The following is a 57,671-nucleotide window of genomic DNA, read 5'->3' as shown; positions in this document are numbered from 1 at the left end:
TTATCATATAAATACACTTTTCGAGAAATAACATGAAAGTTTTAGTTACTGGCGGCATGGGTTACATAGGTAGCCACACATGTATTGCATTGCATGAAGCAGGTATTACGCCTGTTATTTATGATAACTTGTCTAATGCAAGTGCGCGGGTACTTGACCAACTCGAAAAGATTACGGGTACTCGGTTTGAGTTTATTTTGGGCGACATTCAAGACGAGCAACAGTTTAAGCTCGCTCTAAAACACACTAAAGCCGAAGCTGTTTTTCACTTTGCAGCTTTAAAAGCCGTTGGCGAATCTACCGAGCAACCGCTGCGTTATTATCAAAATAACGTGTCGGGCACATTAAGCATGCTACAAAACATGCAAGATGAAGGCGTTAACCATATTATATTTAGCTCATCGGCTACAGTATACGGCGAGCCAGACTACCTCCCTATTGACGAAAAGCACCCTATACGCGCAACGAACCCTTATGGTTGGACTAAAGTCATGGTTGAACAAGCCATGCAAGACGTATGTAATGCCAACAGTCAATTTATGGGTATTGCGCTTCGTTACTTTAACCCAGTAGGTGCACACCCAAGTGGTTTATTAGGTGAAAGTCCTAATGGTATTCCTAATAACTTAATGCCATTTATTGCCCAAACTGCAGTAGGTAAACGTGACGTGGTTAATATTTTTGGTGACGACTACGACACCGAAGATGGCACAGGTGTGCGCGACTATATTCATGTTTTAGATTTAGCTAAAGGTCATGTTGCGGCATTTATGCAGCATAAAACAGATACCGCATTTCATGCTTACAACTTAGGCACAGGGCAAGGTTATTCTGTGCTTGATATGATCAACGCATTTAGCGCATCAGCCAATAAAGATATTCCGTATAAGATTGCACCGCGCCGAGCAGGTGATATTGCCTGTAACTACGCCGATGCTACAAAAGCGCAAAACACACTTAACTGGTACGCAGAACTAACACTTAGCGACATGACAAACGACACATGGCGCTGGCAAACTAATTACCCAAGTGGGTTGGAGAGTTAACATGGCTTTATTAGAAAGTACTCACAGACGTAAAAACCCGCTAACGGGTCGTTGGGTATTAGTGTCACCACATCGTAATAACCGCCCATGGTTAGGCGCAACAGAAGCCGTTAACGAAAACGTATTACCAAAACACGATGAAAGCTGCCCACTTTGCCCAAGTAATACCCGTGCAAATGGCGACAGTAACCCAGATTATAAATACACACACGTATTTAGAAATGACTTTGGTGCATTAACGCCTAATGCCAGCGAGCAATTACAAAGCTTAGAGTCAGACAGTGATTTATTTATTGCCGACGAAGCCAGTGGCGAATGCCGCGTAATTTGTTTTTCTCCAGAGCATAATAAAACACTACCAGAGCTTAGCCAAAACGCATTGCACGAAGTAGTGAAAACCTGGAAACAAAATTACACAGAGCTTGCACAGCAGTACGAATGCGTACAAGTTTTTGAAAATAAAGGCGAGATAATGGGTTGTTCGCAACCTCATCCTCACGGCCAAGTATGGGCCCACTCGCATTTATCAACCGAAATAGAAGCCGAAGATACCCAGCAGCTTGCTTATTATAAAAAGCATGGTACAGCTATGCTTGCCGATTACGCACAAAAAGAGCAAGCAGATCAAACACGTGTTGTATTTGAAAACGAACATTGGCTTGTTGTTGTGCCATTTTGGGCTGCGTGGCCGTTTGAAACAATGCTAGTAACTAAAGATAATATTCAAAACTTTAGCCAGCTAAACGATGTCCAAACCGACTCTTTGGCACAGGCACTTAAAGTATTAACCACTAAGTACGACAACGTATTTAATTGCAGCTTCCCATACTCAATGGGGTGGCACAATGCACCGGCTAACAGAGGCTCTGATGAGCAACATTGGCGTTTGCATGCCCATTTTTATCCGCCGCTACTTCGCTCTGCTACTGTTAAAAAACACATGGTAGGCTACGAAATGCTAGGCGAAAGCCAGCGCGATTTAAGCGCAGAAACCGCTGCTTCTATTTTAAAAGCAGCCAGTACAACACACTATAAAGATACAGCAGGACACACAGATGAAGCTTAACGAATTCCAACAACAATTTTTGTCACTGTATGGCGCGCCTGCTCAAGGTATTGCAGCAGCACCGGGGCGTGTAAACCTTATTGGCGAATTTACCGACTACAACGACGGTTTTGTTTTACCGTGTTCGTTAGAGTTTCGTACCCAAGTGATGTTTAAAGAGCGCGACGACAATATTATTACTGTGCATTCTTTAAATTACCCAGGCGAAAAAGACAGCTTTAGTGTTGATGAAGAAATCACTGAAGGCCAGTCGCAATGGGGTAACTACATTCGTGCTGTTACTTATGTTCTTAAAAGAGCGGGCTACACACTGCGTGGTGCCGACGTACTAATTGACAGCAACTTACCGCAAGGTAGTGGCTTGTCGTCATCGGCCGCACTAGAAGTTGCTGTAGGCGGTATGTTTAACCATATTGCACAGCTTGGTTTACCGCCAGAGCAAATTGCGCTATTTGGCCAAGAAGCCGAAAACGACTTTATGCATTGCCAATGCGGCATTATGGATCAGCTTATTTCAGCTAAAGGCGAGAACGGTCATGCACTATTAATCGACTGTGAAAACCTCGCAACCAAATCAGTTAAAGTTCCTGATGATTTAAATATTGTTATTGTTAATTCAAACTACCCGCGTAAGTTGGTTGATAGCGAATACAACCAGCGCCGCATTGACTGCGAACAAGCTGCTGTAAAAATGGGTGTAGAAACACTTCGCCAAGCCACCATGGCTGGCCTGCAAGCAGTAAAAGCGACATTAAGCGAAAACGAATATAAACGTGCACACCACGTAATTAGCGAAAACGACCGTGTAATTGCAGCAACTACTGCACTACAAAATAACGATATGGATGCACTTCGTACGCTAATGGCTGCATCGCATCAATCACTTAAACACGACTTTGAAGTAACCGTACCTGCAACCGATGGCTTAGTAGAAATTTGTAAAGAAGCGATGGGCGAGCGTGGCGCAGTTCGTATGACAGGGGGTGGTTTTGGTGGCGCAATTGTATGTTTATGTCGTGATGCGGAAGTACCACTAATTAAAGCAGCGGTAGAAAAGCATTACTTTGAACGCTTTAATTTAAATGCTGATATTTACGTATGTTCAGCGGGTTCAGGATTACAAATTACGTCTTTTTAAATAAACTTAAGGAATAAGCATGGCAAAGGTTAATTGGGGAATTATTGGGTGTGGCAATATAGCTCACACCTTTGCTACAAGCATTGCGCATTGCAGTGATGCACAGCTTATTGGCGCGGCATCAACGAGTATACAGCGCGCTAAAGAATTTGCCACACCGTACAATATTCAAGGCTATGAAAGCTATCAAGCTCTTATGCAATGCCCAAATATAGATGCTATTTATATTGCCAATACCCACGATCAACACTTTAAAACGATAGCCCAATGCTTAAAACACAATAAGCACGTGCTAAGCGAAAAACCAATCACCGTTAATGCTAAGCAGTTGCAAAGTCTCACTGAGCTTGCCAAGCAACAAAACTGCTTTTTAATGGAAGGCGTTTGGATGCGGTTTTTACCAGCCATAGTAAAATTACAACAGCTCCTAAGTGAAGGTGTTATTGGTAATGTGCACAGTGTTAATGCCAACTTTAGTTTACCTGGCAGCTTTGCCGACACTCACCGATTAATGAACCCTGTAACAGCGGGTGGCGCCCTGCTCGATTTAGGTATTTACCCTATTTCGATTGCTGATGTGGTATTTAATAAAGCCCCTGAACACATCAAATCCTTTGTACATAAAAGCACAACCGGTATTGATGAGCGAAGCACTGCTTTAGTTGATTACGGTAACGGGCAATTTGCATCTCTTGCCAGCGCATTACAACAAAGTGGCCCAACAGAAGCATGTATTAATGGTGAGCTTGGCTATATTCGAATACCTCAGTTTGTAGGTGCACAAACGCTAGAGCTACACATAAAAGACCAAGACCCTCAGTACTTTGAATACAACTTTAGTGACGATGAAAACTTTAAGTTTGAAATTGCACATGTCACGCAGTGTATATTACAAAAACAAACTCAAAGCAGCGTGTTGCCCCTCAGTACTAGCTTACGAGTTATGAACATAATGGATACCTTGCGAGCACAGTGGCAGCTGCAATACAGCAATGCCGTCGAGTCGGCTGAACTGACTAATTAAAAAATAAAAATACACAACAAGGACACACAATGACACACACACTCAAGGCGCTTTCAAAAGCCATATTACTTGCAACGTGCAGTTTATCTGCCAGTGTAGCTGTTGCTGAATCTAATAAACCAGAGCAGCTATACCCGCCAATCACTAGCGAAGTACTGCCAGAGCTTGCAGCTAAAGGTAGCTACAATGTAGGTGTGCAAACACTTGATTTAGTTAACCCTGCGCAATTTGACCCCGCTACACAAGGTCAAAAAGATCGTCCTTTAAAAGTAGAGGTGTGGTATCCGGCTGCAAATACAGCAAAAGCGCCACTTAGCAGCTACACAGATGAAACTCGCTCAGGTAAAGAGTTTACTTTGCAAGCCGATGCAATGCGTGATGTCGCCATTAATAATAAAGAGCACTACCCTGTGATAGTGCTTTCGCACGGTTATACCGGTTACCGTACAATTATGTACTACCTTGGCGAGCATTTAGCGTCGCACGGTTACATTGTGGTAGCTATTGACCATACTGACTCAACCAATGCCGATGTTGATTTTAAAAACGCACCGTTCTCTGGCTTTTTTAGCACGCTTATAAATCGCTCACGCGATCAGCAGTTTGTAATTAATTACTTTAATGAGCAAAACAACTTTGCCAGCAAGCAGATAGATAACAAAAGCGCAGGTGTAATTGGTTACTCAATGGGTGGCTATGGCGCGGTAAATACGATAGGTGGTTGTTACGCTTTTAATGAGCAAACTACGGCTATGTTTACGGGTATGAAAGACCCAGCTCAAATTAAAAAAGTACAGCAATTACTAAACAGCTGCGCTGGTGGACAATACCAAAACCCAAAAATAGACCCTCGTATAAAAGCGATGGTGGCCTTTGCACCGTGGGGCGGACAGCACGCTATATTTGATGCCAAAGCAATGGCAAATATTAAAGTACCTTCGCTTTATGTAGCCGGTAACTTAGATGACATTTCAGGCTATGAAGGCATTAAAAGTCTTTATGAACAAACAGGCAGCAAATATAAGTACATGCTTACTTACAAAAATGCACGCCATAATATTGCACCACACCCAGCCCCTGCTATTGCACAAAGCAGCAGTGAGCTAGATATAGGCCATTACTACGAGCCTTCGTGGTCTATGCGCACACTAAACGAGACCAACAAACACTTTGTACTTGCCATGATGGATTGCCACGTAAAAGGCATAGCCAGCGAGTGTAAATACTTAGATTTACCACAAAACGGCGACCAAGCTGTTGTTGATGGTAAGCCGCTGCCACAGTGGCGCGGGTTTGATAATCGCTTTTCTACCGGTATGGATTGGCAACAAGCTAAACCTCACACCAAGTAATAATAAGCTTTAAGCGGTTATTTTAATCAATAGCCGCATACGCCCTTAAAATAATGCAAAAATAAAACGCCTTTTATATAAAAGAGTTACCAGCAAATATCAGCGTGTTTATTTTTTAATCTGCTATTTTAAGAAAAAACCATTGCCATTAACTTCGGTTAAAGGCAATCTAGTCATATATAAGATAAGATAAATAACACAAATATCATGTCCAAATACATACTCTCAATTGATCAAGGAACCACAAGCTCTCGGGCCATCTTGTTTACAAAAGATGCAGACGTTTTTGGTACAGCACAACAAGAATTTTCGCAGCATTTTCCACAAAATGGTTGGGTAGAACACGACCCTAACGATATTTGGCAAACAGTGCTTAGCACTAGTCGCGAAGTGTTAACTAAAAACGATGTAAAGCCTGAAGAAATTATTGCCATTGGTATCACCAATCAGCGCGAAACCACTTTGGTATGGAACAAAAAAACAGGCAAAACAATTTATAACGCTATTGTATGGCAAGACCGTCGCACCAGTGACTATTGCGAAAGCCTAACAACTGATGAGCTTTGCCAAACAATAAGCGATAAAACAGGCTTATTACTCGACCCTTATTTTTCGGCCACTAAAGTTCGTTGGATTTTAGATAACGTTGAAGGCGCACGCGAACAAGCCCTTGCAGGCGAACTCGCCTTCGGTACGGTTGACACTTACCTACTTTGGCAGCTAACTGGCGGTAAAGAGCACCGAACCGATGCAACCAATGCATCGCGCACCATGTTATTTAATATTCATACCCAGCAGTGGGATCAAGAGCTTTTAGAGTTATTCGATATTCCAGAATCTATGCTGCCAGAAGTAATGGATTCAGCTGACGAGTTTGGTTCAACCAGCGCTGACATTTTTGGCGCGCCAATTCGTGTTTGTGGTATTGCAGGCGATCAACAAGCTGCGCTTGTAGGACACGCATGTTTTGAACAAGGCATGGCTAAAAGTACTTACGGTACTGGCTGTTTTTTAATGCTTAACACTGGCGAAAAAGCACTGACCTCAGAAAACCGCTTACTGACCACTGTTGCTTATAGATTAAACGGCAAGCCAACTTACGCCATTGAAGGCAGTATATTTATGGCTGGCGCAACTATGCAGTGGATTGTTGAAGGCTTAAAACTACTTAGCCATGCTGGCGAAAGTGAGTCGATGGTTAAAGATGTACCGCTCGATCATGGTGTATTTTTAGTGCCTTCGTTTACTGGTTTAGGCGCTCCTTATTGGGACCCTAATGCACGTGGCGCTATTTTAGGGCTAACACGCGACTCTGGTATTAGCACTATTGTTGCTGCAGCGCTGCAATCAGTTGGCTACCAGACCAAAGATTTACAAAAAGCGATGGAGCGTGATGGCCTTCGCCCAAGTGTGCTTCGTGTAGATGGCGGTATGGTAAAAAATAATTGGGTTATGACCTTTTTATCAAATATTTTAGGTGCAACAGTTGAGCGACCAACAGTGACCGAAACCACCTCTTTAGGGGTCGCTTATTTAGCAGGCTTGCAAGCAGGTGTGTACGAGTCAACTGAACAGTTATCTAAAATGTGGACATGCGACCGTCGCTTTGAGCCCACCATGAGTGCCGACGAGCGTAACGATCTATACGCAAAATGGCAGCACTGCGTAGCTCAAGTGTGCTTAACGAATAAAAACTGCCCGCAGTAAATACTAAGTGGTTAAGGCCAGTACTTTAGCCACTTTGCTTTTTTAACTTAGCTAAATGCTAGATTTAAAAGGCATGTTTTACTGCTTTAAATTGAAAATGGATTGGCGTCAAAATTAACGAATAAAAAACTGGGTTTTCTATTGTCAAATGAAAACAGCAGCTTTATGATGTTTATGTCTTATTTATATTACAAATAAAAAGGTTAGCTCGGTGGAATTAGCAGATAACGAATATGACTTACTAGTCATCGGTGGCGGTGTAAACGGCACTGGAATAGCAGCTGATGCAGCTGGCAGAGGGTTAAAAGTTCTATTGTGCGAACAATCAGACCTTGCCTGTGCAACATCTTCAAACAGTTCTAAGCTGATCCACGGCGGTCTGCGCTACCTTGAGCATTACGAATTTAGATTAGTAAAAGAAGCGCTAGCAGAGCGTGAAGTGCTACTTAAAAACGCACCTCATATTATGTGGCCGCTAACCTTTAGATTGCCGCATCAAAAACACCTCCGCCCTGCGTGGATGATTCGTATTGGCTTGTTTATGTATGACAACCTAGCAAAACGCGAAACACTAGCGGGTTCTCGAAGCATTAAATTTGGTGAAAATAGCGTTTTAGAACCCTCTATTACTAAAGGTTTTGAATACTCAGATGGCTGGGTTGATGACTCTCGCCTAGTCGTTTTAAACGCCCTAGCAGCGCAGCAAAAAGGTGCTGTTATTACCACGCAAACTAAGTGTGTACATGCTAAACGTGAGCAAGGTAAATGGCAGGTAACGCTTGAGCAGCAAAAGAGTAAAGCTAAATACACCATTTCTGCCAAAGGGATTGTTAATGCTGCGGGTCCTTGGGTTGCTAAATTATTTGACGAAGCACTAACAGAAAAATCACCACAAAATATTCGCCTTGTAAAAGGTAGCCACATTGTAGTGCCTCGTATTCACGATGAAAAACAAGCTTATATTTTACAAAATAAAGATCAGCGTATTGTGTTTGTTATTCCGTTTGAAGATGACTTCTCACTTATTGGCACAACCGATGTAGAACACAAAGGTGAAGCACAAGACGTTAAAATTAGTGATGAAGAAATTGATTACTTAATTGATATTACTAATACCTACTTTAAACAACCGATTAAACGCGAAGACATAGTACATACCTTTTCTGGTGTACGCCCATTACTTGATGACGAATCAGTTAATGCACAAGCCGTTACTCGCGATTATAAATTAGAGCTTTCGAGTGATGCTAAGCAAACACCACTATTGAGTGTGTTTGGTGGAAAAATTACTACTTATCGTAAACTTGCCGAAGCTGCGGTTAATAAGCTTGAAGATTTTTATCCGCAAATGAGCAATGCGTGGACCAAACATAGTCCGCTCCCTGGTGGTGATTTTAGCTCTGTAGAAGCACTTAAATCAGAGTTAAAAACAAAATACGAATGGCTACCTGAAATAACACTTAAACGCTTTGTACGCACTTATGGTACTCGTGCTAAACATATTTTAGGTAGTGCAACTGGGCTGAGTGATTTAGGCCAGGATTTTGGCCATGGTTTATTTGCAGCAGAAGTAGATTACTTGCTAAATGAAGAGTGGGCAGAAAACGCATACAATATTTTATGGCGCCGCAGTAAATTAGGACTACGTTTTAATGAGGCGCAAGTTGCTGCGCTTAATGATTATATTGAGCATAACCAAGCAGCTAAAAGCGCTTAATTATTCAGTTATAATAGCTTCCTGTTAACCCCTTTATAATTTAACCGTTATAAAGGGGTTTATTTTTTTGACTCTAAATTAAATAAATAATTAAAGCCACTAAGCGTCGCTGTTTTAATATCAAACTCAACACACTTCACACCTATTTGGTTAAGCGCCGTAGTAAAACACTTATTCAGCTGCTTTGTGCCAATCACCACAACTTGTGTATCACTTAATAATTGCCATTCACTAGCGTGGCGAGCTGCTCGTACATCGCTGCCAATTAATACACCCGACAAATAGGCTTTAGCTTGTACTGGCGTTAACTCCTTTGAAAGCTGGCGGGTACGCACACTAAAAATACCATGTGCCAAGTTACCGCTATCACTACCTAAAGTTAGCTCACAGCCTTGCTCAAATGCTTTAAAGTCAAACTCACCTTCTGCACAGTCGTTAGGAATTAAAACACTTTGATGACATAACAAATCATATAACTCACCGGTCATGGCTGTTTTAAAGCAAATGATTTCGCCATTGTTTATAAGCACCCATTTGGTATGTGTGCCAGGCAAACAGAGTAATATTTTACCTTGTTGATACTCTGGGTTTTGCTTTAAAAACCCTAAAATTTGCAGCTCTTCACCGCGCATTACATCAAACAAGCCATTTTGCAGCGTACACTTTGTGCCAGGTAACGCTTTAATAATATGTCCATCGCAATCAAAGCTAACAGCAGCATTAAGTAACCCTTCGGGATTAATTGGGCATTCTAAATAAGGTGTTTCGTGCCAGCCGATGCTTGAGGTGATTTGTCCTGCAATATATATAGGTAAGCTGCCATATTCTTGCTTCCACACCGCAATGGTGTCGATTAGGGTTTGCTCAAAATTTTGATTTGCCTTAACAACGCCAGGGCCATCACGTTGTGCTAATAGTTTAAGTGTTGATTGCGCTCGTACTTCGCACAAATAAGCGCGTAAATGGCTCGTGCCCCAGTCAACAGCAATAAAAAGAAATGAAGTAGCCAAGCTTTAAAGCCTCCCACCGTCAATTTTAATACTTTGCCCGGTGATCATACTGCTTTCATTGGCGGCTAAAAAGAGTGCCAAATTAGCAACATCTTCAGGAGTTACTAATTTTTTAAGCGCCATGGCTTCCATCCACTTAACTTGCTCTTCTTCGGTAAACCAGCTTGCTAGTTGACGGTCGGTAGCCACCCACCCTGGTAAAATAGCGTTAACGCGAATACCAAACTCGCCGTAATCGCGAGCCAGTGCCTTAGTCATACCAATTAGGCCTGCTTTTGCGGTTACATAGCCTGCCATTTGAGGTTGCCCCATAATAGCGTTAATAGAACTAAAGTTAATGATACTGCCCGCTCCATCGCCCTTCATAAAAGACATAGCAACTTGAGATGCAAAAAATGCAGGGTTTAAGTTTATTTGTAAGCACTGATCCCAGTCTTGCACTGTAACGTCTTCGCTTGCTTGACGGCGATCGTTCGCTACATTATTAACTAGTACATTAATGGCACCAAAAGCGGCGCATGCATCCACAAGTGATTGCTGAAGTGCATGAGAGTCAGTTACATCAACTTGCCTATACCATAGTTTTGCATTGGGTAAATCACGAATAAGCGATTGCGCTGCCTTATCATCAATATCTATAAATGCTACTTTTGCATTTTGGTTTACAAAGGATTTAACCATTGCTCTACCAATGCCTGATGCACCGCCTGTAATAAAAATAACTTTACCAGAAAGACTATGATATTGAGCTAGGGTGTTCAAATTCAACTCTCCATACAGCGCATTTTCAATTTTATTTAAACCCTTTATAAACTTACATTTACAGTATAAAGAGCCAAACTAAGTCGTTATTGCTGTGTTAAAATATTTAGCTAATTAAAAGTTTATATCATATCCTTAAGTACATTAATATGATATATGATATATAATAAAGCAATATATCAACTCGGAATCCTGCGCAATGAAAAGCCAACCCCGTCAAAATTTAACACAACAATTAACCCACGATTTGGGTTTTGCTATTGTGCGTGGTGTTTACCCTGTAAGCGAAGGCCTGCCTTCTGAAGCCGATTTATGTATAAAGTATGATGTAAGTCGCAGCGCTACCCGCGAAGCGGTAAAAATGCTCTCTGCTAAAGGGTTAATTTCATCGCGTCCTAAGCAAGGTATTCGTGTATTACCTGAAAGTAGCTGGAACATGTTTGATACCGACGTACTACGTTGGATTTTAAGCAGTAAGCCATCACTGTCGTTATTAAAAGAGTTTACTCAAGTACGCGTAGCCCTTGAACCACAAGCGGCCGCTCTTGCAGCACTAAATGCAACTGCTGAACAACTCGCTGATATAGATAGTGCCTTAGCCCGTATGGCTGAAGCAGACGAAGGCTTAGACGACCCATTAGAAGCCGACATTGCTTTTCATACCAGCATATTAGTGGCCAGTAACAATCGCTTTTTTGTGCAGTTAACTGAGTTTATTAGTACAGCCCTTAGAGTAAGTATTCGTTATACAAACCACATTAAAGGTGTACCGGGCGCAGATGTTGCTAAGCACGCTGATATTTTAGAGACTATAAAGTCACGCGATCCTGAGCGCGCTAAAAAAGCAGTAGAAACAATTTTAGAAGAAGCACTACAGTTAATTGAATCTAAATTAGTGTAATGTTAGTTCAACATATTATATAAATATTGAGTCCATCGAATTTACTCTTTGCAGTATATTTTATGGACTTTTTTATTGCCTATAAAACTTAAATTACAGGCATTAAAAAATCCGATATCAGTCTCCTGATATCGGATTTTCAATTATTTAAATCAGCTTAATAACTCGGGTTATTAACTAAGATAAAACGCCTTTTTACAGACTAGAATTACAATCCTAATTTCTTCTCAAGATAGTGGATGTTAGTACCACCATTTTGGAAGTTTTCATCTGCAAGAATTCTCTTATGCAAAGGAGTATTAGTTTTAATTCCGTCAATTACTAGCTCGTTAAGTGCATTGCGCGCGCGGGCAATAGCTACGTCACGGTTTTCACCGTAAGTAATTAACTTACCAATCATTGAATCGTAATGTGGTGGAACCGTATAGTCAGCGTAAATATGGCTGTCCCAACGAATACCTAAGCCACCAGCAGGATGGAAACGTGTAATTTTACCCGGTGAAGGGATAAACGTTTCAGGGTCTTCAGCATTAATACGACACTCAATGGCATGACCACGAATAACAACGTCGTCTTGCGTGAATGATAATGGTTGACCCGCAGCAATTTTTAACTGCTCTTTGATTAAATCAATACCAGTAACCATTTCAGTTACAGGGTGTTCAACCTGAATACGTGTATTCATTTCGATGAAGTAAAACTCGCCGTTTTCGTATAAAAACTCAAACGTACCTGCACCGCGGTAACCGATTTCGATACATGCACGTGTACAGCGTTCACCAATAAATTTACGTGTTTCTGCAGTAATACCTGGCGCTGGTGCTTCTTCAACTACTTTTTGGTGACGACGTTGCATAGAACAATCACGTTCACCTAAATGTACTGCATTACCTTGGCCATCTGCTAATACTTGAACTTCGATATGGCGTGGGTTTTCAAGGAATTTCTCCATGTAAACCATGCTATTACCAAAGAACTGCTTAGCTTCTTGCTGTGTTAATGCAATTGAATCAATAAGTTCAGATTCGCTACGAACAACACGCATACCACGACCACCACCGCCACCAGCGGCTTTGATGATTACCGGGTAACCGATTCGTTTAGCGATTTGCATGTTACGTTCTTTATCATCTGATACCGGACCATCAGACCCTGGTACACATGGAACGCCTGCTTTACGCATTGCTGAAATAGCAGAAACTTTATCACCCATAAGGCGAATAGTGTCACCTTTTGGACCAATAAATACAAAACCACTTTGCTCAACTTGGTCGGCAAAATCAGCGTTTTCTGCAAGGAAACCGTAACCTGGATGAATCGCTACAGCGTCAGTTATTTCAGCCGCAGCAATAATGCGCGGGATATCTAAATAACTTTCAGTTGCTGATGGTCTACCAATACAGATGGTTTCATCTGCAAGCAATACATGCTTAAGATCGCGATCCGCCGTTGAATGCACAGCAACCGTTTTGATCCCAAGCTCTTTGCAGGCGCGCAATATACGAAGTGCAATTTCACCTCGGTTTGCAATGACTACTTTATCTAACATTAGAGTTGGCCTTTTAGGTTACGCTATTATTCAATGATGAATAGAGGTTGATCAAATTCTATTGGCTCGCCATTTTCAGCTAAGATAGCTCTTACTGTACCGGCTTTATCTGACTCAATTTGGTTCATCATTTTCATAGCTTCGATAATACAAAGCGTATCGCCAACTTTAACTTGCTGACCAACTTCTACATACGCTGGAGCTTCAGGAGACGCTGCTGCATAGAAAGATCCAACCATTGGTGATTTAACTTGATGGCCAGTAGGTTCTGCTGGAGCTGCTGCTTCAACTGCTACAGGAGCTGCTGCAACTGGAGCTGGGGCTGCTGGCGCCGGTGCATATTGCTGTGGAGCAAACTGCGGGTAACCAGGGCCTGCGCTCATGTTGTTACGGTTAATACGTACTGATTCTTCACCTTCAGTGATTTCTAGCTCAGCAATACCTGATTCTTCTACTAATTCGATAAGCTTCTTTATCTTGCGAATATCCATTACACGACCCGCCTGTTTGTTTGTGTGTTAATTTAAAATTAAATCGAGTTTTTCAACCGGCTCACAGCGGCATTTAATGCTGCGTGGTAACCCATTGCACCTAATCCACATATCACGCCTTGTGCCACATCAGAAAAATACGAATGATGACGAAAGGCTTCACGTGCGTGCACATTACTTAAGTGCACTTCAAAAAACGGAATATCAACACTTAGCAATGCATCACGTAATGCAACGCTTGTATGCGTAAATGCAGCAGGGTTAATTATTATGTAATCAACCGCTTGCCAAGCACTGTGTATTCGCTCAATGAGGGCTTGCTCACTATTACTTTGAAAATGTGCTAACTCAACATCTAGACTATCAGCGGCACTGGTTAGTTCGCTCATAATTTCACTTAGCGTTTGAAAACCGTATTTATCCGGTTCACGTTTGCCAAGCATGTTCAAATTTGGACCATTTATAACTAAAAGGTTAAATTTTGCAGCCATAATACGCGATATATCCTATAAGTAATGAGTTAAGCGGTTGCTAAGTAGTTTTTCGCTTTTAAGTAAGCAGAAAAAAGTAATGTAGCAACAAATTCTCACGTTAACCAACTATTATAGTGATTTCGATGTAAATAGCAGCAAAATACTGGTCCAATCTCTATTTTGGGAACGAATAACTAGGAGGGAGTCGTAAGCCACTTGGTATATCCAAGTGGCTCTATTGCACTATTATTGTGCGCTGGCGCGCACTGTAGCAAGGTGTTTAGCAAAATCTTCTGCGTTTAAAAAGCCGGTTACACGTTGTGTAGTTAGCTCTTTACCTTGGGTGTTAAAAAACAAAATACTAGGTAAACCAAACACGGTGTACTCTTCCATTAACTCAATTGTTTTATTGTCACTGTTAGTTAAATCAACTTGAATTAGCTGATAATGGCTAAATTCACTTTGCACTTTGGCATCTGGAAACGTGTAATGCTCAAACTCTTTACACGCCACACACCAGTCAGCATATAAGTCGACCATAACCATTCGACCTTCATTACTCGCTTGCGCTACGGCCTCTTTTAGCTCAGCTAAATCCGCCACCTTTTTAAACTCATTACTTTGTGAGCTTACTTGCACAGCTTGTACTGGCCAAAAGTAGTTTTTAGTTAACGTAAACCCTGTCATAACTAATAGCGTTGCAGCAAACCATAATGCAGTTTTTAACTTGCTTTGTGTTTGGCTACTTTGCCAGTGATGTAGGTAAAGTGCCGTTGCTAATGCAAGCACACCGGCCATTAATAATATAATGTCGGCGCTTACTAGTCTCTCAAGTAATATAAGCGGCACAACAAGCATTACAAAGCCAAACAAAGTTTTAACTTGCTCCATCCAACCACCTGCTTTAGGCAGTAATTTACCACCAGATGTACCAAGTAATAAAAGTGGTAACCCCATACCTAAACTAAGCACGTATAGCGTTAAACCACCTACTAAGTAATCACCACTTTGCGCTACAAATAAGAGCGCTGCCGACAGTGGCGCAGTAGTACACGGTGATGCTATTAATCCCGACAGTACGCCCATTAAAAATACGCCAACGTAGTTGCCGCCTTTTTGATTGTTACTTACCTGAGTTAGCTTGCTCATCATACTGCTTGGCAGTTTTATTTCGTACCAACCAAACATCGACATAGCCAATAATACAAATAGTAAACTAAAGCTAACTAATACAAATGGATGCTGTAAATACCCCTGCACTTGCCCACCAAGCGCCGCAACAACTAAACCAAGCGCTGCATAGGTAACTGCCATGCCTTGTATATATACAAACGACAACGCAAACGCTTTTTTAGTTGAAAGGTTTTGCTGACCCGCAATTAAGCTCGACAAAATAGGAAACATTGGAAATACGCAAGGCGTAAAAGCAAGGCCTACACCAACAACAAAAAATATAAGTAAATTAGTTATTAAGCCCTGACTTGCTAACTGTTCAGTAAAAGTAAGTTCTTTTTCGGTATCATCCGAATTTGTTGTAGGTTCAGTAGCTGGCTCGTTGAGTGCTGCAAATGTGCTTTGCGCAGTTGCTGCTTCATCTGTAGTGTTATTTTGGTCTACACTTTTAACCTGTGCACCACTAATAACACTAAGTGGGATGCTGATTACTTCTGGTGGATAGCAAAGCCCTGCTTTTGCACAGCCTTGGTAACGAACTTTAACCACAGCGCCTTCGGTTACATTACTTAGCTTACTAATAACACTCGCGGAATTAAAAAAAACCTCTGTTTTACCAAAAAATTCATCTTCAATAATTTCGCCACGGCCAGAATCGCCTACTTGAATGTTTGCACCTTTGGCGATAATTTCTATTTTCTTTTTATATAAATAATAGTCTGGCGCTATATCCCAACCTACAAACAAGGTACTGCCTTGCTGGTCAAAATCAAAAACAAACGCTTGGTCTACAGGTAAAAAAGTCTGTTGCGGAGGCCCAAGTAGATCACCAAGCACATTATTAGTCGCAGCCTTTACGGGTACAGTTAATAATGTAACCAACAATAAAAAGAAAAAACGCATTAATTCAGTACCTCGTCCATCCAATTAAAATACGCCAAATTACCGGTTGAAACTTCTACAACCTGAATCTCCGGCACTTCGTAGCTATGTAGCTCTTTTATTGTTAAAAACACATCGTTCATTTTATCTGCTTTTGTTTTTATAAGTAGCTTGGCTTCAGTTGCTTCTGCTACTTCGCCCTCCCACATATAAATAGAGCCCATGTTAGGTAAAATATTTACACAAGCTGCTAGCTTTTTTTCTACCAACGCCCTTGCTAGGCTGCGTGCTTCTGCTTCGTCTTTGCAAGTCGTAAAAATCATTTTAAAATGCGTAGTCATTATGAACCTATTCTTATTGGACAGTGTCTAGCTTCATAGTATCTGATAGCCGATACAATGTGTAGACGCTTAAATATCAGTAAAATGACTATACCTATGCCCTAACCTTGAAAAGAGACCTAGTCACCCTCATTTATATTTCATCAACTCTTTTGAGTGTCATTATTTAGAGAGCGCTATGTTTAGATTTTTATTTGTGTTGTTTATCATCATCCCTATTATCGAAATCGCTTTGCTGATTCAAGTAAGCGATGTGATTGGCGGATTTGCAACAATTGCACTTGTTGTTATTACCGCGATTTTAGGTGCCAAAATGGTTAAAACACAAGGTATGGGTGCGCTGCAAAACGTACAAGCGCAAATGGCGCAAGGGCAAATGCCAGCCAAAGAATTATTTACCGGAATATGCGTTGTAATTGCAGGGGTATTATTACTTACCCCTGGCATTATGACCGACGTGTTTGGGTTACTATTATTAACGCCTGCAATTCGTAACAAACTGGCCGCAGGTCTTGCTAGCCAGGCAACTGTTAGAATGAGCGCAGGTAGGCAACAAGGGCCATCGCCGTTTGCTGGGCAGCAACATGCTGAACGAGAGCAAGGGCAAATGGAACGACCAACGACTATTGATGGCGAATATGAGCGAAAAGATTAAAAATTTATCATTTTTTCTCTTGGAATTTTACACTCTACCCCCATTAATGAATGCAAATTAGAAAAGCTTTTTTCTGTACTGTTCAGAAACTGTTAGGAGAACTAAAAAACATGAACATTCGTCCTTTACAAGATCGCGTAATCGTTAAACGTCTAGAAGAAGAAACAAAATCTGCTGGCGGTATTGTATTAACTGGCTCTGCAGCTGAAAAATCAACTCGCGGAGAAGTTGTAGCCGTAGGTAATGGTCGCGTTTTAGATAACGGTGACGTGAGAGCGTTAGAAGTTAAAGCCGGTGACACTGTGTTATTTGGCTCATATGTTGAAAAAGTTGAAAAGATCGAAGGTCAAGAGTACCTGATCATGCGTGAAGATAATATTTTAGGCATTGTAGGCTAAACCTACTTTTCGTTTATAAACATTTAAGAATTTAGAGGAATTTAAAACATGGCAGCAAAAGAAGTACTTTTTGCAGGTGACGCACGCGCTAAAATGCTAACTGGCGTAAACATCCTGGCAAACGCAGTAAAAGTTACATTAGGTCCTAAAGGCCGTAACGTTGTACTAGACAAATCATTTGGCTCTCCAGTTATCACTAAAGATGGTGTTTCTGTAGCAAAAGAAATCGAACTTGAAGACAAGTTTGAAAACATGGGCGCACAAATGGTTAAAGAAGTTGCATCTAAAGCAAATGATGCAGCCGGCGATGGTACAACTACCGCTACAGTACTTGCACAGTCTATTGTTAATGAAGGCCTTAAAGCTGTTGCAGCAGGCATGAATCCAATGGATCTTAAGCGCGGCATCGACAAAGCAGTTATTGCTGCTGTTGCAGAGCTTAAAGCGTTATCTGTTCCTTGTTCTGATACTAAAGCAATTGCACAAGTAGGTACTATTTCAGCTAACTCTGATCAAGAGATTGGTAATATCATTGCTCAAGCAATGGAAAAAGTAGGCCGCAACAGTGGTGTTATTACTGTAGAAGAAGGTCAATCACTTGAAAACGAACTAGATGTTGTTGAAGGCATGCAGTTTGACCGTGGTTACTTATCTCCTTACTTTATCAACAGCCCAGAAAAAGGCACTGTTGAACTAGATAACCCATTTATTCTACTTGTAGATAAAAAAATATCTAACATCCGTGAATTATTACCAACATTAGAAGCGGTTGCTAAAGCAAGTAAACCACTACTAATCATTGCAGAAGACCTTGAAGGCGAAGCACTAGCTACGTTAGTAGTTAATAACATGCGCGGTATTGTTAAAGTATCAGCTGTTAAAGCACCTGGCTTTGGCGATCGTCGTAAAGCAATGCTACAAGATATTGCTGTATTAACTGGCGGTACTGTTATTTCTGAAGAAATCGGCTTAGAGCTTGAAAAAGCAACAGTTGAAGACCTAGGTACAGCTAAACGCGTAATTATCACTAAAGATGATACAACTATCATTGATGGTGCTGGCGAAGAAGCGGGTATTACTGGTCGTGTTTCTCAAATTAAAGCACAAATTGAAGAAGCTACATCTGACTACGATAAAGAAAAACTTCAAGAGCGCATGGCTAAACTAGCTGGCGGTGTTGCAGTTATCAAAGTAGGTGCTGCTACTGAAATCGAAATGAAAGAGAAAAAAGACCGCGTTGAAGATGCATTAAATGCAACTCGTGCAGCGGTTGAAGAAGGCGTAGTACCTGGCGGCGGTGTTGCACTTGTACGTGCTGCTAGCAAGCTAGTTGATTTAGTTGGCGACAACGAAGATCAAAACCACGGTATTAAAGTTGCACTTCGTGCGATGGAAGCACCACTTCGTCAAATCGTAACTAACGCAGGCGACGAAGCATCAGTTGTAATTAACGCAGTTAAAGGCGGCGATGGTAACTACGGTTACAACGCAGCAACTGGCGAATACAACGACATGATTGAAATGGGTATCCTAGATCCAACTAAAGTAACACGCTCTGCGCTACAGTTTGCAGGGTCTATTGCGGGTCTAATGATCACTACTGAAGCAATGGTAGCTGAAATCCCTAAAGACGAATCTGCTGGTGCACCTGATATGGGCGGCATGGGCGGAATGGGTGGTATGGGCGGAATGATGTGATAAACATCACCGTTTAAGCACCTCCCTTATATAAAAAACCAGCTTCGGCTGGTTTTTTGCTTTTTAGTATAAAAATCATTGATATTGTTTAATTTATACCCATACCTAAGTTACGTATAACTAAGATTTATATTAAATGGATTTATTAAGTAATAACACAATATTCATCTTCTTTGCTTTTTGTTGCCCTTGTGACTGGGTTATTTTCATTCGTAGTTTGGGCTATGCTCAAAATGGTCACGTGGGGTAAAAGTATGTCTAAGGGGCTTATTTATTTTTAGCATTCTTTCCGCTTATTTCTATTATTCCTATCCCACCGCCTACATACGAAAATGTACAAAAAGCAAAATAAGAACAAAAAAAACGCAAAGAAGACTCAGGTGATCCACCCGATGATGAAGACGAACTCGTAAGTTAATTCATATTACATACTGCGGGCATATACCCTACTTGATCGTTTGCTAAATATGATAAAAAGCACATTTATTTAATAGTACGGAGTAAACCAAATATGACTAACGTTCAACAGCATATCGGCAGCATTGCATTAGTTGTTAAGGACTACGACGATGCCATTGAGTTTTATACTCAAAAGCTAAATTTTGAATTAGTCGAGGATACTAACTTAGGAGATGGTAAACGTTGGGTGTTAATTTCACCTCCAAATTCAAACAGGGCTAATTCGAGCAGGACTAATCTACTGCTTGCTAAAGCCACAACACCCGAACAAATGAGCGCTATTGGTAATCAAACGGGTGGTCGTGTGTTTTTATTTTTACATACCAATGACTTTTGGCGAGATTATAATTTAATGCTTTCTAAAGGCGTTACATTTAACGAAGAGCCTAGAGTAGAACCCTATGGCTCCGTAGTGGTTTTTGAAGACCTATATGGTACAAAATGGGATTTACTGCAGCTTAATAATTAGTTATGTAAAGTGACGCTCAAACTCACGTCACTTTATTAACTAACTCTCTTACAATTGCGAATAGATCACTGGGTAGCATGCCCCTTTGCCCATCTCGCTCACTTGCGATATCACCGGCTTTAGCGTGCAGTGTTACACCATAGCGTGCTGCTTCATCAATAGTTAAACCTTGAGCAAGTAATGCCCCAATAATACCAGTGAGTACGTCGCCACTCCCGCCAACTGCAAGTGCTGGGTTGCCATCTTCACACACCCACGTGTGCTGGGCATTATCTATTAATGTTCCAGCGCCTTTTAATACACAAGTCGCGTTATAGCGCTTGGCGCAAAGGCGGGCATAATTAAAACGGTCTGATTCTATGTCGCTAGTACTAACACTTAGCAGACGCGAAGCTTCGCCTGGATGTGGCGTCAATACGCATTGCTCTAACACATACGATGAGTCTTGCTTAGCGAGTAAATTAAGGGCGTCTGCATCTATAACCAATGGCATTTTATTGTTTTGGCAATATTGCATTACTTCATCGAATGTTTGTTGTGCCCACTCGTTTTGCCCAAGCCCTGGGCCAATAACAACGCAGCTTGCCCACTCTAGCGCTTGATGTAGGTTATTACTACTTACCATAAGTTCTGGTCTGCCAATACTAATAGGCGTTATTGAGCTTTCGTGTGTATACACTCTTACCATGCCAGCACCCGTTCTAAGAGCTGCTTCACTACTTAACCTAATTGCACCTGCAGTACCTTGATTGCCACCTATACATAAAAGTTTACCGTGGCTTCCTTTGTGACTATTGATTGCCCGCGTGGCAATTCCTTTAAAGCTATTAATATTTATCAAGGTACCTGATGATTGCGCTATACAAGTAAACGCATCGCCAATTGCTAAATCATCAAAAACTAACTTACCGCTATATTGTTTACCTGCCGTCGTTGTGAGCCCTTGCTTTATACCTACAAAAGTAACGGTTGAAGTAGCTTGTACTGCGCACCCTAAAGGCTGTCCTGTATTTGCTTCAATGCCTGATGGAATATCAATGCTTATTACGGGCTTACCACTGTTATTTACAGCGTTAATTATATTCGCAAAATTATCGCGTACGGCGCTATTAAGCCCAGTACCAAGGAGTGCATCAATAACGATATCGCACTCATTAAGAGCATCTTTTGTAAAATGAGAAACCACCCCACCCGCTTCTATCCATAGCTGCTGCGCTTTTGCAGCATCACCTTTTAATGTTTTTTCGGGTTCAGCAGCGCATACTGTTACCTTTTTACCTGATTGCATAATAAGCCTAGCTACAACGTAACCGTCTCCAGCGTTGTTACCATGGCCAACAATGACTAATGTATGCTGCGCATCAAATAACTGCCATTGCTTATATACAGCCTCTCCTGCACGCTGCATTAGTGTAAATAAATCACAATGACTGTTTTTAGCCGCTAAAGCTTCATTGTCTCTTACTTGTTGTGCGGTAAATAAGGTTTTATTAAGCATAAAGGCTCCTTTACTAGGTGATACTTCACCTTATCAAATACTTATATCTAGCGGCTAGTTCTGTTGATAAATTTAAACTGCAATTTTATTTAAAGTCTAACACTCCCGCTTCAACTTGGGCATAGCTCACTTGAGCACGCCTAACTTGAGCAAGGTGAGCTAATTAAAGTATAATGCAGTTAATTAAAGGCTTGGTTTACTTGTAATCCAAGCCTGTTTATTTTTAGGTAGAGAAAAGCATGGCACAAACTCGCGGTAACTTATTTATTTTATCAGCCCCTTCAGGTGCTGGTAAATCAAGCTTAATCAATGCGTTATTAAAAAAACACGCTGATATGAAAGTATCTGTATCACATACAACTCGCGCCCCTCGCCCAGGTGAAGAAAATGGCGTGCATTATCACTTTGTATCTACAGACGAATTTAAAGCGCTTATTGCCAAAGATGACTTTTTTGAATGGGCTCAAGTATTCGATAATTACTACGGCACATCAAAGCAAGCTATTGAGTCGCAACTTGATGCGGGTATTGATGTGTTTTTAGATATTGATTGGCAAGGCGCTCAGCAAGTGCGCAAAATTATGCCAAGCGTACAAACTATTTTTATTCTACCGCCTTCAAAAGAAGAATTAGAGCAACGCTTAAATAATCGTGGGCAAGATTCGGCTGAGGTTATTGCCTCTCGTATGGCAAAAGCACAATCTGAAACATCACATTATAACGAATACGACTATGTAATTGTTAATGATGACTTTGAGAGCGCGCTTGGCGACATAGAAATGATTGTAATGGCTCAGCGCTTAACCCTAAAAGCGCAAGAAGAACGCCATCAAGTTTTACTAAATAGCCTGCTTAAATAATTTAAGTCTATTTAAATCAGGCTTAGACAAGTAAAACTGATAAAAATTGAACACTGGCTATTGGCGAAAGTGGCTGCTTGCAGTAAACTACGTCTTTGATTTAAATTATTTTTGGAGTGCTGTGATGGCCCGCGTAACAGTTGAAGATGCAGTAGATGCAGTTGGTAATCGTTTTGACTTAATTTTAGTTGCGGCTCGTCGTGCCCGCCAAATTGCTGTTGGTGGTAAAACTCCACTAGTAGACCCTGAAAACGATAAGCCAACGGTAGTTGCTTTACGTGAAATTGAATTAGGTTTAGTTGATAGCTCTTCAATGGACTTAATTGACCGTGAAGAACAACAACACCAAGAAGCAGCTGAATTAGCTGCTGTTGCCGCTATTGTTGGTGGCAACCAATAATCGACCTCCCGGTCTGATTTAGCCAACGGCGCAGTATTTCTACTATAGCCGTTGGCAATCCTCTCTTTTCATCGTATATTCGTAGCTTACCTAATTTACTTCACTAGGGCTGTTTATCTTTCGAGGTTAAATTTGCAGTAGTATGTTTGGTATTTAGGCAAGGCAGAGCCTATGTAGTGTGGTTATTCCCCATAAATAGGCGATAACGCAGCATAAATGCAAAACATGCGCTGCCTAAAGGGTTCTGCCTAGGGGCACTTTACTCTTTGTTGCTCGATTTTTACTTAGCCCGCTAGGCTAAAAACCTCGCGCCACAATTAAATCGCCCCTAGATTGAACAAATTTTAATCCTGAAAGGTCAACAGGCCCTAGAACATTGGAGTGTGAATGTATCTTTTTGAAGGTCTTAAAAAGAAAATCTCAGAATACTTGCCCGCTGCTGATGTAGAGCTGGTTCAAAAATCTTACGTGGTAGCCCGAGAGGCCCATGAAGGACAAACTCGCTCGAGTGGCGAACCTTACATAACGCACCCAGTAGAAGTAACCCAAATTCTTGCAGGCATGCATCTTGACCATGAAACGCTCATGGCCGCGCTAATGCATGATGTAATTGAAGATACTGATTTTAGTCAACAAGATTTAGCCGAGATATTTGGCGAAACTGTTGCAGAGCTAGTTGAAGGTGTGAGTAAGCTCGATAAGCTTAGCTTTAAAGATAAAAAAGAATTCCAAGCTGAAAACTACCGCAAAATGATTATGGCAATGACTCAGGATATTCGAGTCATTTTAATCAAGCTTGCTGATAGAACACACAATATGCGTACTTTAGGCGCATTGCGCCCAGATAAGCGCCGCAGAATAGCGCGTGAAACACTAGAAATTTACGCACCAATTGCAAACCGCTTAGGTATTCACGATATTAAAAATGAACTTGAAGACTTAGGTTTTCAAGCTTTATATCCTATGCGTCATCGCGCACTTAAATCGGAAGTTGCTAAAGCACGCGGTAATCGCAAAGAAGTTATTACTAATATCCAACATGAAATAGAAGCACGTCTTGAAGAATCAGGCATTAAAGCAACTGTGTCAGGCCGTGAAAAACATTTATATAGTATTTATAAAAAAATGCTTAATAAAGAACTGCTATTTAACGAAGTTATGGATATTTACGCGTTTAGAATTGCAGTTGACTCTATGGATACGTGTTATCGTGTATTAGGTGTAGCTCATAGTCTTTATAAACCTATTGAAACACGCTTTAAAGATTATATTGCAGTACCAAAAACAAATGGTTACCAATCGCTTCATACTTCATTAGTTGGTCCTCACGGTATACCTGTTGAAATTCAAATTCGTACTCATGATATGGATCATATGGCCGACAAAGGTGTAGCGGCGCATTGGATGTATAAAAAAGCAGGTGATGGCGCAGGTAATACTTCGCAGCAACGTGCTCGCCAGTGGATGCAGAGCTTATTAGAGCTTCAGCAAAGTGCGGGTTCATCATTTGAATTTATTGAAAATGTAAAAACTGAGCTATTCCCAGAAGAAATTTACGTATTTACACCAGATGGGCGTATTGTTGAGCTACCAATGGGTGCTACCGCAGTCGATTTTGCTTATGCCGTGCATACAGATGTAGGCAACACCTGCGTAGGCGCTCGCGTTAATCGCAAGCCGCACCCTTTAAGTAGGCCCTTAGATACAGGGCAAACTATAGAAATAATAACAAGCTCAGGCGCTCACCCTAATGCAACATGGCTAAACTTTATTGTTACTGGTAAAGCGCGTTTGGGCGTTCGTAACTACCTTAGAAGCCAGCATCATGAAGAAGCTATGCTTTTAGGGCGCCGCTTACTTGATTCAGCATTAGGTGAAAACAAACTAGATAGCATTGCTGATGAAAATATAGCGAGAGTACTTGAGGAGCACGAACTAACAACGCTTCTTGAATTACTTGTAGAAATTGGCTCTGGTAACCTAATGAGCATGTTAATTGCCAAACGCCTGTTACAAAATGACAGTGACGACTTAACTGATATTACCAGCCAAGCCAAAGCGACCATTATTGGTACTGAGGGCATGCTAGTTAATTACTCCAAGTGTTGCCGACCTGTACCTGGCGATGCTATTACAGCTCATGTAAGCCAAGGTAAGGGCCTGACCGTTCACCGCCAAGAATGTAAAAACATCCGTGGCTGGGAAAATGAGCGCTCTAAATACTTAGTTGTAAAATGGGACGATAACCCAGAGAAAGAATATATTGCAGCTCTGAGAGTTGAAATTATTAATCATCAGGGGGCTCTGGCTAAATTAACCAATGTTGTTACTACAACCCAAGCCAATATTGTAGAAATAACCACCGATGAAAAAGAAAGTAATTTATACGTGATAGATTTAGGGGTTACCGTTAAAAACCGTATCCACGTTGCTAACATTATGCGCCGCATTCGCGTTATGCCTGATGTACAAAAAGTCTATCGTAAAAAGTAAAATAGGAAACACATGAATAAAGCATTTATCTCTACCGACAAAGCACCTGCTGCCATTGGCACTTACAGCCAAGCAGTTAAAGTAGGCACCGCTGTTTATTTATCTGGTCAAATTCCATTAGTGCCAGAAACGATGGAAATGATTTCAGAAGACTTTAGTGAGCAAACGCATCAGGTATTTAAAAATATCACTGCGGTATGTGAAGAAGCTGGCGGGCAAATTCAAGATTTAGTGAAAATAAATATTTATCTAACTGATTTATCTAACTTCGCTACTGTAAATGAAGTGATGAGCCAATACTTTAAGCAACCTTACCCAGCGAGAGCTGCATTAGGTGTTCGTGCACTTCCAAAAGGTGCACAAGTTGAAATAGATGGAATAATGGAACTTCCTTCTACCAATTAAGTATTACAGGCTATAGAGCCTCTCTATAGCCTTTTTTTCCCTCTTAGCACTTCGTTCTCTGTGACTTCTTGACTCAAATGTAAATTTCTAGCAATCTGTAGTTGTGTTTTAAAAAACAAACTTAACTTAAGTAGTAAAAAAGGATTAACTCGTGTTTAAGCTTGCCAACAATGGAAATGTTTTACTTGATGTAAAAGAACATATTCCTCCCAGCGCTGCATTTATTTTAGAGGCTCTCGAAAAGTCAGCTTTTTGCGACTGCAAAATAGATCATGACGCTATTAATGATTTTTTTAAAAACGAAAACACACAACACACTCTGGTTGTAGCAACAAAACACAATGCCACTTTAAATGTAACAATTAGCGACGATAAAATGTTGGCCATTGGCGAGCTAACCCTTGCCCAAGGCGGAAAATTATTAAGTTTAGAAGATGCAAAAAAACAACTCGTTAAAGCAGGAATTGTGCGTGGCTATAAGCAAGCATTTTTAGAGTTGCTACTGCAAAAACAGTTTGAACATACAGCGGGTTCTGTCGTTAAGGGAGTATTAGCTAAAGGCAGACTACCAAGTGATGGTTTGGCTACTAAACTAATAACAACCGTAGAGACTTTAAAAGACCGTTTAAAAACTCCCAAGCTCAAAGAAGATGGCAGCGTGGACATGCGCGACTTTGGCAAGCTTGCAAGCGTAGAGCCAGGCTCTGTGCTTATTCGCCAACAACCTGCAACCCCTGGTAAAGAAGGCTTCACCGTAATAGGTGACATACTGCCCGCAAAACCCGGAGAAAATAAACAATTAGTGGCAGGCGAAGGCACCGAAATATCAAAGCTGAATCCGCTTGAACTAGTCTCTACTATTGCAGGTGTTCCGGTTGAAATTAATAATGGTATGCGTGTCGACGATATTTTTACCATTTCAGATGTAAACGTAAAAAGCGGCCACATTGACTTTCAAGGCAGTGTTATTGTTACCCGCAATATAGACCCTGGAATGAAAGTAACAGCCAAAGGCGATATTACTATATTTGGCACGGTTGAATCAGGAGAGCTTACCGCAGGCGGAAACATCACCGTTAAACAAGGCATTATTGGCCATCAAAAAGCCGACGAACAATCCCTGTCTTGTAAGCTTATTGCACGAGGTGATATTCACGTCTCTCATTCACAGTATTGCTACCTAGAAGCAAATAATATTTTTATTGATCGCCAAACAAGCCACTGTGTAATGAAAGCTAAACGCTTACTGCAAGTTGGTCAATCCGACTTACCTAAGGGTAAAATATTTGGTGGCGAAATACTTGATGCAACAACCCTCATTGCTGGCGAAATAGGGAATGAATCAGGCGCTAAAATGATTATTAACCTAGCGGCTTCTGGCGCCGAAATAACAGCAGATACTGATAATTGCTTTAAAGACTTAGCTAAAACAGATGCACAGCTAGACACGTTGCAAGCAGCATTAGAAAAAACTGATTTAGTGAAGGATGCCGAAAAGAAAAAACTATTAATTACTAAAATTGGTGCTACTCAAAAGCATTATTGTGAGCAGGCAGAGCAATTAGAAAAACGTCTTTCAAACTTAGATCACGACTTACACGATTTACTTAACGATGCTAATTTAGCGGTAAATTCTGTTTTGCATTCAGGTGTAGAGATTCATATTTTTGATAAAGTACTCAAAACAATCCGCAACTACCCTCCGTGCAACGTTAAACTTTTGAATAACAAAATTGAAATAGAGTTCAAAACAAGCTAATAACTGAGTGCTCTATTGAGCACTCAAATTAATTCACGTTTAAAGTAAACCGCTTACCTCAGCATGTGTTTGCTGCGGCCATACACCCACTTGTACTTGACCAATATGCTGTTTTTGTAGCAAGAGCATAGCTAAGCGCGACTGCCCTATTCCACCGCCAATTGTTTGCGGAAATTTACTTTGTAGTAGCGCTTTATGCCAATCAAACTCTAAGCGGTCTTCATCTCCAGTTGTACTTAACTGCGCTTTTAAAACCTCAGGACTTACACGTATACCCATTGATGAAATTTCAAATGCGTCTTCAAGTACTGGGTTCCATACTAAAATATCACCATTTAAACCCATATATTGATCGCACGTTGGCGTAGACCAATCATCGTAATCTGGGGCTCTTACATCATGGATTTTGCCATCACCAAGCGCGCCACCAATACCAATTAAAAATACAGCACCATATTCTTGTGCAATGGCTTTTTCGCGCTGTTTAGCGCTAAAGTCAGGGTACATTTTACGTAGCTCTTCACTGTGCACAAACTTAATGTCGTCCGGTAAAAAAGGCGTCAAACCATAAGACTCTCTTACAAAAGCTTCCGTCTCTTTTATCCCTTTATAAATAGATTGAACAGTTTGCTTTAGTGTTGCCAGCGAACGCTCTGTGGTTTCGTTAATTACTTTTTCCCAATCCCATTGATCTACATATACAGAATGAATAGGACTTAATGAATCTTCATCTGGGCGCAAAGCTTTCATTTGAGTGTAAATACCCTCACCAACACCAAAGCCATAAGTTGCGAGTGTTTTACGTTTCCACTTAGCCAATGAATGCACCACTTCGTAGCGGCTATCTGTAATCGCTTTTACATTTACAGCAACTGCGTTTTCATGGCCGCTTAAGTTATCTTGCGTGCCGTCACCTACTTTAGCCAAAATAGGGGCTTGAACCTCAACCAGCCCAAGTTGGGTTTCTAGTTGCTGTGAAAAAAATTGCTTAACTTTACTTATTTGCTGCTGTTGCTGCACATAGTGTGAACTCATAATAATTGGCCTCATTCCCAGTTATTGTTACTTGCTTAATTGATAAAAAGCGCCCTAATGAGCGCCTTTAATGAGGTTAATGTAACGATTTGATGAATTAATTCAATATCCCATAATAAAAATAGCTTTAACATATTAAAACCATCAATTAAGTGGTATAAAAATCATATATTCGATAATTTTATGAGAAAAATATAATGGAAAATTATTTAATCGATAATCTCGATAAACAGATACTTCATGCATTAATGGAAAATGCCCGTACTGCGTACGCCGAATTAGCAAAAAGATTTAATGTAAGCGCTGGGACAATTCACGTAAGAATTGAAAAAATGAAGCAAGCAGGGATCATTACAGGCACCCAATTAACGATTAATACTAAACAGCTAGGCTACGATGTGTGTTGCTTTATAGGTATTAATTTAAATAACGCACGTGATTACCCACAAACACTTATAAAGCTAGAAGCATTGGAGGAAGTGGTAGAGGCTTATTACACAACAGGTAACTACAGTATATTTATAAAGGTAATGACAAAGTCCATTGATCACTTACAAGATGTGCTGATTAATAAAATACAGGCAATAGAAGCTATTCAGTCAACAGAAACTCTTATTTCTCTACAAAATCCAATTAGCCGTACGGTAATGCCTTAACTGCAAAAATCTCGTATAATTGCCGAAAAAAGAGGATAACCATGCAGCAAACTCGCTACCAAAGAATCGAAGACGTACTTTCGCGCCGTCAAACAGACTTAACCGTGTGCTTAGAAGACGTGCACAAACACCATAACTTATCTGCAATAGTACGAAGTGCTGATGCGGTTGGTTGTCATCACGTACATGCTGTATGGCCTGAAAAGCAAAAATGGCTAACTAATAACACCTCAGGCGGCAGTAAAAACTGGCTAGAGACGCACTTACATAGAAATATTGATGATGCTGTTACTGCAATGCGTGAACGCAATCCAGAAATACAAATATTAGCAACTCACTTATCAGAAGATGCCGTTGATTTTAGAGAAGTAGATTACACCAAGCCAACGGCTATTATTGTTGGACAAGAAAAAACAGGGATATCAGAAAAAGCCCTAGAATATGCCGATCAAAATATTATTATTCCAATGCAAGGCATGGTGCAATCACTAAATGTTTCAGTTGCTGCTGCGCTAATATTGTTTGAAGCACAGCGCCAACGCGAGCTGGCTGGTTTATATAATAGAGATATGTTGAGCGCCGAAGTTAAACATCCACTTTACTTTGAAGGCTGCCACCCTATTATCGCAAGGCAGTGTAAACAAAAAAAATTACCTTATCCTGCACTTGATGAAAACGGCGAAATAGTCGCTGACGAGCAATTTTGGCAAGCTTTAAAACATACTTGATGGACTAAAGCTCTGTAAGTACACTTAACTTATTCACAAATAATAAGATTGATATAATTTGTCTAAACCTAGCTTAAATCAATACCCAATTACAGAGCTCAAAGGGGTCGGCCCAAAAATGGCTGAGCGTTTGTTAAAGCTAGGTATTTTAACTGTGCAAGATATGCTTTTTCATTTGCCACTTCGCTATGAAGATCGCACTCGCTTATACGCGATTAATGAGTTGTCACTACATAGCCACGTGAGTGTTGAAGCAACAATTGAAACAAGCCAAATCACGTTTGGAAAAAGGCGCATGCTTGTTTGCCAAATCAATGATGGTACTGGCAGGCTAACACTACGATTTTTTAATTTTACCGCTGCACAAAAAAACGCATTTAGCGCTGGTAAAATAATACGTTGTTTTGGTGAAGTGCGCCGTGGCCGTGTTGGCTTTGAAATGAGTCATCCTGAATACAGCATCAGCGATACCTCTAACGAGCAGCCGGTAGCGACAACATTAACGCCCGTTTATTCAACAACCGAAGGCTTAAAGCAACTATCGATTAGAGCTTTAAGCGAACAGGCTATTGATTTACTAAATAAATACTCAGTAGAAGAACTACTGTCTTCACAGTGGCAGCCATCAAATATGCCGCTAAGTGACGCCCTATTATTACTGCACCGCCCACCAAATAATGTTGATGTAGCTGCATTAGAGCAAGGTACTCACCCTGCTCAACAGCGCCTTGTATTTGAGGAGTTACTTGCTCAAAACCTCAGCTTATTAAAAGTGCGAGAGCAAGGGCAACAAGTTAAAGCCGTGGCATTAAATCCGGTAAACACATTAGAAAGCCAATTTTTAGAGCAACTTCCTTTTGCACCCACAAATGCGCAAAGCCGCGTAGTTGCTGAGATTAAAGGTGACATGCAACACGCGTATCCCATGATGCGTTTAGTACAAGGCGATGTAGGCTCAGGTAAAACCCTAGTAGCAGCACTTAGTGCACTAACAGCCATTGCGCAGGGCTTTCAAGTCGCTTTAATGGCTCCTACTGAAATTTTATCAGAGCAACATGGTGTTAATTTTACAACGTGGTTTAATCAACTAGGTATAACAGTTGCTTGGCTTGGCGGTAAAACAAAAGGCAAAGAGCGCGTAGCAACACTTGAAAAAATAGCCTCTGGTGAAGCGCAAATGATTGTAGGTACTCACGCTTTATTTCAAGATGAAGTTAAGTTTAATAACTTAGTGCTTATCGTTATTGACGAGCAACACCGCTTTGGTGTCCACCAGCGTTTATCACTGCGTGAAAAAGGTAAGTTTGGTGATTGTTACCCTCATCAACTAGTCATGACCGCAACACCCATTCCACGTACACTCGCCATGACCGCCTATGCCGACTTAGAAACCTCTGTGATTGACGAGCTGCCACCTGGGCGTACGCCAATCACAACAGTGGCACTTCCTGATACTCGCAGAGACGATATTATTGCCCGCGTTAAATTAGCGTGTAACGAGCAAGGCCGCCAAGTTTATTGGGTGTGTACACTTATTGATGAATCTGAAGTACTGCAATGCCAAGCAGCGGAGGACAGCGCACTGCAGTTAAAAGAAGCATTACCAGAGCTAAACGTAGGCTTAGTACATGGGCGAATGAAATCAGCTGAAAAACAAGCCATTATGAGCGAGTTTAAGGCAGGTAATATACATGTTTTAGTTGCCACGACGGTTATTGAAGTTGGTGTAGATGTCCCTAATGCGAGCTTAATCATTATAGAAAACCCTGAGCGCTTAGGCTTAGCACAGCTGCATCAGTTACGTGGGCGAGTTGGCCGTGGCGCTACTGCATCGCATTGCGTGCTTTTATACCACGCACCACTGTCTCATACCGCTCAAAAGCGATTAGGTGTACTACGCGATAGTAACGATGGCTTTGTGATAGCAGAGCGCGATTTAGAAATTCGTGGCCCTGGTGAAGTACTCGGTACAAAACAAACAGGGTTAGCCGAGTTTAAAATTGCCGATCTTACCCGCGATAAGCACATCCTCAACCAAGTTAGACCGATTGCACAGCAAATGCTTAAGCAACACCCAGAGGTTGTTGACCCGCTAATTCAACGTTGGTTGGGTAATAAGCAAAATTACGCGCAAGCGTAACCACTCTATTTTCGATATTTTTGAGTTTACTAAGTTAATTTACTAAATTAGCTTACTAAGGATATAAAAAAGTCAGCTCTAAACAATATAGAGCTGACTTCTGATATCTCAATAGAGCAGCATAAAAGCGATTTTCGCCCTTTACTGCTCTTAGTTAAATTTAAGCTTTATTAAGCTTTATTAAGCTCAAATATAAGCGATGTTTGCGGGAATGAAATTGGCATTTGTAAACCAAACTGCATTAGCGCTTCACCTGTAAATGTTTGACCATTTACCGCAGCAATAGAAGATGGGCGATACTCTTCAAATTTTACCGGCCACACTAAATTAAGCGTGTACTGCGCATCGGCATCTAGGCCAACAAAACGAAGCTTATTAGGCGCTGTACGCGGTGTTTCGCGAACGCTGTTATAGGCAAATAACGCTTTTGTTTTTTGCGCATCAATTAAACCAAAGTTAATTGATAAATCGTCGCTATCTAGGCGGTATAAATCGGCAGCATGAATAAACTCACGATGCTCTTTATGAAGTGCTATTGCCGCTTTAAGTGCATTGTATTCGTGATCGGTCAGTTCACGTGGGTCCATTTCGATTCCCATGTGGCCAAACATTGATACCGCAGCACGCATTTCAATACTTACATTACGCCCTGTGATATGACAATCGCGTGGGCCTACGTGTGCACCCATAACCGACGATGGGAAAAAGAAAGAACATCCACGCTGTATTTCAAGGCGATCTAGCGCATCGTTTGAATCTGACGTCCATACACGATCTGTGTGTGCAAGTACGCCGTAATCTACACGTGCACCACCTGACGAACAGCTTTCTATTTCAAGCCCTGGGTGCGCCGCTTTAATACGGTCAATTAAACGATAAAGTGCTAATGTTTGCTGGTGCACTGCTGGCTTACCATCAAAATTACCCGCATGGTTAATATCGCGGTTCATATCCCATTTAATGTACTTAATAGTTGGGTATTCAACTAAAATATCGTCGATGGCTTTGTATAGGTACTCAACAACCTCAGAGCGCGTTAAATCAAGTACTAGCTGATTTCTAAAGCTTAACTGCTCGTTATTTTCTGAGCCTAAAACCCAATCAGGATGCGCGCGGTATAAATCACTATCTGGGTTGACCATTTCTGGTTCAAACCAAATACCAAACTCCATACCTAAGCTATTCACATGATCTATAACGGGTGATAAACCATCGGGGTAAATTTTGTAATCTACTGTCCAATCACCTAAACCAGCGTTATCGCCACGGCGGCCTTTAAACCAACCATCATCAAGTACAAAACGCTCAATACCTAACGGCGTTACTTTGTCGGCTAGCTGCTTAAGCGTGTCTACGTCGTGATCAAAGTATATGCCTTCCCATGTGTTGTAATGCACAGGACGTGTTTTTTCACGCTGTGCTTGGCTAAGTAAATTAGCTTTAACAAAACGATGAAAATTACGAGAAAGCGCACTAAAACCTTCACTCGAAAACGAGCCATAAATGCTCGGGCTTTGATATGTTTGACCTTTAGCAAGCATAAGCTCACCAGGAAGTAATAGCTCACCCATTTGTACATAACGACGACCTTCAGCTAAAAGCTCTGCGCGTAGTTTATTGTTACCACTCCACCCTAAATGAAAGCCGTAACATTCGCCGTGTTGCTCGCCTGCATTTTCGTTATGCACTAATAAACCAGGAAATACATCGTGTGATGTTTTGCCTTTACGGTTTTCGCGAACAAAACTGCCTAAAACTAAATCAACCGATTGACGTTGAAATTCATTTGACCAACGACCTTCAAAGCTCACTATTTTGCTTACGCTATCTGGTAGCTGAAATGTTGGTGCTGCGCAAAAGTTCACGCTTAGCGGTAAGTCGCCTAAATTAGTTAATACAGTATGTGCGCTTAGTACATCAGTGTTTTTATCAAGTGTAATGCTGTGCACTACTTCAATACCACGAAGCTTATCTACGCTTACAAATTCAAGTGTTGCGGCTGAAGGCTGACGCACTTCTTGAAGCTCTGGCCCTACTGACCATGCGATTGAGTCGTTTACTAGCTCAAGCCCTGGCGCACCAGTAAAGCCCTCACCGAGTAGTGGAGATAGAGAAATAGGCGCTTCTTCAACCACGGCACATTTTACTTCTTGACGCGTAGCAAGCTGAGTTAGCATTGTTTCTGTTGTTTGCTCAGATAGGCGTTTACCAAAGTACAGTAACGCCGGTGTTTTGCTCTGGCAGTCGAAAATAACGGTGCTGTTTACACTGTCTAATCGATAAAATGATTTAGTGTCGGCCATGATTTTCCTATCCTCTTGTTCATTGTGTGAGTTATAAATATAACGAAAATTAGTAAGCTACACTATGTACTAAATGTATCTCATTGCTTGAGCCACAATCGATCAGACAGTGACATTCAATAATAATAGTATATATCATACAAATTAGGTTTTGATAGTCTTTACATCGCAAATAGTCAGATAAACTCACTGGAAGTACCACTGTAATAAAAGTTATTAAACTAACCTTTACTTTAAAATTCTGTTATTGCTTTTAATATATATAAAAAATCGGCCAGAGTTGCCCCATGACCGATTTTGTCAGCTTAAACTATTTATACGTTATTTTTGTACTTGTGCTTGGCCTGCGTCGTCAAGTGCTGGTGTTTTACCTGCCCACTGCGCATTCAAACCAAATACCACTTTATTTACTATCAATGCAAAGGCTACACATACGATTAATGTAATTGGCATTAAGTGAATGTAATGAATGTCAGTATGTAGTGGTGAGTTTGCAAATGTAAGCATGCCATACATAACCACACCTAAAATTACCGCTGCAATACCCGCACGTGCATCAACATTTTTAAATAATAAGCCCACTACAAAAATAGAGAATATAGGCATACTTAATAAGCCATTTAATTGCTGTAGTAAGTTAATAATGCTATCTGCTTGCTGGTAAATTGGTACAAGTACCAGTGTTAAGCTTGTTAGTAGCAATGTTACGTAACCGCTTAGCTTTACAACACTTGGCTCTTTATTAAAGTAAGCTTCGTGAATGTCACACACGTATAGTGCTGTAGCTGAATTTAATAAGCTGTTGTAAGTAGAGAGTACAGCGGCTGCCATTGCCGCTGCAAACACACCGGTTAACCATGCTGGCATTACATCACCTACAATTCGACCATAAGCAGCGTCGCCAATATCGCCGTAAAGTTTAAACGAAATGATACCCGGTAATACCACAATTGCAGGGACGATTAAAAAGCGAATACCCGCTGCGGCGAATATACCTTTTTGCGCTTCTTTAACATTAGGTGCTGCCATTGCTCGTTGTGTAATTGTTTGGTTAGTACCCCAGTAATACATTTGAATAAAGATCATACCGGTTAAAAGTGTTGGCCACGGAATAGGTGAATCAGCATCGCCTATGAGTGTTAAGCGCTCCTCAGGAATACCCGTAAAGTCATAATCAATCGCATTAAGTGCTAAAAACACGACTAAAACAGCCATGCCTAGTACAAGGATGCCATTGTAGGTATCCGATACAGCAACTGCTCTCAGGCCACCAAAAAACGCATAAACAGCACCAATAATGGCAAATGCGGTGGCAATATACATTAGCGGAATATCAACCTTAAACATGGTTTGCATAAACAGCGCACCTGAGTAAATTACCGCTGGCATGTAAATAAGTGCATTACCTAAAAAGAATAATCCCCCAATAACAGCGCGAATATGTTTGTTGTTATAGCGCTTTTCTAAAAGCTCTGTGGTCGTTGTACAGTTGTATTTATAATAAACAGGAATAAACACTTTGGCTAAAATAATTAAGCCAATAATCGCCGCAAGCTCCCACCAAACAAGCAAAGCCATTTGGTTACCATTCATACCCACTAGTTGGTCGGTACTTAAGTTAGTAAGTGTTATTGAACCTGCAACAAACATCCAAGTAAGGCCACCGCCCGCTAAAAAATACTCTTTGGTTTGGCTTTGTCCGTTATTACGATTTTGACCTCGGCATTTCCAATAAGTAAGGCCACCAATTAAAGCGGTGACAAAAACAAAAACCACCAGCTGTAAAATGTTATCTGACATGTGTGTGTCTCCTACGCGTTACGCGCAATGTCTGTGTAATAAAAAAGTGCACGCTACAGCGCGTGCGCATCTCGACTTAGTTCTAACTTAATTTGCTTTAAAGGCATAAGTTCGGGACGTTGGTTGTGCAGCTTTACCAATGCATTTAACTGAAACAGTGAAATAAGCATACTGTTAAGCACACTTAGGTAACCTTGCTTGTGTAAGTTTGCAACGGTATCGCTATCTAAAGTTTGCAGTTTGTCTTCATCAACGGTGCTCAAACCTTGAATAGTTTGGGTTTCGCCTTGTTCAAACTGCAATACAATATCTATGTTTTTAATAAGCCCTAAGCGCGCTACTTCTTGGGTAAATTGATACGTTTGATAATCATTTTTTAAATCGCTCTCAAGTAGCTTTTGCTGTGAATTTAAAAATAAGCTTGGCTTACCTTTAGCATCAAATAGTGCCTCGCCTTGCTGCGTATTTACGGCTGAGCTTTGATCATCAATCGCAATAAAGTAGTCGCTGCTATTTGCTTCACGGGTCATTAAATAAAGAGGGTGAGTTTGTATACATACCGGTGTGTAAAGTGCCTGCCATTGGTTGTTATTAACCAATAAACTTTGACCTGCACTAAAGCTGGTTAACGCTGATACGGTATAACTACCATTTTGTGTATTACGTGCTAAAAAAATAGGTAAGTCGCAGGCTGCTTTTGCCACTTCGTTAGCTCTTAAATTAACTAAATGCTGCGTTTTTGCATATTCAACACCTGCATTAGGGTTAATTTTTAATGTTTGGTGTTTGGTGTTTACTAGTTCACTAATAGCCATAGTTACACATCCTTAAACTGGGTTAGCCGCTAACCACTGCTCAATATAAGCGCGGTGTGGCGGCAAAGTTTGCAACATCTGCTGTGTAAGCTGGCTGTTACGTTCAATTATTTGTTTGGCTTGCGCGTCTTGTGAATACAAATAAGCCTGTTTAGTAAAGTCTGGTTTGAAGCCCATACCATATAAAACGTACTGGTAGCTGGCGGCTGGGAATAACTCTAATGCGCCATGAAAATCTTGAATAAGCGGGCCACGGCTTCCCCAAAGCAGTAAATCTTCTTGCAGGGTTTGTGGAATAGTATTGGGCTGTACATGTGCTTGCCAGTAAGGTTCTGGGCGCTTGGTTAGCATGTAATGCAGCTTTAAAAAGTCGATAATACGCTGCCAGCGGTAATCCATCTGCTCGTTAAAGCGTTTAGCTACTATAGGCATTACTTGTGTATCTGCTGGCATGTGCTCTGCTACAAAGCGTGCTGAAATTTCAACAAGCATAATAGCGGTTGCTTCAAGCGGCTCTACAAACCCTGCTGACATACCCACTGCAACACAGTTTTTATGCCAAAACTTCTCACGGTAGCCCGACTCAAAGCTAATTTTACGGGCAGTTAAACCGTTTGCTGCATCGCCTAAATAGTTTCGTAAGTTTTGCTCTGCTTCATCGTCTGATAAAAATTTGCTTGAATATACATGCCCTACACCACGGCGATGCGTTAAACCTATATCCCAAATCCATCCAGCGTTTTGCGCTGTTGCTATGGTATGGCTGGCTAAGGAGTCATCGTTTTCATCGTAAGGGACTTGCATCGCCAGTGCGCTGTCGTTAAATAGCACGTGGTCCATTTTTTTAAACGGTACGTTGAGCGCTTGGCCTAATAACAATGATGAAAAACCAGTACAGTCTATAAATAAATCGGCGCTTATAATGCGGGTTTGATCTTTTAGAGTAAGCTCATTTATTGCACCATCGTCATCAAGTTTTACCTGATCAACAGTACCAATAATATGCTCTACACCAAGCTTACTTTTACAATGTTGTTTAAGCATTTCTGCAAAAGCGCCGGCATCTAAGTGATAAGCATAATTACAATTACCTTGATATTCACCCTGCGCTATACCTCTTGGGGCTAAGCTTGCTTCGCAAATATCATGTTGAAAATTAGTTTGCTGTGCAAAGTCTTCAACATTATCTAAATAAGGGGCTAAATCTATGCGGCCGTAGCCTAGCGGTACAGTAAATGGATGGTAGTAAAAGTCGTTGTTGCCGTGCGTCCAATTTACAAATTTACCACCTTGCTTAAAGGTAGCGTTACAGGCTTTAAATACATCAACTTCACGCAAACCTATTTGCTGAAGTGTGTTTTTCATCGTGGGCCAGGTACCTTCACCTACACCAATTGTTGGAATATCTGACGATTCAACCAACATCACTTTTAAGCCATCACCATTTTTACCTTGGTGATACGAAGCTATAATTGCAGCGCTCAACCATCCTGCTGTGCCGCCACCAATTACTGCGATTGTTTTTATTGTTTTATTCATAATGGACTACTCTTTGAGTATCTTTGATAACGTTTTATACAACAAATGCCCGGTAGGGCATTTGGATTTAATGTGGCTTCATTTTAGCCAATTAGGTTAACTAATATACATTACTGTTAAATTAACCTAATTGGTATTAGCACTAATGTACTGCAATGAAACAAGAGACGAGAAGTTCGCCTCAAACATTAATTAAAACGATCCGCGAATACCAAACGCGTAACGTGAGCCATTATCTTCCACTGAATAAATTTGGTTAGCAAAACGACCTGTTTGTACTAACTCTTCTTCAGTGATATTGATGCCTTCTGCAAAAATAGTGAAGTTTTCGTTAATATCGTAGCTTGCACTAATATCCCACTGGCCGTACGTTTCTACGTTCACTGGTTCACCATTGAAGCCGTTATCAACTAAGCGTAAAAAGCCTTCACGGTTGTTAAATGCAACACGTGCTTGCCAGTTGTCTTGCTCATAAAACAATACTAAGTTTTGTGAATCGCCCAAACCTTCAAGTGCAAATGTTTGAGTTGTATCATCACCTACACTAATGTCGCTATTCACAACAGTCGCATTGGCAATAAAGCCAAAGCCATTTTCAAACATGTGAGTAACACCCACTTCGAAGCCTGTTACGGTTGCAGACTCACCATTTTGAGGACGGCTTACAGTGTAAACTTCTGAGCTACCAATAAGTTCGTCATCTGTTTGGTCTGTACATGTAGTACACGCAAAATCAGGACCTGAACGGTCAGACATTTCGTATGTTTCTGCACCCGTTAACGTAACAATAAAGTCGTCAACTTCTTTACTAAATACTGCAAAGCTAAATAAGTTAGCATCGTTGTAGTACCACTCGTAAGAGATATCCCAGTTTTCTGATTGGAATGGTTTAAGTGCTGGATTGCCACCACTTGCCGTTAAGTTTTGACGACGTGGTTCGTTAAAGTTTGTTGCTGGAGATAACTGAGACATAGTTGGACGAGTAATACTATCGTACGCGGCAAAACGTAAAATCATATTATCTTGTAGCTCAAGCTTAACGTTGAAAGACGGTAGTAAGTTTGAGTAGCTAGTACCTTGTTCAATATTAGTCGCAGGGCCAAATACGTTAGCAAACAATGTCGCATCTGAAGTTGGAACTACATCGCTAATAAAGCTTTGTATTGCAGCAACTTCAATATCAGTTTCTGAGTAACGAGCACCCATATTAACGGTTACTGGCATATCAGCTAAATCAAAACCAAGCGTAAAGTCCATGTATAAACTAGTGATGTCTTCGTTAATTGTGTAACGGTTATTTTGTAGCGTTGGCTCTACTGGGAAACCTTGATCGGCTAAGTAATCAAGCATTTTATCGCCATCGTAGCTATAAAATGTATCGATCAAACCAGGGAAGTAATTACTCGCTGTGTATGCTTCAAAATCAATTTCATCAAGCGGTGCTTGTGTACCGTAACCACAAAATTGACATTGGCTACCAAAAATTTGGAAGCTAGATTTTTCACGCTCTTGGCGATAAGCACCAAAGTTAATACGCTCTACTGGGCCTTTATCTGGCACGTATTCAAAATCGGCTTTTACTTCAGTGATTTCATCTTCATCAGTAAATTGATTACCAATTTCGTTGTAGTGAAGACGCGCTAGGCTTGGATCTGGCAATGAACCATTTTCAAAGCCATCATGCTGTACGGTAGGAATGCTGCCTGTACCGTCAAAAGTATAGCTGTTAATAATACCCACTACGTTAAAACGATCATTACCTGCACGGTCGTTTTCAGCTGTTGAGCGAGATACATCAAATTTTGCTTTTAGTGACTCGTTTACTTGCCAATCTACATTAATACCAAATGCTTTATTAGTTACGTCACGTGAGTTACGTGTATGTGATACAAAGTCGCTTGCAGGGTCGCCACTTGGTGCGCCTAAGCCAACTTCTTGAGAGAAAGTTAAAAGCGTACCCGTTTCAGCATCAATTGTTGCGCTGCCTACACGGTCTGGTTCGAACCAAGATGCTAAATCACGCACTGACGAATCAACTTCAAATTTTGAAATCATTCCATCAACCGTAATCGTAACATCGTCAGATGGTGCATATTGAAGTACTAAACTTGCGTTTGTACGTTCACGGTCTTGCTCATCAACTACTTGGTCCCAGTTACGTGGAATGTAGGCATTTTCAAACAATACACCATCAGTTGGGTTAGATATTGTTTGGCCACCGCGCCAACCTGCCGTTAAAATTTGGTTATTTTGAAGTTTACGTTGCTGATTAGTGATGGCAAAAAGCACACCTAGCTTGTCATCGTTAAACGTATTACTTATTAAGAATGATGTTGATGGAGATACTTCTTCAGAAAGGCTTTCGTACATACCTTTAACTGAACCTAAAATATGTAAACCACCAAAATCAAAAGGGCGTGCTGTAGTTACGTTAACCGTACCACCAATGCCGCCTTCTTGAAGCGTTGCAGTATTACTTTTATAAATATCAGCACCGGTGATTTGATCTGCTGCTAATACATCAAAATTAAATTCACGACCTGCACTGTCTGTCGCAATTTGACGACCATTAACAAGTACAGTATTAAATTGTGGACCAAAACCACGAATAGTTACCGCTTGGCCTTCACCACCACTACGGTCAATTGCTACACCTGTAATACGTTGCAGAGACTCTGCTACATTTAAATCAGGAAATTTACCAAGATCTTCTGCTTTAATCCCGTCTGTAACAACATTAGATGCTTTTTTATCTAACATTGATGAACGTAAGCTGCTGCGGATACCCGTTACTGCGATAACTTCAACATCTTCATTTACTACTGTAGGCGTATTGCCTTCAGCGCCTTGAGCTGCAACGCTTCCGCTTGCCAATATACCAGTGATAGCAATACTGAGCGCGGTTTTCTTGTTGAACGATAACTTATTGTTAATTACCATTTTTTAAAAACTCCTGATTGTGTGTAGTCGTTGTGTCGTTGTGGTAGTGCGTATAGTTTCAAATACTATTTATATTATAAATACTTTAAACCGGCAAAAAGTGCAACCTTTTCCTTAATTATGGATAGCATTCAATTACCGTATATTTTCTTTTGGTTTTCTTTTAATTAACATTAAAGAACTGTATTCACTCAGAAAAAGCGTAAATAATAACCTGTTCGTATTTCTCTGCTGGCAATAAATTAGCCTTTGGAAAATTTTCACGATTTGGCGCATCTGGCCAATTTTGCGCTTCAAAACACAAAGCTTGCCGTGCTTTAAAAGGCGAACCAACAAAGTTTGCGGTATAAAGCTGCATGCCTGGCTGCGTACTTTTAAGGGTTAAACTAACGTTCGTGTGTGGCGAAGTTAATGTAGCCATCGTCTTTAAACTGCTGTCATCATTAAAAATATAGCAGTGATCAAAGCCATTTCCAGCTTCTAGCTGAGGATGAACGGCGCTTAAGGCCTCACCAACTTGAGCTGGCTTAGTAAAGTCAAAGCAGGTACCGCAAACTAAAGCGGCTTCATTAAGTGGAATACTAGTTGTATCAATAGGAAGGTAACGATCGGTATTAATTTGAACAAGATGCTCATTAATTGATGAGCTGCCATCAAGATTAAAGTAGCAATGGTTAGTAAAGTTAACGAGCGTTTCTTTATTGGTTAGCGCTTTAAAGTGCAGAGTAAGCTCGCCGTTTTTAGCGCTAATAGTTTGCCAAACCTGCAACTCACCGGGGAAACCTTGTTCGCCGTCGGGCGAGCAATAATAAAGCTCAACTTCACTTTCAGTTTGTTTGGTTACTTGCCAAAGTACTTTATTAAAACCTTTAACACCGCCATGTAGGCTATTAGGACCGTTATTTGCCTCTAATTGATACTGCGTACCAGATAAGCTAAAACGCCCCTTTGCAATACGATTAGCGTATCGACCTACTGTAGCGCCTAAGTAAAATGGGTTTTCAAGATAGTATTGAGGGTCATCGACGCTAAGCGTCATTTCTTGTTTTTTAAATTTAATGCTTTTTATTATTGCGCCAAACGGTAAAATTTCAGCTGTTAAATTCTCACCATCACTGAGCTGAATAACTTGTAAAGGCTGGTTACTGGCAATAGATGTCACACGCATACTCCAATCAAATTACCGAATTAACATTTCCTGTTATAACGGCGCAACAATATATAATATAAATAGTATATAATTGGAGCCTGCAACTCAATCTAAATACGTTAAAATTTCTCGACAAAAATTTATACCTCTTCACTTAATTAAGTGATCTATTTTGAGGGAAAGAAAATCGTGTTGATAACAAGGCAAAAATTTCGTTATTTAGTTGTTCTATATCAGAAATTTTTAACGCAGTTATCGTCAGATTTAATCCCTCAAATTGATTAAGTATTATTGAGGATAGGTATTACAGCTGCCATTATTTATTTACACTAATCCAGCTCAGCATGAGCTTATATAAAATATAAGCTTTGTAAGGTTAACTCCCTTGGTAAATATGCTCGTTAAGCGCCGCTTTTTCGTCAATGCTAAGCGCTTGCTTTGATTTAGCAATAAAATCGTACCTCACCATCACAGCTTTTCCTATTGCGCAGCATTTATCGTGTTGCCATGCTTCTTGCCTAAGTGTAAAAGAGCTAGTGCCTATATGCTCTACAGAGGTTTTTACGGTCACTTCGTGGCCATAAAATAATTCGCCCACAAACGACACTTCAACTTTGGCGATAATCAATTTCCAATCATGTGGATTTAAGTCCGGTGTAAAAAACTTAAAAATAGGTCCACGCGCGACTTCAAACCATACAGGGAGTACGGTATTGTTGATGTGTCCGAGTGCATCTGTTTCGCTAAAGCGCGGCATCACTTTTTCAATAAACATAAAAATCCAATAATAATTATACAAAGGTAAACCATGACGGACTTTATACGCGTTATTGATAACGCATTAAGCGATGAGTTTTGCGATGAATTTATTTCCACATTCGCGCAAAGCCCGCATGTAAGACAAGGGGTAACATCGGGCGGTGTCGACTTAAAGAAAAAAGACAGCCACGACCTACCCTTAAATAATCACCCCGAATATGCACAACAATTAAAACATATACAACAAACGACTGCACAGCATGTTTTTAAGTATGTTGAAGAGCATATTTTTATGATGATTGGGGCATTTGGCTTAAAGGTTTACCATCCAAAAACAGGTGAAGTAGTCGATTTAACCCAAGAGAATTTTGAAGAAGTGGGTAAACCGCAGTTACCCGTTTTAGTTCAGCAAATTTTTAGACTCGGTAACATTCAAGCGCAAAAATACGAAGTAAACAAAGGTGGCTACCCTTACTGGCACAGTGAAGTTTATCCGCAGCTACAGCACAATGAAGCTTTGCATCGCGTGTTGTTATTTATGTTTTACCTAAACGATGTAGAGGAAGGTGGTGAAACAGAGTTCTATTATCAAAACCGTAAAATAGCCCCTCAAAAAGGCACTATGGTAATAGCACCTGGCTACTTCACACATACTCATAGAGGCAATAAGCCAGTATCAAACGATAAGTATATTTTAACCTCGTGGGTACTGTTTAACCGTGCAGAACAAATATATGGTGCGCCTAAGAGTTAGCGCACCAAAATCAGTATTATTTAACCAAGCAGTTCATCAAATAAATTAAACAACTGATCTAGCTCTTCAATGGTGTTGTAGTGCATACAACCAATGCGCACTACGCCGCCTTTATCAAGCACATCTAATTGCTTGCACAACCCTTGCGCGTAAAAATTACCATCCCACACGCAAATATGCTGCTTACCTAGAAATTCTGAAACGGCGCGTGGCTCAAGCCCTTCAAAAATTAAAGCAAAAGTAGGTGTACGCTCATTAAGGCGATCAAAATCATCAATACCAAATAACTTAATACGTGGATAATTAACCAAGCGCGTTAAAAAGTGTTCGCTAAGCGCCATTTCGTGCTGCTTAGTTTTAGCAAAAGCAACGCTTAACTTTTCGCGGCGTGAATGGCTATCGTCAAGCTCGCTAATCGCCGCAATGTAATCAACAGCTGCGATAAAACCAGCCATTGCTTCAAAGCTTTGCGTGCCGGTTTCCCAGCGACCTGGTGCTACGTCTTTAGCTGGCTCAACCTTGTAAGGCGTAAACCCGTCTAAATGTTCTTTTTTACCGTAAACCATACCTAAATGCGGGCCAAAAAACTTATACGCAGAGCACGCTAAGAAGTCGCAATCAAGTGCTTGCACGTCAACAAGTTCGTGCGGTGCATAATGTACGGCATCAACATAAACAAGTGCACCTACAGCGTGAGCAAGCTCAACAATACGTTTAATATTATTAATTGAACCTGTGGTATTTGAAGCGTAAGTGACCGCTACAAGCTTAGTGTTGCTGTTTAATAAGCTTTCAAATTGCGCCATATCTAAGCTGCAATCAGCTTCGTTAATTAAAGCCGTATTAACTTTAACGTCTTTATCTTCTGCAGCTTGTTGCCACGACGATACATTCGAGAAGTGATCGGCATTGGTTACAATTATTTCATCGCCAGCCTGCCAGTCGCGTGAAATTGCACGGCTAAAACTAAACGTAAGGCTGGTCATGTTTGGACCAAACACAATTTGTTGTGAGCTAGGTGCATTAAGTAAGTCAGCGGCGGCTTGGCGCGCATTCGCCATCAACTCAACCGTTTTATCACTTGAAAAAAACGCGCCACCTAAGTTCGAATTATAATGACCTAAATAAGCTGTCATCGCAGTAAGCACCGATGTTGGTACCTGCGAGCCACCTGGTCCGTCTAAAAATATTGGCGATTTACCATCAACGTTCTGCATTAATGCTGGAAACTGCTCACGTAATTGCGTTATGTTCATGCCTAACTTCCTTAAGACGTTAATACAAAACAATCCAGGTAACCTGGTTTGCTAGCATCAATTTTGTTCATAGGTGTTGCGTTATGCCACACTTGACGGTCGTTTATTAATGCAAACATGCCGTCTTTTATTTCCATTTTAAAACAAGGCTCAGCTTGCTTGTTTTCGTATACAAGCAGTTCGCCACCTTCTAAGTTCTCGTGAGAAACACCGCATATACATACATGGTCAAAACCATCTTGATGCACGCCTTCTGGCGCTGCAGGTGTATCGCTATCAATGGCAAGCATGCGGAACTGATGAATTTCAATATCACGCTGCTCATCAATACTGGTAAGTTGGCGAAACTCATTTACAATGCTTTTCATGCCCTCTGACTCAAGTAAACTTTGCTCTAAATTTTCGTAAGTACGCTCTACATTGCCTTGAAAAGTATTAATTGAATCATCTTGAACAAATGCTTTGGCTTGCTGTAGCTTTATTTCACCATTTTGCATTTTTACTACTGAATAACGACGTTTACGAAAGGCACCATCTGCATAAAGGTTTGCAGGAAGGTTATCAAAAGAAGGTTTAACCAAATCAATATTTGCTTGGTTAACAAAACGTAGTTGCAATAAATTCTGGTTGTTTAATGCTGTCATAAAATCTCGCCTAAAATAATGAGAATATTGATAAGGATTTTAATGCATTTTGATAGGAATTTTTGCGCGATTAATTACTTTAAAAGCAATTTAAGACTAGAGTTAATACAATAATATAAAAAAAGAAGCATGAACTATCTAATATTTGTTTTAGCCAATAAAAAACCCGCCGAAGCGGGTTTTTAAACAAACTCTAAAAGTTATACAGCTTGTTGAATAATCACGTTGTCTGCTTTTTTAGTGTAAGCAGGCATACGGTGGAAGTTTAAGTAACGGTAAGTATCTGCAGCCGTTGCGTTAATCTTCGCTGCGTATTCTTGGTACTCAGCTGGAGTAGGTAGTTTACCTAAAATAGCCGCTACTGCAGCAAGTTCTGCTGAAGCTAAGAATACGTTCGCGCCATTACCTAAACGGTTAGGGAAGTTACGTGTAGAGGTAGACACAACCGTTGCTTTGTCTGCAACGCGTGCTTGGTTACCCATACATAGTGAACAACCTGGAGTTTCGATACGTGCACCTACACGACCAAAGATACCGTAGTAACCTTCGTCTGTAAGCTGATCTTTATCCATCTTAGTTGGCGGGGCAACCCAAAGCTGAGTTGGGATACGACCTTTAAAGCCATCTAGTAACTTACCTGCTGCGCGGAAGTGACCGATGTTAGTCATACAAGAACCGATGAATACTTCGTCGATTTTCTCGCCAGTAACATCAGATAATAAACGTGCATCATCTGGGTCATTTGGAGCACAAAGGATTGGCTCTTTAATGTCTGCTAAATCGATTTCAAGTACATGTTTGTACTCTGCATCAGCGTCAGCTTCCATTAGTTCTGGGTTAGCTAACCAATCTTGCATTGCAGTAATACGACGCTCAATAGTACGTACATCGCCGTAACCTTCAGAGATCATCCATTTAAGCATAACAATGTTTGATTCTAGGTATTCTGCGATAGACTCTTTAGAAAGTTTAACCGCACAACCTGCTGCAGAACGCTCTGCAGATGCATCTGATAGTTCAAACGCTTGCTCAACAGTTAGGTGTTCAACGCCTTCAATTTCTAGTACACGACCAGAGAATTCGTTAATTTTACCTTTTTTCTCAACTGTTAATAAACCTTCTTTAATACCGAAGTAAGGGATTGCATGTACAAGGTCACGTAAAGTGATACCTGGTTGCATTTCACCTTTAAAGCGAACCAAAATTGACTCAGGCATATCAAGAGGCATAACACCTGTAGCTGCTGCGAATGCTACTGCACCCGAACCTGCTGGGAATGAAATACCTAATGGGAAACGTGTATGTGAATCACCACCAGTACCTACAGTATCTGGTAATAACATACGGTTTAACCATGAGTGAATTACACCATCACCTGGGCGAAGTGACACACCGCCACGGTTCATGATGAAATCAGGAAGCGTATGGTGAGTGTTTACATCGATTGGTTTAGGGTAAGCCGACGTATGACAGAAAGACTGCATTGTTAAATCTGCAGAAAAACCTAAACATGCTAAGTCTTTAAGTTCGTCACGTGTCATAGGACCTGTTGTATCTTGCGAGCCAACAGTTGTCATTTTAGGTTCACAGTATTGGCCTGGGCGAATACCTGGAACGTTACACGCTTTACCAACCATTTTTTGCGCTAGTGTGAAGCCTTTTTTAGAAACTTCTGTCACTGTTGGTACTTTAAATACATCAGTTGGACCTAGGCCAAGTGATGTACGTGCTTTATCAGTTAAACCACGACCAATGATAAGTGGTATACGACCACCAGCACGAACTTCATCTAAAATTACATCAGATTTAAGTTCAAAAGTTGAGATTACTTTGTCAGTACCGTGGCTCTTAACAACACCTTCGTACGGGTAAATATCGATTTGCTCACCCATGTTAAGCTCATCAACATTTAATTCGATTGGTAATGCACCTGAATCTTCCATTGTATTGAAGAAGATTGGAGCAATTTTATTACCTAGACATACACCGCCAACACGCTTGTTTGGTACGAATGGGATATCATCGCCCATGAACCAAAGTACAGAGTTAGTTGCAGACTTACGAGAAGAACCAGTACCAACAACATCACCTACATATGCAAGTGGTAAGCCTTTAGTTTTTAATTCTTCAAGCTGAGAGATTGGACCTACTTCGCCTGGCTTGTCTGGTGTAATTCCATCACGTTCAATTTTTAGCATTGCTAAAGCATGAAGTGGGATATCTGGACGAGACCATGCATCTGGTGCTGGTGATAAGTCATCAGTATTTGTCTCGCCAGTTACTTTAAATACAGTAACTGAGATCTTTTCAGCAACAGCTGGCTTATTAGTAAACCATTCTGCATTTGCCCAAGACTCAATAATTTGCTTAGCGAATGTATTACCCGCTTTTGCTTTTTCTTCAACATCGTAGAACGCATCAAACATAAGTAATGTATTTGAAAGGCCTTTAACTACGATTGGTGCAAGTGTTTCGTCATCAAGTAGGTCAATCATTGGCGCGATATTGTAACCGCCCAGCATTGTACCTAATAATTCTGCCGCTTTTTCTTTAGAAACAAGTGGAGAATTAGCTTCACCTTTAGCTACAGCTGCTAAAAATCCCGCTTTAATATAAGCAGCATCATCAACACCAGCTGGTATACGCTGAATGAACAAATCTAAAATGAATTCTTCTTCACCTGCAGGTGGGTTTTTTATTAATTCAATAAGATCAGCAGTTTGCTGAGCATCTAATGGCGCTGGTACGATACCTAACGCGGCACGTTCTTCTACGTGTTTACGATATTCTTGTAGCACAATATTGCCCTCTTGGTGACGTGAAAGTATCCGGTAGCGCTTTGGGCGCAAATAAGTTACCCAATACTTATAGTATTCTAACGCGTAATTATAAAGCTTTTATGGATAGATGAAAATCCATCCAGTTGCGCAACTGATTATACCGATTATAAATACTATGAATAGTGGTTGTGGTAAAAACTATTTTCATGAATACTTATTAAGTAAGAATCATTACCATTAACTAATATTAATTTATTACAGGCATAAAAAAACCCAGCACTTGGCTGGGTTTTTATTACAAACTACTTAATTAACGTAAAACTTTAACGTTTTTGATAGTTTTGATATGCGCTTCTACACGACGGTTTTCTGCGTTTGCAGCTTTAGTGTTTGCATCATTTTTAAGACGCTCTTCACCTAAACCAACTGTAGTAATACGGTCTTCAGCAATACCATCAGCAACAAGTTGCTTAGCTACAGCATCAGCACGTTTTTTAGATAACCATTTGTTGTAAGTTGCTTTACCTACAGCAGAAGTGTGACCTTCTAATAGTACTGTTGTATCTGGGTACTCTTTTAAGAATGCAGATACTTTTTCAATATCATTTAAGTATTGAGTAGATACTGCTGAAGCATTGTTAGGGAAAGTCACTAATAAGCTTACTGTTACTTCTTTATCTTCATATAAAGTACAACCAGTACCATCTACAGCATCAGTCATAGGTGTGTTAGCACACTTATCATCTGCATCAGGAATGTTATCGTTATCGCTGTCTACAGGAGCTACAGCTACTTCAACTACTTTAGGCTCTGGAGCTGGTTTTACTGGCTCTACAGGAGCAGAGTTTTGGCCAAATAAGTAGTTAATACCAATTTTAGCACCAACATCTGTGTAACCACGGTCAAGACCTTGGTATACAGCTGTTTCGGCATTTACAAATAAGCCATCTGTAATGAAATGTTGGTAACCAACACCTGCATTTAAGAATGTGTTGTCATCAACTACGTCAATTTCTTTAATACCGAAAAGACCATAGAAAGGACCGCCGTCTAAATGGTAAAGAGCATCAATACCGTAACGCTCGCCATCAATATTGTTACGGTTGCCAGCAACTTTATCAAAAGCATTAAAATCCATGTCTGCATATTCAAGACGTGCGCTCCAGTAATCACTGAAACGGTAACCAGCTTCAACACCCCAGCCAGTTGATTCGTTTACGTCAAGACCGGCTTGGTCACGCATGTTTTTCCAAGATGCGTCATAGTAGTCGCCAAATGCGCCAATGTAGAAACCTTCTTCTTTATCAGCAGCGAATGTAGATGCGCTAGTTGCAGCCAACGCGATTGCAATTGTAAGTGATTTTAATTTCATTGTTTTCTTCCCATTTGAACAATTTTAAATTGTAGCTAATCGATACTAGCTCAATCAGTTTTATATAGACTAACTGAGCCTTTGTTAATCAATACTTAACGAAAAATAAAGTTTATTACTTTTTTCTATGCCTTGTCGCAACACACATCCACTTACTATAGGCGAAATTAAAACTTTATTGAAAAATAAATATAGTAGTTTATTGTAAATTAGTACTTAGCAAGGAATGTAAGAGCAATTAAATTAAATGCACTTATAAATGCAAAGAAATATTGCTTGGTTTTAATTGTGCGCATAATACCACCAGAATTAGCATTCCCCTAGGTATATGCGCATGTTTGATTAAAAAATGACTCTTTTTAATCATGCGGTTATATTTAAAGTTAAGTATTAAGTACCACAAAAAGTCTGGTAGTCATTATCATTCGTCGGTGGAGAGCAAAATTCTGATAACTCTTCACTGTTAGAATATGGATTGCTGGCTATTTTTATAAAGCGCTGTAGCAACTCGCTGGATCCTGTAGCGTTATATTGTGCAATTATTTCTTCGATCACATGATTACGCGGTATTACACGAGGATTTGCCGCTCTCATTACTTCATAACTATTATCGTCAGTTAAACTTACCCACTTAGCTCTCCATTCAATTAGCGACTCAGGTACGCTTTTTTCTCCTTTTAAGGATTCAGTAAGCGCATCAAAGGTATTGGTGTAGTCGAGCTGATTATCTTTTAATAGCGTTAACAGCTCTGCTATTAACTCGCCACTACTATCGCTAGATTCAGTTAAACCCAGTTTTTGTGCCCACATAGCCGTAAACTCAGCATTAAACTGCTCAGCAAAACTATTAATAAATGGCGTCATTAATAAAACTGCTTGCTCGTCATCATCGCTAATAAGCGGTATTAAACTCTCAGCTAAGCGTGCGCAGTTCCAGTTAGCTATATTAGGTTGATTACCGAATGCATAGCGGCCTTGTTTGTCTATAGAGCTAAATACGGTATCAAAATCAAAGCTATTCATCATGGCACACGGGCCGTAATCAATAGTCTCTCCGCTAACTAGCGTATTATCTGTATTCATTACTCCGTGAATAAAGCCAACACGCATCCAGCTCACAACTAGCTTAACTTGGTTTTTAATCACAGCGCCTAAAAATGCTAAGTATCGCTGCGAACCTGTATCGGTTATTTCTGGGTAGTGTCGCTCTATAGCTAAATCGGCTAAATTTTTAAGCCCTTCAACATCGCCTTGCGTCGCTAAATATTGAAACGAGCCAACACGAATATGACTCGTTGCTACACGCGTAACGATAGCCCCTGCTTGTGGCGGATTACGATAAACCGTTTCACCACTACCAACAACCGCTAAGCAGCGTGTGGTTTTAACTCCCAGTGCATGCATTGCTTCGCTCATAACGTATTCACGAATAGCAGGACCAAGAGCACAACGTCCATCCCCACCTCTTGAGTAAGGAGTAGCACCAGAGCCTTTTAATTGAATATCCCATAACTGGTTTTCATCATCACTAATAGCGCCCAGTAAGTGCGCTCGTCCATCGCCTAAGCGTGGTGAAAAATGTCCAAATTGGTGCCCAGAGTAACCAAGTGCTACTGCAGGAATCGCCTGTTTTTCGTTACCGCTAAAAGTGCTGGCACGCAAATCAGCCGCAACGTTAATATTAAATTGTTTTGCTAAACTCTCGTTCCACAGCAATAACTGAGGAGAGGCGACACTTGCAGGGAAATCTTCTATCGCGAAGTTTTCTGCAACATCTGTGTATCTTGGCACTAATTTCATGGTAATTCCTATTGTTGCTGACTTATACCAACACGGTTGTCACCTACGCCATAAGCAACAATTAAGCTTAACTCTTGCATACTTAAGCCACTTTGCTCTTGCATTTCGTTAAAAAAAGCTTGGGCTGCATTTAGTGACTTTTTAGTTTGTAAGCCGCCGTCTATAATTTTATGGGCACGCAAATAATTCTCTACATCGCGTGATAGTAAAAATGTATCTTTACCAAGTGCTCGCAGCGCATAAGGCCCTGTATTTCCGCCTAAACGCGAACCATGCTTTTTTAAATATGCCCACAAACCAATAATATCGTCTGTTGGCCAATTAGCGATAAACTGACTAAAACTGCCACGTTCCCCTGCTATTTCGTGGATCATGTAAGCATTTTCGGTAATTGTTTTTACTTTTTTATAGTTACGAACAATTCGCTCATCCGTTGCTTTTTGTTCCAGCATATCAGGTGGCATCATTAATAACTTGTCAACGCTAAAATCCCAAAAAACCTCTCTAAAGCCTGCCCACTTATTATTTATGACTGACCAATAAAAGCCGCTTTGAAATACTTTTCGAGTAAATTCTTCAAGCCAATCGTCGTCACTTAACGTGCTTAGTTGTTTTTTAGATAGCGGTTTTGCAAGTAATAACTTAAGCATTTTTTCAGAGCCTTTTCGCTCTACCGCTCGCTTATAAATATCGCTAAATTTTTCCATACTAATTAAATACCTCACTACTTATATTGCTAGTGTACGAGAAAAGCACCTAATACGTAACCACCCCTCTTTTCGATGAATTAATCTGTATTTAGTCGCTTGACACCTAGACGGCTAAAATGCTTTAATCGCCGTAATTACCCTATTTAAATTGCACAGGTTTGTAAGTTTTACTCTACAAACAGGTGCAAAGGGCTAGAAGAGGTGCGTTATTCAGGTAGCGTATGTTAGGAGCGCAAACTCCAGCAAGCATACGTGAGGGGAATTAACGCCGAGAAGTAACCACTTTTGCGAGGTGTTTATTTCGGGCGACTAGGTTGAACCCTAGCGACTGTCACCAATAGCTGCTTATAAAAAGCAGCTTGTTAGTTTGGTGGAGAGCTTCTGGTCTTAAATATTAAGGCCGTGCGCCCTATTATTTTAAGCCCATTCGCTCTTCGAATTATTAGTTCGAACGACGTTAATGCGGCTCCTTCCATAAAGCTTTTTAACTCTTCGAATAATACCAATTGCATTAAATTAGTTATCGCTAAAATGATCACGTTTTTAATAAAATTGGTACAAATTATAAGTTCGTGAGAGATGATCAACAACTTCAATTTAAACGACTACTCACTGTGGACCGCGCTCGTAACGCCATTTGATCAACACGGCGATGTTGACTACAACACGTTAACTAAGTTGGTTAGCGATCAAGAAGCGGCACATAACGGTATTTTGCTACTTGGCAGTACGGGCGAAGGTTTAGCACTAACGCTAAAAGAGCAACAAGCCATTGTTGAGCACGTATGCCAGCTAAAACCAACAGTACCACTCATGGTAGCTGTGGGCGGTAGTAACTTAAAGCAACAAATTGAGTGGGTTAACTACTGTAATACACTCCCAATTCATAGCTTTTTACTTGGCTCACCGCTTTATGCAAAGCCTGGCGCTATAGGTCAAACTCATTGGTTTGAAAGCCTACTAAATGCAAGCGCTCATCCATGTATGCTTTATAACGTACCCGGTCGAAGCGCTGTTAGCATCCCAGCGGCAACAATTCAAAACTTACAAAACAATAAAAATTTATGGGCGTTAAAAGAAGCGAGCGGCAGTATTGCTCAGTTTGAAGCTTACCGCCAAGCGGCGCCTAATTTAGCTATTTTTAGTGGCGACGATGCGCTAATGCCTTATTTTGCTCAAGCTGGCGCAAAAGGTTTGGTGTCGGTAGCTGCAAACGCATGGCCTGAACAAACTCACGAGTTTGTTAAGCGCAGTTTAAGTGGTCAACACCCTAATTTATTTGCCCAGTGGTCAAGCGCTATTAATAGCCTATTTGCTGTCGCAAACCCTATTCCCGTAAAGGTACTGATGCATTTGCAAGGCCGCTTAAGCAGCCCGCAACTTCGTCCACCTTTAACACATCTTGAGTTAACTCAAACCGATTGCATTACAACTGCAAACAACACCATTTTATCTTGGCATTAAATACAGGTTTTTATAATGAGCTGGTTAGAACTATTAAATAATTTAGAATCGGGCGCAGTACGCGCTGCATCACAAAACGAAAGCGGCCAATGGCAAGCTAACGTAGAAGTAAAGCAAGGCATTTTAGAAGCCTTCAAAAATGGCACTAATACTGAATTTGCAGGCGGCTTTGTTGATAAACATAACCTAGCTCCGCAAGAATTTAGTACTGATGATGGCGTCCGTATGGTACCAGGTGGCTCAAGTGTTCGCCGTGGTGCTTATGTTGCTAAAGGCACGATTATTATGCCACCAGCGTATGTAAACATTGGCGCATATATCGACGAAGGCACAATGGTAGATAGCCACGCATTGGTGGGTTCTTGTGCACAAGTAGGTAAAAACGTACATTTAAGTGCTGCAGTTCAGCTTGGTGGTGTACTTGAGCCAATTGGTGCAAGCCCAGTAGTGGTTGAAGATGACGCATTTATTGGTGCAGGCTGTATTATTGTTGAAGGCGTAGTCATTAAAAAAGGCGCAGTACTTGCCCCTGGCGTGCGTTTATCAGCAACTATTCCAGTATACGACTGCGTAAACGAGCGCCAACTAGATAAAGGCGAGCCAATCCCAGAGTACGCGATTGTAATACCGGGCTCTCGCCCTGCATCAAACGAATGGGCGCGCGAGCAAGGCCTAAGCATGTCGTGTGCGTTAATAGTTAAATACCGCGACGAGAAAAGCGATGCATCGTTATTGCTTGAAGAGGTTTTACGATAATGAGCTTTTTGAGCACGCCTATCAAAACCGCTGTAAATACTATTACACAACAACTTGATACACCTTTTTTTGTTTACGACCTAGATCAACTAAACACGCATCTTGCGCGTTTAGTTGCGCAAACCGATGTAAAGCTGTGGTACGCGGTAAAAGCAAACCCACTGTCTAAAATTATTCAAAGCTTAGACAGTGCTGGCTTTAATTTTGACGTAGCAAGTAAAGGTGAGCTTGAGCAAGTACTAGCACAAGGTATTAGCTCGCAGCGCGTGCTCAACACAGGGCCTGCAAAAAGCCCTAAACAAATAAAACACTTTATTGAGCGCGGCGTGCGTATATTCGTAGCAGAAAGCCTCAATCAAGTACGTTGGTTAAACCAACAAGCGCAACTACAAAACACGCAGTTACAAGTATTACTGCGTGTACAATTACGCTGGCCTGAAGGTGAAAAAAACCCACTGGGCGGCGACAGCCTTACGCCGTTTGGTTTGGGTTGTAATGAGTGGCAAGCACTCAATGTAGCTGACTACCCTGCGCTTAAATTTGACGGCCTGCATATTTTTCAGTGGGGCAACATGCTTAGCACTCAAAAACTAAGCGACTTGTGGTCACAAATGATTGCACCTCTTAGCCAACTTGCCAGCGATTTAAATATTAGCCTTAAAATTCTCGATTTAGGCGGCGGTTTAGGTATTCCTTATACACAAAACGAAGCAACACTTGAGTGGGATGACTTAATTGCTGCGCTCGCTAAAATTAAAAATGATGCGGGTGTAGAAGAGCTATGGATGGAACTTGGTCGCTATGCCGTTGGCGAATGCGGTCATTACGCAAACCCAGTAGTAGAGCGCAAACAAAACTACAATCAAGAACAAGTAATTTTAAGCGGCGGTATAAATCACTTATTACGCCCTGCTGTTACCAGCCAGGACTTTCCTGCTGCATTACTGCGTGAATCCAGTGCTAAAACTCAAGCAGTCACTTTATATGGCCCACTTTGTACAGCGCTTGATTGCTTGGGTGAACATAACTTACCAAGCGATTTAAATGAGCACGACTGGCTAGTGTTTAGCCAATGCGGTGCTTACGGCTTTACCGAAAGTATGCCGTATTTTTTATGCCATGAGCTAGCTGCTGAGTACACCTTGCAAAACGGTACACTTACCTGTGTTCGCCAAGCCGAAAATGCCAGCCATTATTTAAGGTAACAAGTATGAGTAATACAACACACATTAGCCAAGAGAACATTGTAGTAGGGGAAGTTGCAAACGGCTTACCACTTACAATTCCTGTGTATCGTTTAAAAGGTGATGGCACAGGGCCAAGTGTTTACATTCAGGCCAATATGCATGGCGCTGAAGTGCAAGGTAACGCAGTTATTTTTCAGCTGCTTGAGCAATTAAAACACCTTAACCTTAGTGGCGATATTACCCTTGTACCTTATGCAAATCCGATTGGCTGTAATCAAAAATCTGGCGAGTTTACCCTTGGCAGGTTCGATCCGATTACGGGCACTAATTGGAATCGCATGTATCACTACAATAAAAATTTAGTGGCACAGTTTGCACAAAATCATACTCAGTATGACGACGCTACATTAAAAAGTAACTTCAAACAGGCACTTATTGACGAAGTAGATAGCAAACTTAACGGCCCTGCTTATTTACTCAATACGGGTAAACGCATTGCGCTTAACTTACAAAAGCTCGCTCATCAGGCTGATATAGTACTCGATTTACACACAGGCCCTATTTCAAGCAAGCATCTGTACTGCCCAACCTATGCAACCGACAGCGCACGTTACTTTAATATTGAACATGTATTGCTTATTCCTAGTGATTTTGACGGCGCTATGGATGAAGCTAACTTTTGCCCATGGTGGCATTTAAGTGATGCACTTAGCGGACAAGGTCGCGAATTATCAATACCTGTAGAAGCATTTACTGTAGAGCTAGGCAGCCAAGAAAAAATAGACTTAAAAGAAGCATTAAACGATGCAAACAGCATTTTAAGTTACTTAAATCACAAAGGTGTATTACAAAACGCACCGCATACGCCAGCCAATATGACTCGTTATGCATGTAATTTAGATGACTACTTTGCCTATTATGCCCCTATTGGCGGCATGGTTGAATACTTAGCCCCACTTGGCGGGCACATTAAAGCCGGTGAGCCTATTGCCAATATTTTACGCATGGAGCGCTACTTAAGTGAGCAACCACTGCAAACACTTACTCTTGATTGCGATGCAATTGCTATTTTGCACTTTGCCTCAGCGAGTGTTAATCAAGGTACCGAGCTTTATAAGTTTTTTACTAACATATCTGAGCTTTAGCTCACCCTTCTCATTGCGTGAGAGTAATACCAATTGCATTAAATTAGTGATCTATTATAGCGATAAGGAAATAGCTTAATAACAAGGCTAAAATTATGGTACATAGTTGTTCTATATAAATAATTTTTAACGTAGTTAGTGAGTTATTTAATACGCTAGAATGATCATGTTTTTAATAAAATTGGTATTAATTAACTAAAATAGTTAATTTG

At 40.8% G+C, this 57,671-nt stretch carries 47 protein-coding genes and 1 riboswitch; of the genes, 25 read left to right on the top strand and 22 right to left on the bottom strand.

All coding sequences use genetic code 11. The annotated features are described in order from the left end of the window. The first annotated feature begins 32 nt into the window (after positions 1-32). The 7 genes from galE (at position 33) to glpD (ending at position 9,050) form a co-directional block, all read left to right on the top strand. The gene (galE, locus tag H5090_RS13095; RefSeq protein WP_149601995.1) at positions 33-1,046 is read left to right on the top strand and encodes a UDP-glucose 4-epimerase GalE; all 1,014 of its coding nucleotides are present in this window, start codon (positions 33-35) and stop codon (positions 1,044-1,046) included. A gap of 1 nt (position 1,047) precedes the next feature. Beyond that, a complete protein-coding gene (locus tag H5090_RS13090) occupies positions 1,048-2,112 on the top strand; it encodes a UDP-glucose--hexose-1-phosphate uridylyltransferase (protein WP_182674093.1) in 1,065 nt (354 codons plus the stop codon). Continuing rightward, entirely contained in the window at positions 2,102-3,250 is a 1,149-nt protein-coding gene (gene galK, locus H5090_RS13085; RefSeq protein ID WP_182692709.1) for a galactokinase, read from the top strand. Before H5090_RS13090 ends, galK begins: the two co-directional genes overlap by 11 nt. Positions 3,251-3,269: 19 nt before the next feature. Next, entirely contained in the window at positions 3,270-4,274 is a 1,005-nt protein-coding gene (locus tag H5090_RS13080; RefSeq protein WP_182695906.1) for a Gfo/Idh/MocA family protein, read from the top strand. Positions 4,275-4,303: 29 nt separating this feature from the next. Then, complete coding sequence (locus H5090_RS13075) at positions 4,304-5,626, top strand: dienelactone hydrolase family protein (protein WP_182695905.1); 1,323 nt, start codon at positions 4,304-4,306, stop codon at positions 5,624-5,626. A 207-nt stretch (positions 5,627-5,833) separates the two neighbouring features. Beyond that, positions 5,834-7,333, top strand: a complete 1,500-nt coding sequence (glpK, locus tag H5090_RS13070) for a glycerol kinase GlpK (RefSeq protein ID WP_033013631.1) — start codon at positions 5,834-5,836, stop codon at positions 7,331-7,333. 211 nt (positions 7,334-7,544) lie between these two features. Beyond that, positions 7,545-9,050 carry a glycerol-3-phosphate dehydrogenase gene (gene glpD / locus H5090_RS13065; protein ID WP_182692712.1) on the top strand — a complete coding sequence of 502 codons (1,506 nt, stop codon included), beginning with the start codon at positions 7,545-7,547 and terminating at the stop codon, positions 9,048-9,050. A gap of 59 nt (positions 9,051-9,109) precedes the next feature. On the opposite strand, the gene H5090_RS13060 is transcribed toward glpD, so the two are convergent. Further along, positions 9,110-10,060 (bottom strand): 2-dehydro-3-deoxygalactonokinase, encoded by a 951-nt coding sequence (locus H5090_RS13060; RefSeq protein WP_182695904.1) that lies wholly within the window; start codon positions 10,058-10,060, stop codon positions 9,110-9,112. Between the two features lie 3 nt (positions 10,061-10,063). Then, on the bottom strand, positions 10,064-10,822 hold the full coding sequence (locus H5090_RS13055; protein WP_182692714.1) for an SDR family NAD(P)-dependent oxidoreductase: 759 nt from the start codon (positions 10,820-10,822) through the stop codon (positions 10,064-10,066). A 199-nt stretch (positions 10,823-11,021) separates the two neighbouring features. Here H5090_RS13055 and H5090_RS13050 point away from each other — a divergent pair, with 199 nt between their 5' ends. Further along, positions 11,022-11,723 (top strand): FadR/GntR family transcriptional regulator, encoded by a 702-nt coding sequence (locus H5090_RS13050; RefSeq protein WP_024596672.1) that lies wholly within the window; start codon positions 11,022-11,024, stop codon positions 11,721-11,723. Between the two features lie 208 nt (positions 11,724-11,931). Here H5090_RS13050 and accC read toward each other — a convergent pair whose 3' ends face one another. The 5 genes from accC to cutA all read right to left on the bottom strand — a co-directional run bounded on the left by accC (position 11,932) and on the right by cutA (position 16,632). Beyond that, a complete protein-coding gene (gene accC, locus H5090_RS13045; RefSeq protein ID WP_002958843.1) occupies positions 11,932-13,272 on the bottom strand; it encodes an acetyl-CoA carboxylase biotin carboxylase subunit in 1,341 nt (446 codons plus the stop codon). 26 nt (positions 13,273-13,298) lie between these two features. Beyond that, positions 13,299-13,763: an acetyl-CoA carboxylase biotin carboxyl carrier protein gene (gene accB / locus H5090_RS13040; protein WP_002958842.1), complete on the bottom strand. Its 465-nt coding sequence runs from the start codon at positions 13,761-13,763 to the stop codon at positions 13,299-13,301. A gap of 38 nt (positions 13,764-13,801) precedes the next feature. After that, complete coding sequence (gene aroQ, locus H5090_RS13035; RefSeq protein ID WP_002958841.1) at positions 13,802-14,254, bottom strand: type II 3-dehydroquinate dehydratase; 453 nt, start codon at positions 14,252-14,254, stop codon at positions 13,802-13,804. A 228-nt stretch (positions 14,255-14,482) separates the two neighbouring features. Further along, positions 14,483-16,312 carry a protein-disulfide reductase DsbD gene (locus H5090_RS13030; RefSeq protein WP_182695903.1) on the bottom strand — a complete coding sequence of 610 codons (1,830 nt, stop codon included), beginning with the start codon at positions 16,310-16,312 and terminating at the stop codon, positions 14,483-14,485. Continuing rightward, positions 16,312-16,632, bottom strand: coding sequence for a divalent-cation tolerance protein CutA (cutA, locus tag H5090_RS13025; protein ID WP_002958839.1), 321 nt, complete (start codon positions 16,630-16,632; stop codon positions 16,312-16,314). Before cutA ends, H5090_RS13030 begins: the two co-directional genes overlap by 1 nt. A gap of 178 nt (positions 16,633-16,810) precedes the next feature. Between cutA and H5090_RS13020 the strand changes: the two genes are divergently transcribed. The 4 genes from H5090_RS13020 to H5090_RS13005 all read left to right on the top strand — a co-directional run bounded on the left by H5090_RS13020 (position 16,811) and on the right by H5090_RS13005 (position 20,311). Next, complete coding sequence (locus H5090_RS13020) at positions 16,811-17,287, top strand: FxsA family protein (RefSeq protein ID WP_002958838.1); 477 nt, start codon at positions 16,811-16,813, stop codon at positions 17,285-17,287. A gap of 110 nt (positions 17,288-17,397) precedes the next feature. After that, a complete protein-coding gene (locus H5090_RS13015) occupies positions 17,398-17,685 on the top strand; it encodes a co-chaperone GroES (protein ID WP_002958836.1) in 288 nt (95 codons plus the stop codon). 48 nt (positions 17,686-17,733) lie between these two features. Further along, positions 17,734-19,383, top strand: a complete 1,650-nt coding sequence (groL, locus tag H5090_RS13010; RefSeq protein WP_002958835.1) for a chaperonin GroEL — start codon at positions 17,734-17,736, stop codon at positions 19,381-19,383. A 511-nt stretch (positions 19,384-19,894) separates the two neighbouring features. Continuing rightward, complete coding sequence (locus tag H5090_RS13005; RefSeq protein ID WP_182695902.1) at positions 19,895-20,311, top strand: VOC family protein; 417 nt, start codon at positions 19,895-19,897, stop codon at positions 20,309-20,311. A gap of 22 nt (positions 20,312-20,333) precedes the next feature. Here the strand turns inward: H5090_RS13005 and H5090_RS13000 are convergent, their stop codons facing one another. After that, a complete protein-coding gene (locus tag H5090_RS13000; RefSeq protein WP_182695901.1) occupies positions 20,334-21,809 on the bottom strand; it encodes an NAD(P)H-hydrate dehydratase in 1,476 nt (491 codons plus the stop codon). 239 nt (positions 21,810-22,048) lie between these two features. Between H5090_RS13000 and gmk the strand changes: the two genes are divergently transcribed. The 5 genes from gmk to H5090_RS12975 all read left to right on the top strand — a co-directional run bounded on the left by gmk (position 22,049) and on the right by H5090_RS12975 (position 27,726). Further along, positions 22,049-22,669, top strand: coding sequence for a guanylate kinase (gene gmk / locus H5090_RS12995; RefSeq protein ID WP_182695900.1), 621 nt, complete (start codon positions 22,049-22,051; stop codon positions 22,667-22,669). A 124-nt stretch (positions 22,670-22,793) separates the two neighbouring features. After that, positions 22,794-23,069: a DNA-directed RNA polymerase subunit omega gene (gene rpoZ, locus H5090_RS12990; protein WP_002958829.1), complete on the top strand. Its 276-nt coding sequence runs from the start codon at positions 22,794-22,796 to the stop codon at positions 23,067-23,069. Positions 23,070-23,456: 387 nt separating this feature from the next. Then, complete coding sequence (spoT, locus tag H5090_RS12985; protein ID WP_002958827.1) at positions 23,457-25,562, top strand: bifunctional GTP diphosphokinase/guanosine-3',5'-bis pyrophosphate 3'-pyrophosphohydrolase; 2,106 nt, start codon at positions 23,457-23,459, stop codon at positions 25,560-25,562. 12 nt (positions 25,563-25,574) lie between these two features. Continuing rightward, positions 25,575-25,967 carry a RidA family protein gene (locus tag H5090_RS12980; protein WP_002958826.1) on the top strand — a complete coding sequence of 131 codons (393 nt, stop codon included), beginning with the start codon at positions 25,575-25,577 and terminating at the stop codon, positions 25,965-25,967. A gap of 151 nt (positions 25,968-26,118) precedes the next feature. Further along, positions 26,119-27,726: a DUF342 domain-containing protein gene (locus H5090_RS12975; RefSeq protein WP_182692454.1), complete on the top strand. Its 1,608-nt coding sequence runs from the start codon at positions 26,119-26,121 to the stop codon at positions 27,724-27,726. Between the two features lie 39 nt (positions 27,727-27,765). On the opposite strand, the gene asnA is transcribed toward H5090_RS12975, so the two are convergent. After that, positions 27,766-28,761: an aspartate--ammonia ligase gene (gene asnA, locus H5090_RS12970; RefSeq protein WP_024595832.1), complete on the bottom strand. Its 996-nt coding sequence runs from the start codon at positions 28,759-28,761 to the stop codon at positions 27,766-27,768. 197 nt (positions 28,762-28,958) lie between these two features. Between asnA and asnC the strand changes: the two genes are divergently transcribed. The 3 genes from asnC to recG are packed head-to-tail and all read left to right on the top strand — an operon-like array spanning position 28,959 to position 32,285. Further along, positions 28,959-29,417 carry a transcriptional regulator AsnC gene (gene asnC, locus H5090_RS12965; protein WP_024595831.1) on the top strand — a complete coding sequence of 153 codons (459 nt, stop codon included), beginning with the start codon at positions 28,959-28,961 and terminating at the stop codon, positions 29,415-29,417. Between the two features lie 41 nt (positions 29,418-29,458). Further along, a complete protein-coding gene (trmH, locus tag H5090_RS12960) occupies positions 29,459-30,145 on the top strand; it encodes a tRNA (guanosine(18)-2'-O)-methyltransferase TrmH (protein ID WP_007580009.1) in 687 nt (228 codons plus the stop codon). A gap of 58 nt (positions 30,146-30,203) precedes the next feature. Then, positions 30,204-32,285 (top strand): ATP-dependent DNA helicase RecG, encoded by a 2,082-nt coding sequence (recG, locus tag H5090_RS12955; RefSeq protein WP_182695899.1) that lies wholly within the window; start codon positions 30,204-30,206, stop codon positions 32,283-32,285. A gap of 170 nt (positions 32,286-32,455) precedes the next feature. On the opposite strand, the gene H5090_RS12950 is transcribed toward recG, so the two are convergent. From H5090_RS12950 to H5090_RS12920, 7 genes are all read right to left on the bottom strand, one after another. Then, entirely contained in the window at positions 32,456-34,588 is a 2,133-nt protein-coding gene (locus H5090_RS12950; protein ID WP_182695898.1) for an alpha-galactosidase, read from the bottom strand. Between the two features lie 321 nt (positions 34,589-34,909). Beyond that, complete coding sequence (locus tag H5090_RS12945; RefSeq protein WP_007580003.1) at positions 34,910-36,388, bottom strand: SLC5 family protein; 1,479 nt, start codon at positions 36,386-36,388, stop codon at positions 34,910-34,912. Positions 36,389-36,441: 53 nt separating this feature from the next. Then, the gene (locus tag H5090_RS12940; RefSeq protein WP_024594649.1) at positions 36,442-37,203 is read right to left on the bottom strand and encodes a SapC family protein; all 762 of its coding nucleotides are present in this window, start codon (positions 37,201-37,203) and stop codon (positions 36,442-36,444) included. A 12-nt stretch (positions 37,204-37,215) separates the two neighbouring features. Next, positions 37,216-38,742, bottom strand: coding sequence for a tryptophan halogenase family protein (locus H5090_RS12935; RefSeq protein WP_154903749.1), 1,527 nt, complete (start codon positions 38,740-38,742; stop codon positions 37,216-37,218). Between the two features lie 192 nt (positions 38,743-38,934). Further along, entirely contained in the window at positions 38,935-41,682 is a 2,748-nt protein-coding gene (locus H5090_RS12930) for a TonB-dependent receptor (protein WP_182692448.1), read from the bottom strand. A gap of 187 nt (positions 41,683-41,869) precedes the next feature. Beyond that, positions 41,870-42,844: an aldose epimerase family protein gene (locus H5090_RS12925; protein ID WP_182695897.1), complete on the bottom strand. Its 975-nt coding sequence runs from the start codon at positions 42,842-42,844 to the stop codon at positions 41,870-41,872. A 364-nt stretch (positions 42,845-43,208) separates the two neighbouring features. Next, positions 43,209-43,607, bottom strand: a complete 399-nt coding sequence (locus H5090_RS12920) for a thioesterase family protein (protein WP_002958811.1) — start codon at positions 43,605-43,607, stop codon at positions 43,209-43,211. A 33-nt stretch (positions 43,608-43,640) separates the two neighbouring features. On the opposite strand from H5090_RS12920, the gene H5090_RS12915 reads away from it, so the two are divergent. Further along, positions 43,641-44,345, top strand: a complete 705-nt coding sequence (locus H5090_RS12915; protein WP_182695896.1) for a 2OG-Fe(II) oxygenase — start codon at positions 43,641-43,643, stop codon at positions 44,343-44,345. Positions 44,346-44,365: 20 nt separating this feature from the next. Here H5090_RS12915 and H5090_RS12910 read toward each other — a convergent pair whose 3' ends face one another. The 6 genes from H5090_RS12910 to H5090_RS12885 form a co-directional block, all read right to left on the bottom strand. Further along, positions 44,366-45,601: a cysteine desulfurase-like protein gene (locus H5090_RS12910; protein WP_182193731.1), complete on the bottom strand. Its 1,236-nt coding sequence runs from the start codon at positions 45,599-45,601 to the stop codon at positions 44,366-44,368. Positions 45,602-45,612: 11 nt separating this feature from the next. Continuing rightward, a complete protein-coding gene (locus tag H5090_RS12905) occupies positions 45,613-46,245 on the bottom strand; it encodes a 2OG-Fe dioxygenase family protein (protein ID WP_182695895.1) in 633 nt (210 codons plus the stop codon). A gap of 200 nt (positions 46,246-46,445) precedes the next feature. Continuing rightward, entirely contained in the window at positions 46,446-49,043 is a 2,598-nt protein-coding gene (gene acnB, locus H5090_RS12900; protein ID WP_182695894.1) for a bifunctional aconitate hydratase 2/2-methylisocitrate dehydratase, read from the bottom strand. Between the two features lie 292 nt (positions 49,044-49,335). Then, positions 49,336-50,397, bottom strand: a complete 1,062-nt coding sequence (locus H5090_RS12895) for an OmpA family protein (protein ID WP_154903746.1) — start codon at positions 50,395-50,397, stop codon at positions 49,336-49,338. A gap of 390 nt (positions 50,398-50,787) precedes the next feature. Continuing rightward, complete coding sequence (locus H5090_RS12890) at positions 50,788-52,197, bottom strand: YdiU family protein (RefSeq protein WP_182695893.1); 1,410 nt, start codon at positions 52,195-52,197, stop codon at positions 50,788-50,790. Positions 52,198-52,205: 8 nt separating this feature from the next. After that, positions 52,206-52,904 (bottom strand): DNA-3-methyladenine glycosylase I, encoded by a 699-nt coding sequence (locus H5090_RS12885; RefSeq protein WP_182695892.1) that lies wholly within the window; start codon positions 52,902-52,904, stop codon positions 52,206-52,208. A 191-nt stretch (positions 52,905-53,095) separates the two neighbouring features. Continuing rightward, a riboswitch (Lysine riboswitch) is annotated at positions 53,096-53,296 on the top strand. A 190-nt stretch (positions 53,297-53,486) separates the two neighbouring features. On the opposite strand from H5090_RS12885, the gene dapA reads away from it, so the two are divergent. From dapA to H5090_RS12865, 4 genes are read left to right on the top strand one after another with little or no spacing between them, the layout of a single operon-like run. Beyond that, on the top strand, positions 53,487-54,371 hold the full coding sequence (dapA, locus tag H5090_RS12880; protein WP_002958800.1) for a 4-hydroxy-tetrahydrodipicolinate synthase: 885 nt from the start codon (positions 53,487-53,489) through the stop codon (positions 54,369-54,371). Positions 54,372-54,386: 15 nt separating this feature from the next. Continuing rightward, a complete protein-coding gene (locus tag H5090_RS12875) occupies positions 54,387-55,127 on the top strand; it encodes a 2,3,4,5-tetrahydropyridine-2,6-dicarboxylate N-succinyltransferase (RefSeq protein ID WP_002958799.1) in 741 nt (246 codons plus the stop codon). Further along, a complete protein-coding gene (locus H5090_RS12870; RefSeq protein WP_182695891.1) occupies positions 55,127-56,332 on the top strand; it encodes a PLP-dependent decarboxylase in 1,206 nt (401 codons plus the stop codon). Before H5090_RS12875 ends, H5090_RS12870 begins: the two co-directional genes overlap by 1 nt. Before the next feature lie 5 nt (positions 56,333-56,337). Next, positions 56,338-57,459 carry a succinylglutamate desuccinylase/aspartoacylase family protein gene (locus tag H5090_RS12865; RefSeq protein ID WP_182695890.1) on the top strand — a complete coding sequence of 374 codons (1,122 nt, stop codon included), beginning with the start codon at positions 56,338-56,340 and terminating at the stop codon, positions 57,457-57,459. Positions 57,460-57,671 lie beyond the last annotated feature (212 nt).

Source organism: Pseudoalteromonas sp. SR43-5, assembly GCF_014163835.1.
Lineage (GTDB): Bacteria > Pseudomonadota > Gammaproteobacteria > Enterobacterales > Alteromonadaceae > Pseudoalteromonas > Pseudoalteromonas distincta.
Note: the sequence above shows the minus strand (reverse complement) of the source record. Positions and strands in the feature narration are given on the sequence as shown.

What these genes read in the sequence shown, in the direction of transcription:
- H5090_RS13030 (WP_182695903.1), bottom strand. Translation starts at nt 16,312, where the DNA reads ATGCGTTTTTTCTTTTTATTGTTGGTTACATTATTAACTGTACCCGTA.
- H5090_RS12945 (WP_007580003.1), bottom strand. Translation starts at nt 36,388, where the DNA reads ATGTCAGATAACATTTTACAGCTGGTGGTTTTTGTTTTTGTCACCGCT.
- H5090_RS13000 (WP_182695901.1), bottom strand. Translation starts at nt 21,809, where the DNA reads ATGCTTAATAAAACCTTATTTACCGCACAACAAGTAAGAGACAATGAA.
- galK (WP_182692709.1), top strand. Translation starts at nt 2,102, where the DNA reads ATGAAGCTTAACGAATTCCAACAACAATTTTTGTCACTGTATGGCGCG.
- asnC (WP_024595831.1), top strand. Translation starts at nt 28,959, where the DNA reads ATGGAAAATTATTTAATCGATAATCTCGATAAACAGATACTTCATGCA.
- glpK (WP_033013631.1), top strand. Translation starts at nt 5,834, where the DNA reads ATGTCCAAATACATACTCTCAATTGATCAAGGAACCACAAGCTCTCGG.
- H5090_RS12890 (WP_182695893.1), bottom strand. Translation starts at nt 52,197, where the DNA reads ATGAAATTAGTGCCAAGATACACAGATGTTGCAGAAAACTTCGCGATA.
- H5090_RS13015 (WP_002958836.1), top strand. Translation starts at nt 17,398, where the DNA reads ATGAACATTCGTCCTTTACAAGATCGCGTAATCGTTAAACGTCTAGAA.
- spoT (WP_002958827.1), top strand. Translation starts at nt 23,457, where the DNA reads ATGTATCTTTTTGAAGGTCTTAAAAAGAAAATCTCAGAATACTTGCCC.
- H5090_RS13080 (WP_182695906.1), top strand. Translation starts at nt 3,270, where the DNA reads ATGGCAAAGGTTAATTGGGGAATTATTGGGTGTGGCAATATAGCTCAC.
- H5090_RS12885 (WP_182695892.1), bottom strand. Translation starts at nt 52,904, where the DNA reads ATGGAAAAATTTAGCGATATTTATAAGCGAGCGGTAGAGCGAAAAGGC.
- dapA (WP_002958800.1), top strand. Translation starts at nt 53,487, where the DNA reads ATGATCAACAACTTCAATTTAAACGACTACTCACTGTGGACCGCGCTC.
- H5090_RS12910 (WP_182193731.1), bottom strand. Translation starts at nt 45,601, where the DNA reads ATGAACATAACGCAATTACGTGAGCAGTTTCCAGCATTAATGCAGAAC.
- gmk (WP_182695900.1), top strand. Translation starts at nt 22,049, where the DNA reads ATGGCACAAACTCGCGGTAACTTATTTATTTTATCAGCCCCTTCAGGT.
- H5090_RS12895 (WP_154903746.1), bottom strand. Translation starts at nt 50,397, where the DNA reads ATGAAATTAAAATCACTTACAATTGCAATCGCGTTGGCTGCAACTAGC.
- H5090_RS12930 (WP_182692448.1), bottom strand. Translation starts at nt 41,682, where the DNA reads ATGGTAATTAACAATAAGTTATCGTTCAACAAGAAAACCGCGCTCAGT.
- accB (WP_002958842.1), bottom strand. Translation starts at nt 13,763, where the DNA reads ATGGATATTCGCAAGATAAAGAAGCTTATCGAATTAGTAGAAGAATCA.
- rpoZ (WP_002958829.1), top strand. Translation starts at nt 22,794, where the DNA reads ATGGCCCGCGTAACAGTTGAAGATGCAGTAGATGCAGTTGGTAATCGT.
- groL (WP_002958835.1), top strand. Translation starts at nt 17,734, where the DNA reads ATGGCAGCAAAAGAAGTACTTTTTGCAGGTGACGCACGCGCTAAAATG.
- H5090_RS13020 (WP_002958838.1), top strand. Translation starts at nt 16,811, where the DNA reads ATGTTTAGATTTTTATTTGTGTTGTTTATCATCATCCCTATTATCGAA.
- H5090_RS12875 (WP_002958799.1), top strand. Translation starts at nt 54,387, where the DNA reads ATGAGCTGGTTAGAACTATTAAATAATTTAGAATCGGGCGCAGTACGC.
- H5090_RS13075 (WP_182695905.1), top strand. Translation starts at nt 4,304, where the DNA reads ATGACACACACACTCAAGGCGCTTTCAAAAGCCATATTACTTGCAACG.
- galE (WP_149601995.1), top strand. Translation starts at nt 33, where the DNA reads ATGAAAGTTTTAGTTACTGGCGGCATGGGTTACATAGGTAGCCACACA.
- aroQ (WP_002958841.1), bottom strand. Translation starts at nt 14,254, where the DNA reads ATGGCTGCAAAATTTAACCTTTTAGTTATAAATGGTCCAAATTTGAAC.
- trmH (WP_007580009.1), top strand. Translation starts at nt 29,459, where the DNA reads ATGCAGCAAACTCGCTACCAAAGAATCGAAGACGTACTTTCGCGCCGT.
- H5090_RS12980 (WP_002958826.1), top strand. Translation starts at nt 25,575, where the DNA reads ATGAATAAAGCATTTATCTCTACCGACAAAGCACCTGCTGCCATTGGC.
- H5090_RS12935 (WP_154903749.1), bottom strand. Translation starts at nt 38,742, where the DNA reads ATGAATAAAACAATAAAAACAATCGCAGTAATTGGTGGCGGCACAGCA.
- H5090_RS12870 (WP_182695891.1), top strand. Translation starts at nt 55,127, where the DNA reads ATGAGCTTTTTGAGCACGCCTATCAAAACCGCTGTAAATACTATTACA.
- accC (WP_002958843.1), bottom strand. Translation starts at nt 13,272, where the DNA reads ATGTTAGATAAAGTAGTCATTGCAAACCGAGGTGAAATTGCACTTCGT.
- cutA (WP_002958839.1), bottom strand. Translation starts at nt 16,632, where the DNA reads ATGACTACGCATTTTAAAATGATTTTTACGACTTGCAAAGACGAAGCA.
- H5090_RS12950 (WP_182695898.1), bottom strand. Translation starts at nt 34,588, where the DNA reads ATGGCCGACACTAAATCATTTTATCGATTAGACAGTGTAAACAGCACC.
- H5090_RS12940 (WP_024594649.1), bottom strand. Translation starts at nt 37,203, where the DNA reads ATGGCTATTAGTGAACTAGTAAACACCAAACACCAAACATTAAAAATT.
- H5090_RS12920 (WP_002958811.1), bottom strand. Translation starts at nt 43,607, where the DNA reads ATGTTTATTGAAAAAGTGATGCCGCGCTTTAGCGAAACAGATGCACTC.
- H5090_RS12915 (WP_182695896.1), top strand. Translation starts at nt 43,641, where the DNA reads ATGACGGACTTTATACGCGTTATTGATAACGCATTAAGCGATGAGTTT.
- H5090_RS13050 (WP_024596672.1), top strand. Translation starts at nt 11,022, where the DNA reads ATGAAAAGCCAACCCCGTCAAAATTTAACACAACAATTAACCCACGAT.
- H5090_RS13005 (WP_182695902.1), top strand. Translation starts at nt 19,895, where the DNA reads ATGACTAACGTTCAACAGCATATCGGCAGCATTGCATTAGTTGTTAAG.
- H5090_RS12905 (WP_182695895.1), bottom strand. Translation starts at nt 46,245, where the DNA reads ATGACAGCATTAAACAACCAGAATTTATTGCAACTACGTTTTGTTAAC.
- asnA (WP_024595832.1), bottom strand. Translation starts at nt 28,761, where the DNA reads ATGAGTTCACACTATGTGCAGCAACAGCAGCAAATAAGTAAAGTTAAG.
- H5090_RS13090 (WP_182674093.1), top strand. Translation starts at nt 1,048, where the DNA reads ATGGCTTTATTAGAAAGTACTCACAGACGTAAAAACCCGCTAACGGGT.
- H5090_RS12865 (WP_182695890.1), top strand. Translation starts at nt 56,338, where the DNA reads ATGAGTAATACAACACACATTAGCCAAGAGAACATTGTAGTAGGGGAA.